General features: G+C 68.8%; 54 protein-coding genes (2 of these 54 cut by a window edge). 29 read left to right on the top strand and 25 right to left on the bottom strand.

Going from position 1 to position 55503, the window contains the following annotated elements; translation table 11 throughout:
* From ABT304_RS07540 to ABT304_RS07555, 3 genes are all read right to left on the bottom strand, one after another.
* On the bottom strand, positions 1-6 hold the 5' portion of the coding sequence (locus tag ABT304_RS07540) for a site-specific integrase (protein ID WP_350714098.1). Its footprint begins 1182 nt before the window's first position; 6 of the gene's 1188 nt are visible here — the first part of the coding sequence; the start codon lies at positions 4-6; its stop codon lies off the left edge, out of view.
* Entirely contained in the window at positions 3-206 is a 204-nt protein-coding gene (locus ABT304_RS07545) for a helix-turn-helix domain-containing protein (RefSeq protein WP_350714099.1), read from the bottom strand. Before ABT304_RS07545 ends, ABT304_RS07540 begins: the two co-directional genes overlap by 4 nt.
* Positions 207-1397: 1191 nt before the next feature.
* A complete protein-coding gene (locus tag ABT304_RS07555) occupies positions 1398-2486 on the bottom strand; it encodes a hypothetical protein (protein WP_350714100.1) in 1089 nt (362 codons plus the stop codon).
* A 576-nt stretch (positions 2487-3062) separates the two neighbouring features.
* Here ABT304_RS07555 and ABT304_RS07560 point away from each other — a divergent pair.
* The 5 genes from ABT304_RS07560 (at position 3063) to ABT304_RS07580 (ending at position 6332) form a co-directional block, all read left to right on the top strand.
* A complete protein-coding gene (locus tag ABT304_RS07560) occupies positions 3063-3770 on the top strand; it encodes a DUF6338 family protein (protein WP_350714102.1) in 708 nt (235 codons plus the stop codon).
* 175 nt (positions 3771-3945) lie between these two features.
* The gene (locus ABT304_RS07565) at positions 3946-4317 is read left to right on the top strand and encodes a TIR domain-containing protein (protein WP_350714104.1); all 372 of its coding nucleotides are present in this window, start codon (positions 3946-3948) and stop codon (positions 4315-4317) included.
* A gap of 25 nt (positions 4318-4342) precedes the next feature.
* Entirely contained in the window at positions 4343-5335 is a 993-nt protein-coding gene (locus tag ABT304_RS07570) for a caspase family protein (protein ID WP_350714105.1), read from the top strand.
* 2 nt (positions 5336-5337) lie between these two features.
* The gene (locus ABT304_RS07575; RefSeq protein WP_350714107.1) at positions 5338-5640 is read left to right on the top strand and encodes a hypothetical protein; all 303 of its coding nucleotides are present in this window, start codon (positions 5338-5340) and stop codon (positions 5638-5640) included.
* A 344-nt stretch (positions 5641-5984) separates the two neighbouring features.
* Positions 5985-6332: a hypothetical protein gene (locus ABT304_RS07580; protein WP_350714108.1), complete on the top strand. Its 348-nt coding sequence runs from the start codon at positions 5985-5987 to the stop codon at positions 6330-6332.
* 6 nt (positions 6333-6338) lie between these two features.
* Here the strand turns inward: ABT304_RS07580 and ABT304_RS07585 are convergent, their stop codons facing one another.
* From ABT304_RS07585 to ABT304_RS07600, 4 genes are all read right to left on the bottom strand, one after another.
* Complete coding sequence (locus ABT304_RS07585; RefSeq protein ID WP_350714110.1) at positions 6339-7328, bottom strand: DUF2157 domain-containing protein; 990 nt, start codon at positions 7326-7328, stop codon at positions 6339-6341.
* Positions 7300-7977, bottom strand: a complete 678-nt coding sequence (locus tag ABT304_RS07590; protein ID WP_350714112.1) for a DUF2238 domain-containing protein — start codon at positions 7975-7977, stop codon at positions 7300-7302. The genes ABT304_RS07585 and ABT304_RS07590 overlap by 29 nt, the downstream gene beginning before the upstream one ends.
* Positions 7978-8085: 108 nt before the next feature.
* Entirely contained in the window at positions 8086-8637 is a 552-nt protein-coding gene (locus ABT304_RS07595; RefSeq protein WP_350714114.1) for a flavoprotein, read from the bottom strand.
* Positions 8638-8659: 22 nt separating this feature from the next.
* Entirely contained in the window at positions 8660-9547 is an 888-nt protein-coding gene (locus tag ABT304_RS07600) for a helix-turn-helix transcriptional regulator (RefSeq protein WP_350714116.1), read from the bottom strand.
* A 135-nt stretch (positions 9548-9682) separates the two neighbouring features.
* Between ABT304_RS07600 and ABT304_RS07605 the strand changes: the two genes are divergently transcribed.
* The 3 genes from ABT304_RS07605 to ABT304_RS07615 all read left to right on the top strand — a co-directional run bounded on the left by ABT304_RS07605 (position 9683) and on the right by ABT304_RS07615 (position 13467).
* The gene (locus ABT304_RS07605; protein WP_350714118.1) at positions 9683-10999 is read left to right on the top strand and encodes an MFS transporter; all 1317 of its coding nucleotides are present in this window, start codon (positions 9683-9685) and stop codon (positions 10997-10999) included.
* 64 nt (positions 11000-11063) lie between these two features.
* Positions 11064-12692 carry an AMP-binding protein gene (locus ABT304_RS07610; RefSeq protein WP_350714120.1) on the top strand — a complete coding sequence of 543 codons (1629 nt, stop codon included), beginning with the start codon at positions 11064-11066 and terminating at the stop codon, positions 12690-12692.
* 7 nt (positions 12693-12699) lie between these two features.
* Entirely contained in the window at positions 12700-13467 is a 768-nt protein-coding gene (locus ABT304_RS07615) for a thioesterase family protein (protein ID WP_350714122.1), read from the top strand.
* 4 nt (positions 13468-13471) lie between these two features.
* Here the strand turns inward: ABT304_RS07615 and ABT304_RS07620 are convergent, their stop codons facing one another.
* Positions 13472-14911, bottom strand: a complete 1440-nt coding sequence (locus ABT304_RS07620; protein ID WP_350714124.1) for an MFS transporter — start codon at positions 14909-14911, stop codon at positions 13472-13474.
* Positions 14912-15008: 97 nt separating this feature from the next.
* On the opposite strand from ABT304_RS07620, the gene ABT304_RS07625 reads away from it, so the two are divergent.
* Positions 15009-15569 carry a TetR/AcrR family transcriptional regulator gene (locus ABT304_RS07625; protein WP_350714125.1) on the top strand — a complete coding sequence of 187 codons (561 nt, stop codon included), beginning with the start codon at positions 15009-15011 and terminating at the stop codon, positions 15567-15569.
* Between the two features lie 3 nt (positions 15570-15572).
* Here ABT304_RS07625 and ABT304_RS07630 read toward each other — a convergent pair whose 3' ends face one another.
* Complete coding sequence (locus ABT304_RS07630; protein ID WP_350714126.1) at positions 15573-17291, bottom strand: AMP-binding protein; 1719 nt, start codon at positions 17289-17291, stop codon at positions 15573-15575.
* Between the two features lie 208 nt (positions 17292-17499).
* Here ABT304_RS07630 and ABT304_RS07635 point away from each other — a divergent pair, with 208 nt between their 5' ends.
* Positions 17500-18015, top strand: a complete 516-nt coding sequence (locus ABT304_RS07635; protein WP_350714128.1) for a potassium channel family protein — start codon at positions 17500-17502, stop codon at positions 18013-18015.
* Between the two features lie 22 nt (positions 18016-18037).
* On the opposite strand, the gene ABT304_RS07640 is transcribed toward ABT304_RS07635, so the two are convergent.
* The gene (locus ABT304_RS07640; protein WP_350714130.1) at positions 18038-18517 is read right to left on the bottom strand and encodes an OsmC family protein; all 480 of its coding nucleotides are present in this window, start codon (positions 18515-18517) and stop codon (positions 18038-18040) included.
* Positions 18518-18586: 69 nt separating this feature from the next.
* Here ABT304_RS07640 and ABT304_RS07645 point away from each other — a divergent pair, with 69 nt between their 5' ends.
* Entirely contained in the window at positions 18587-20287 is a 1701-nt protein-coding gene (locus ABT304_RS07645; RefSeq protein WP_350714132.1) for an alpha-glucosidase, read from the top strand.
* 10 nt (positions 20288-20297) lie between these two features.
* Here ABT304_RS07645 and ABT304_RS07650 read toward each other — a convergent pair whose 3' ends face one another.
* The 4 genes from ABT304_RS07650 to ABT304_RS07665 form a co-directional block, all read right to left on the bottom strand.
* On the bottom strand, positions 20298-21896 hold the full coding sequence (locus ABT304_RS07650; RefSeq protein ID WP_502890300.1) for a glycoside hydrolase family 13 protein: 1599 nt from the start codon (positions 21894-21896) through the stop codon (positions 20298-20300).
* 16 nt (positions 21897-21912) lie between these two features.
* Positions 21913-23409 (bottom strand): MFS transporter, encoded by a 1497-nt coding sequence (locus ABT304_RS07655; protein ID WP_350714136.1) that lies wholly within the window; start codon positions 23407-23409, stop codon positions 21913-21915.
* An 82-nt stretch (positions 23410-23491) separates the two neighbouring features.
* Positions 23492-24187 carry a response regulator transcription factor gene (locus tag ABT304_RS07660; RefSeq protein WP_350714138.1) on the bottom strand — a complete coding sequence of 232 codons (696 nt, stop codon included), beginning with the start codon at positions 24185-24187 and terminating at the stop codon, positions 23492-23494.
* The gene (locus ABT304_RS07665) at positions 24184-25641 is read right to left on the bottom strand and encodes a sensor histidine kinase (protein WP_350714140.1); all 1458 of its coding nucleotides are present in this window, start codon (positions 25639-25641) and stop codon (positions 24184-24186) included. The genes ABT304_RS07660 and ABT304_RS07665 overlap by 4 nt, the downstream gene beginning before the upstream one ends.
* On the opposite strand from ABT304_RS07665, the gene ABT304_RS07670 reads away from it, so the two are divergent.
* Positions 25633-25833 carry a hypothetical protein gene (locus tag ABT304_RS07670; RefSeq protein WP_350714142.1) on the top strand — a complete coding sequence of 67 codons (201 nt, stop codon included), beginning with the start codon at positions 25633-25635 and terminating at the stop codon, positions 25831-25833. The genes ABT304_RS07665 and ABT304_RS07670 overlap by 9 nt on opposite strands.
* A gap of 88 nt (positions 25834-25921) precedes the next feature.
* Here ABT304_RS07670 and ABT304_RS07675 read toward each other — a convergent pair whose 3' ends face one another.
* The gene (locus tag ABT304_RS07675; protein WP_350714144.1) at positions 25922-26662 is read right to left on the bottom strand and encodes a prepilin peptidase; all 741 of its coding nucleotides are present in this window, start codon (positions 26660-26662) and stop codon (positions 25922-25924) included.
* Positions 26663-26945: 283 nt separating this feature from the next.
* Between ABT304_RS07675 and ABT304_RS07680 the strand changes: the two genes are divergently transcribed.
* The 9 genes from ABT304_RS07680 (at position 26946) to ABT304_RS07720 (ending at position 35487) form a co-directional block, all read left to right on the top strand.
* Complete coding sequence (locus ABT304_RS07680; protein ID WP_160023429.1) at positions 26946-27152, top strand: Flp family type IVb pilin; 207 nt, start codon at positions 26946-26948, stop codon at positions 27150-27152.
* A 75-nt stretch (positions 27153-27227) separates the two neighbouring features.
* On the top strand, positions 27228-27641 hold the full coding sequence (locus ABT304_RS07685) for a TadE/TadG family type IV pilus assembly protein (RefSeq protein ID WP_350714146.1): 414 nt from the start codon (positions 27228-27230) through the stop codon (positions 27639-27641).
* Positions 27629-28762, top strand: a complete 1134-nt coding sequence (locus tag ABT304_RS07690) for a pilus assembly protein TadG-related protein (RefSeq protein ID WP_350714148.1) — start codon at positions 27629-27631, stop codon at positions 28760-28762. Before ABT304_RS07685 ends, ABT304_RS07690 begins: the two co-directional genes overlap by 13 nt.
* A 24-nt stretch (positions 28763-28786) precedes the next feature.
* Complete coding sequence (cpaB, locus tag ABT304_RS07695) at positions 28787-29572, top strand: Flp pilus assembly protein CpaB (RefSeq protein WP_350714150.1); 786 nt, start codon at positions 28787-28789, stop codon at positions 29570-29572.
* 13 nt (positions 29573-29585) lie between these two features.
* Positions 29586-30773, top strand: a complete 1188-nt coding sequence (locus ABT304_RS07700; protein ID WP_350714152.1) for a CpaE/TadZ family protein — start codon at positions 29586-29588, stop codon at positions 30771-30773.
* Positions 30770-32173, top strand: coding sequence for a TadA family conjugal transfer-associated ATPase (locus ABT304_RS07705; protein WP_350714153.1), 1404 nt, complete (start codon positions 30770-30772; stop codon positions 32171-32173). The genes ABT304_RS07700 and ABT304_RS07705 overlap by 4 nt, the downstream gene beginning before the upstream one ends.
* 47 nt (positions 32174-32220) lie before the next feature.
* Positions 32221-33801, top strand: coding sequence for a type II secretion system F family protein (locus tag ABT304_RS07710; RefSeq protein ID WP_350714155.1), 1581 nt, complete (start codon positions 32221-32223; stop codon positions 33799-33801).
* Entirely contained in the window at positions 33798-34709 is a 912-nt protein-coding gene (locus ABT304_RS07715) for a type II secretion system F family protein (RefSeq protein ID WP_350714156.1), read from the top strand. The genes ABT304_RS07710 and ABT304_RS07715 overlap by 4 nt, the downstream gene beginning before the upstream one ends.
* Positions 34710-34830: 121 nt before the next feature.
* A complete protein-coding gene (locus tag ABT304_RS07720; protein WP_350714157.1) occupies positions 34831-35487 on the top strand; it encodes a response regulator transcription factor in 657 nt (218 codons plus the stop codon).
* 10 nt (positions 35488-35497) lie between these two features.
* Here ABT304_RS07720 and ABT304_RS07725 read toward each other — a convergent pair whose 3' ends face one another.
* Complete coding sequence (locus ABT304_RS07725) at positions 35498-36679, bottom strand: CaiB/BaiF CoA transferase family protein (protein WP_350714159.1); 1182 nt, start codon at positions 36677-36679, stop codon at positions 35498-35500.
* 5 nt (positions 36680-36684) lie between these two features.
* The gene (locus tag ABT304_RS07730) at positions 36685-38013 is read right to left on the bottom strand and encodes an SLC13 family permease (RefSeq protein ID WP_350714160.1); all 1329 of its coding nucleotides are present in this window, start codon (positions 38011-38013) and stop codon (positions 36685-36687) included.
* Positions 38014-38123: 110 nt separating this feature from the next.
* Here ABT304_RS07730 and ABT304_RS07735 point away from each other — a divergent pair, with 110 nt between their 5' ends.
* Entirely contained in the window at positions 38124-38825 is a 702-nt protein-coding gene (locus ABT304_RS07735; protein WP_350714162.1) for a FadR/GntR family transcriptional regulator, read from the top strand.
* The gene (locus ABT304_RS07740) at positions 38822-39583 is read left to right on the top strand and encodes a sulfite exporter TauE/SafE family protein (RefSeq protein ID WP_350714164.1); all 762 of its coding nucleotides are present in this window, start codon (positions 38822-38824) and stop codon (positions 39581-39583) included. Before ABT304_RS07735 ends, ABT304_RS07740 begins: the two co-directional genes overlap by 4 nt.
* Before the next feature lie 12 nt (positions 39584-39595).
* Here ABT304_RS07740 and ABT304_RS07745 read toward each other — a convergent pair whose 3' ends face one another.
* A complete protein-coding gene (locus tag ABT304_RS07745) occupies positions 39596-39871 on the bottom strand; it encodes a DUF4873 domain-containing protein (protein ID WP_350714166.1) in 276 nt (91 codons plus the stop codon).
* A 79-nt stretch (positions 39872-39950) separates the two neighbouring features.
* A complete protein-coding gene (locus tag ABT304_RS07750) occupies positions 39951-40631 on the bottom strand; it encodes a TetR/AcrR family transcriptional regulator (RefSeq protein WP_350714168.1) in 681 nt (226 codons plus the stop codon).
* Between the two features lie 69 nt (positions 40632-40700).
* On the opposite strand from ABT304_RS07750, the gene ABT304_RS07755 reads away from it, so the two are divergent.
* Both ABT304_RS07755 and ABT304_RS07760 read left to right on the top strand, forming a co-directional pair.
* Positions 40701-41588, top strand: coding sequence for an AurF N-oxygenase family protein (locus ABT304_RS07755; protein ID WP_350714169.1), 888 nt, complete (start codon positions 40701-40703; stop codon positions 41586-41588).
* Between the two features lie 86 nt (positions 41589-41674).
* Positions 41675-45703, top strand: coding sequence for a tetratricopeptide repeat protein (locus ABT304_RS07760; protein ID WP_350714171.1), 4029 nt, complete (start codon positions 41675-41677; stop codon positions 45701-45703).
* Between the two features lie 22 nt (positions 45704-45725).
* Here the strand turns inward: ABT304_RS07760 and ABT304_RS07765 are convergent, their stop codons facing one another.
* From ABT304_RS07765 to ABT304_RS07775, 3 genes are read right to left on the bottom strand one after another with little or no spacing between them, the layout of a single operon-like run.
* The gene (locus ABT304_RS07765; protein ID WP_350714172.1) at positions 45726-46304 is read right to left on the bottom strand and encodes a TetR/AcrR family transcriptional regulator; all 579 of its coding nucleotides are present in this window, start codon (positions 46302-46304) and stop codon (positions 45726-45728) included.
* A 37-nt stretch (positions 46305-46341) separates the two neighbouring features.
* Positions 46342-47343 carry a DUF389 domain-containing protein gene (locus ABT304_RS07770; RefSeq protein WP_350714174.1) on the bottom strand — a complete coding sequence of 334 codons (1002 nt, stop codon included), beginning with the start codon at positions 47341-47343 and terminating at the stop codon, positions 46342-46344.
* A gap of 60 nt (positions 47344-47403) precedes the next feature.
* Positions 47404-48588 (bottom strand): acyl-CoA dehydrogenase family protein, encoded by a 1185-nt coding sequence (locus ABT304_RS07775; protein ID WP_350714176.1) that lies wholly within the window; start codon positions 48586-48588, stop codon positions 47404-47406.
* A 138-nt stretch (positions 48589-48726) separates the two neighbouring features.
* Here ABT304_RS07775 and ABT304_RS07780 point away from each other — a divergent pair, with 138 nt between their 5' ends.
* Genes ABT304_RS07780 through ABT304_RS07790 form a run of 3 tightly spaced genes read left to right on the top strand, consistent with a single transcriptional unit; the run spans position 48727 to position 50720 of the window.
* Positions 48727-49398, top strand: a complete 672-nt coding sequence (locus ABT304_RS07780) for a YceI family protein (RefSeq protein WP_350714178.1) — start codon at positions 48727-48729, stop codon at positions 49396-49398.
* Positions 49399-49437: 39 nt separating this feature from the next.
* A complete protein-coding gene (locus tag ABT304_RS07785) occupies positions 49438-49941 on the top strand; it encodes a sigma-70 family RNA polymerase sigma factor (protein WP_160023390.1) in 504 nt (167 codons plus the stop codon).
* Positions 49938-50720, top strand: coding sequence for a zf-HC2 domain-containing protein (locus ABT304_RS07790; RefSeq protein WP_350714180.1), 783 nt, complete (start codon positions 49938-49940; stop codon positions 50718-50720). Before ABT304_RS07785 ends, ABT304_RS07790 begins: the two co-directional genes overlap by 4 nt.
* A 4-nt stretch (positions 50721-50724) precedes the next feature.
* Here the strand turns inward: ABT304_RS07790 and ABT304_RS07795 are convergent, their stop codons facing one another.
* Positions 50725-52359 carry an AMP-binding protein gene (locus tag ABT304_RS07795; protein WP_350714182.1) on the bottom strand — a complete coding sequence of 545 codons (1635 nt, stop codon included), beginning with the start codon at positions 52357-52359 and terminating at the stop codon, positions 50725-50727.
* Between the two features lie 52 nt (positions 52360-52411).
* Positions 52412-54007 (bottom strand): GMC family oxidoreductase, encoded by a 1596-nt coding sequence (locus ABT304_RS07800; protein WP_350714183.1) that lies wholly within the window; start codon positions 54005-54007, stop codon positions 52412-52414.
* Positions 54008-54267: 260 nt separating this feature from the next.
* Here ABT304_RS07800 and ABT304_RS07805 point away from each other — a divergent pair, with 260 nt between their 5' ends.
* Positions 54268-54786, top strand: coding sequence for a DUF6448 family protein (locus tag ABT304_RS07805; protein ID WP_350714185.1), 519 nt, complete (start codon positions 54268-54270; stop codon positions 54784-54786).
* 14 nt (positions 54787-54800) lie between these two features.
* Here the strand turns inward: ABT304_RS07805 and ABT304_RS07810 are convergent, their stop codons facing one another.
* Positions 54801-55503: the 3' portion of a tyrosine-type recombinase/integrase gene (locus ABT304_RS07810; RefSeq protein ID WP_350714187.1), read on the bottom strand. It continues 212 nt past the right edge of the window; 703 of the gene's 915 nt are visible here — the last part of the coding sequence; its start codon lies off the right edge, out of view; the stop codon is at positions 54801-54803.

Here is a 55503-nt window from a genome sequence, read left to right on the forward strand (position 1 = left end):
GGTCATGCTGCGTTCTCCTCGATCAGGTCGGCTACGTACTCGGTCAGTGCCGTGACGGACACGAGGCGGCGGCGCCCTCCCTTGACCGTGCGGAGGCGGCCGGAGCGGATCAGCTCGTAGACGACGGAGCGGCTCATCCGCAGTGCCTCGGCGGCTTCCTCGACGCGGTAGAGGATGGGCGGGATCTCACGCTTCAGTTCGGTCACCGGTCGGCCTCCTCGGCGGTCTGATTGCGGGTTGGGGCGGCGGGTGATGGTCCTGCTCGATGGGTTCCGAGACATCGGGATCGGTTCTCCTTTGGTGGTGCTGGTTGGTGTGGTGCTGAGTTGCTGGACCAATCGGGCGGGAAGTGATGCCGCAAACCCCGCAAATACCGCAAAGCGGCCGGGCCTCGACACCTCGGGGGCGACGACTGAGCGGCGTGTACGTCACGCGCTCGAGGTTGCGCGAGCACTGAGCACCGCCGCGAGGAGGCACTTGCGGAGGTTCTGCGGGCCGAGCGGCTCGACCCGGAGCAGGTTCGATCCCACTTCCTCAGCCGCCATCTGGTGCAGGCCTGGGTCCACACCCAGAAGGGCCAGCCGAGCCACCAACTGAAGGGACTCGCGGACCGACTCCGCGTGGCCTGAGTGCGAGCGACTACTCCTTGGGTGGGTGTATTACGACCCCACACCGATGGCCAGCCGCGCGTCGCCGCTGGCGCAGTCTTCTTCGATGCCGCCGACCAAGTGCTGCTCGTCAAGCCCACCTACAAGGAAGGATAGGAGATCCATGGCGGGTACGTCGAGCCAGGAGAGACGCCCATTGGTGCGTGCGAGCGCGAGGTCAAGGAGCTGGGCCTGGATCGCCAGATCACCAAGCTCCTCGTCGCCGATTGGGCGCCCTCAGAAAAGGAGGGCGACAAGATCCTGTTCGTCTTCGACAGCGGAACGCTCTCGCAGGCAGAGCGTGATGCGATCGCACTGCCTCCCGACGAACTGCAGAGGTACGGCTACCTCCCTGAATCCGAGATGCCCAATCTTCTGATCCCCCGCCTCGCTCGTCGTGTACAGGCAGCGATCGACGCCCGACGCGAGGCACAAATGGCCTACCTCGAACACGGCGAGGCCACCCCCTCGGCCGAGTCGGTCTGGTGGACGACAGAGGACGTGGCGAAACCCCTCGAAGTCGCTGGCCCCACCATTCGCGCGTACGCAGCGCGTGGCCAAATGCCCAGCCCGGGGAAGCATGTAGAGCGCACGGCGCTCTGTCGCCCGGAAGTCATCGACTCTTCGAACGCCCAGCGCTCCCGCAAGCGGGTGTAACGTTCGCCTTGTAGGGTGCGCGCGCCGTCGCCCGTTCCTGGCTCCCTTCGCTACGTCCGCGATCCGCGCCCCGATGGCGATGAAGCAGCCAGATCAAGCCAGCTCGGTCCCGTCATTCTCGTGCCTTTCGATGAATTGCTTGAGCCGCATCTTCCAGTCCTGATCGTTGGACCCAACGTGAGCTCGCTGCGCCAGACGTAGCGCGTCTGGCGTAAGGCCGAACTCGCGGATCCGGTCCTCATGAAGCTCGAGTTGCTCGGTCAGTCGACGGCGAAGTCCGCTGTCGGCGAGGTTGAGCGCGGTGAGCGCCTCGAGTGCAGCGGCCAGATCGATGTCGAACAGGGTAGGGAGAAGGCGGCGCGCGACCCCGACGTCATCAGTCGCGTTTGCGATCTCGATGACGGCACGCAGAAAGTCAAGCCTGGGCGGGCGTTCGAGGTACAAGTCCGGAAGCTGCGCGAATGCAAGCCGCTGCACCCCCTGCTCGGGAGATCCGAGGAGCCCTAAGGTGGTCTCCTGAGAAGTGGCGTGGCGCTGCGCGAGGGCAAGAATCGCTTGCTTGCGTGGCCCTTTCTCCTCGGTTTCGTCGAGCGCGAGCTCGGTCGCCCACTCGAGATGATGCGCAGCCAGGGACTCCGGGTCGTTGAAGAGGGTGCGGAGGAAGCTTCGCCGGTTCCGTTCCTCCAACGTTTTGAGCGCCACCGCGTAAGTTGTCGCGAGTTGGCGCCGGAGCGCTTCCGCGAACCCACCTGCGGGGAACGGGACAATGGTGATCTGGTGATCGCGCTCGACGGCGGCGAGGGTGTCGAGCAGGACGCGATCGTCCGCCTCGGGCCCGGGATCGGCACTGCGCCGCGCTGCTTCGGAGAGGGCCAGGTATCGATTGTATGTGGAGTCCAGGCACAGCATCACGAATGGCTTGCCGCTGGTCACGACCTCACGGAACTCAGTGATCCAGGTAATGGAGCCCAAAGCGCGCACGATGACGAACACGCAGAGGTCTGAACTTTTGACGGAGGCCTGCGAGTTCTCCGCCCAGGTCGACGTTGCCGTGTTCGCGTAAAAGATGTCGCCCGACTGGTAGTGGAGCGGCGTTCCACCAACCTCGGAAACAAGGTGCACAAAGTCGTCACGAACTTCGGATGTGTCCCCCGCGCCGCATAATAGTACGTCAAGCATCATTGCCTCTCGTTGTCCGGGACGCCCGCGAAGCCGGCGGTCAATCGTGCTGGATCGGTCGCCTGTCGCCTACTTGCCCCGTCTGATGAGGGCCTGGGCTCTTGACAAACTCCGGAATGCAAAGAAGATGACGAACCGCGGCCGGGCCTGACCGCACAACACGTCCCGCATACCTGTAGTTGGGGATCAGTCGACGAGATCCCGTCGGAGCACTTCTGCGCACAAGGTGCCTCTAGCCGAGGGCGCGCATCTGGCGTCGATCCGCCTGGAGCCGCGACACTCTTCAGCTGGCATACCGCAAGTTGGGGACGCTTTGCCTAAATCCTGGACGATTCGGGGCAGCGACGTGCAGCGTCGCCTCTGAAGGTTCGTCATGCTGAATTCAGGAGTATCCGGGTGCCAGAGAACGACAAGCCTACCGAGCGTCGACCTCGCATTGATCGACCAGGAGAAAAGCCAGGAAACCGCGGCCAGGCCAAGCCCAACAAGTCGGTCACTCCGCCAAAGCGACCGCCAGGGTCCAAGCCGCCGAAGCCAGGTTCGCAGGCGAATCGCCAAGCCGACTAGACGCCCGGCGACATGCCTAATTCGTTCGTTGGTCTGCTGCTCTTTGTGGTAGCGCTGGCACCCGGTGCGATCTTCCTTTCGATACACCACCGCGGCCCATATGCACCCCGAAGCAAATCGGCACTGCATGAACTGAGCACCGTGGTACTTTCGAGTCTGGCGTTCGATGCAGTAGCTCTCGTCCTGGTCCGGGTGATCGCACCGAAATCTGGACCCGTCGCCCTAGACATCGAAGCACTGGTCTCATCTCCACGTGTGTATGTGCGCAACTCGTTTGACCTTGTGGCGTTTTGGTTCGCTCTCCTGCTCTTGGTTGCGATGTTCCTCGCGGTCGCTGTCGCTGGCATGCTCAACCATCCGAAGGTGCGTGATCGAGTCCGGAACAGTGCCCCAACCCGATTGTTGCTTCCCGCCACCGCGACACGCACCGTTTCGGGCTGGACACAACTATTCCATGAGACCGACTCGGACATGTACAAGGAAGTCACATGTCATTTTGATGATGGTTCTCGGGTAGTCGGGTGGCTACAAACGTTCAACCCAGAAGCCGCCGACACCGCAGACCGCGACATCGTTCTGGCTGCCCCGATAACGTATTACTCGAAAGACGGTGTGGTTGACGTGAAGGATTACGGAGCGGTCGCGGTCAGTGCGCGAGCAATGAGGTTCCTCTACGTGGACCATTGGCCTGAACCTCCCGAACCTCCCGATCCTCAGTAGTACGAATCGGAGGCTCTCCATTCGCGAGACTTGCGGCCTGCGCCTTTGGGTACCCCACCGGAACACATCTAATCGTCAGATATCAGCCAACCCGCCCCGACATAAATCGGCTACGCCCGAGCAGCGGTGAGGTACCAACGCCGCAACACAGCGGCCATGTCATTCAGGAGAAATGATGGTAGATGAGAAGACCGTGTTCGTCGCTTTTGCTATCGAGGACGAGAGGCAACGGGACTTCCTCAAGGGCCAAACGCTGCATCCTCGAGCGACGTACAAGTTCATCGATATGTCCGTCAAGGAACCGTACGACCGCAACTGGAAGGACCGGGTCCGGACGCGGATCCGCCGCAGCCATGGCGTCATCGTCCTGGTGAGCAAGAACTCGCTTGCGTCCAGTGGGCAGAAGTGGGAGATCGAGTGCGCCAAGGACGAGAAGGTCCCGATCAGGGGAATCTGGGCCTACTCCGCGGATCGTACGGTGATTCCAGGCGTCCAAACCTTGGCCTGGACCGACGCGAACATCGCCGGCTTCATCGATTCGCTTTGAACTCCGACCAGCGCATATTGAGTGAATGACTATGCGAAAGGCGCTCGTCGTAGGAATCGACTACTACGAGACCATCGGTGAGCTCAACGGCTGCGTTAGTGACGCCTATGCGGTCAAAGGAGTACTAGAGCGCCACGCCGACGGCACATTGAACTTCACGACGCCGAATCTGATGGTCGCATCCTCCCCAGGCCAGGCGGTTTCCAAGAGCGAACTCAAGGGTGCAGTTCGCGAACTGTTCGCCGACGACGCAGAGATTGCACTCTTCTACTTCGCTGGCCACGGGTATATTGAGGACACCGGTGGATTTTTGTGCGCCAGCGACTCAGAATCCGGCGACGACGGCCTTTCGCTTCACGAAGTGATGGCTTTCGCCAACGGGTCGCCCGCGAAGAATAGGGTCATCATCCTCGACAGTTGCCATAGCGGCGTCATCGGCAATTCAGTCACGGCGCCGACGGTTACAGAAATTTCAGACGGGCTCACGATTCTGACCGCCTCGACTGCCGAGCAGTACGCGGCTGAGACCGAGATTGGAGGCACTTTCACCGGCCTCTTTGTAGACGCGCTCAACGGGGCAGCGGCGAACCTCATCGGAGACGTTACTCCGGGCAGTGTCTACGCACACATTGACCAATCTCTCGGTCCCTGGAAACAGCGACCGGTGTTCAAAACCAACGTCAAGACGTTCGTCTCACTACGAAAAGCGGAGCCCCCGATCCCACTCAGTGACCTTCAGGAACTGAAGAAACATTTCCCTGCTGCCGACTACAAGCTCCCCCTGGACCCATCCTACGAGCCGGAACGATCAACGGACCTAGCCGACGATCCGAGCATCCCTGAACCCGATCCAGCCAAGATCACAGTCTTTCGAGTTCTTCAGAACTACGCGCGCGTCAACTTGGTACGTCCTGTTGACGCACCACACATGTGGCACGCAGCGATGGAGAGCAAGGCGTGCGAGCTCACCGTCCTCGGCCAGCACTACTGGAACCTTGTTGCAGGTGATCTGATCTGACTATGACTGAGAACAATCAGGACCAACGAGGGCCCGGCGACCAAGACCTCATCGAAGAACTGGCCGCTCTCGAACATGAGCGCTGGGCGCACTGGCAGCGATACCTCCACGCCAGGTGCACGCCAGGCCCCGAAGGGTCGCTGATCATCCCCGCCAGCGACGTACGCAAGTGGGCCAAGCAGATGAATACTTCTTACAGCGACCTCTCGGAAGCTGAGAAAGACAGCGACCGCGAGCAGGTTCAGCGCTACCTGCATGTCATCGCGCGCATTGTGAGGGGTCGAAAGACGGGTCCCCAGCTGTGACCTGGCCCGAGTCGCTCGGAACTACCGGATCGAGTTGCCTGACAAACTGACTGACAACGCAGGCCGCCAACTGAGGACGTTCACGGACGTGTCTGGAGACTTGAGTCGTCGCCTGATGCCGTGCCGTCCTGGCCAGGTTCGATTGACAAGGAAGAGGTCACTGGTTCAAACCCTGTATCGTCCACCACAGATTCTGCTCCCGACCTGAAACAGGTCGGGAGCAGAAGTCATTTCAAGCGCCTCGAGCCTTTCCCCGGAGCGCTCCCGGGGCGGGTGCGAAAGACCCGCACACCACAGACTTCGGGCCCTCGCCGCACCGCGTCAACGCTGCTTAACGTCTGTGTATGAGAACCGTTCGGCAGCACCCCCATCTGACGCGAAGGGCTTGGTTCGCGGCGGCCTTCATCCCGGTGGGCTTTGTCGTCTCCATGGTCGTCGGCGAGGGGCTGCTGACGTTGCAGGGTTACGAGTCCACGGACGAGCATGTGCCGGCAGGCGCCGTTGCGTTGGCGGGTGGGGCGGGCATCACCGTCTTCGTGATCCCTTGCGTCGTCACCTGGATCCTCGGACGGCGAGCCGTGGCCTCCGGCGAACCGCAGGGGCAGGTCCCCGCGATCGTGGCGGCGGCCGTCGGTGCCGGCTTCGTGGTGCTGAACCTCGTCGGGGTCGTCGGTCGGTTGGCCGGCCTCTGAGGTTGTTCACCCGTGGGACGGTCCACTGCTTCGCACTCGGCGGGTGTGGCCGCTGCGGGTGACCCACACGGCTGTCGCGACGAGGAGGACTCCGACCACGACGAGCGCGAAGGCACCCGCGACGGAGTCGGGGAACCAGCGAGTCATCGCTGCCGGGGTGTTGATCAGCGCTCCGACGGTTCCGACAGCCAGGAGGAACAGATCGCGCAGCAGGACGGCAGCGACGATGATCGCGAGGATCGTGATCAGGGCGAACACCATCCCGGCGTCCGCTCCGGCCGTTGCCATGGCCCCGATCAGGGCCAGCATCGAACCGAGGACCAGCGCGGCTCGGCCTGGGTGGGCGATCTCGCGCCAGCCCAGTACGGCCCAGATCAGACCGACGATCCACACACCGAGGCCTGGCAGGTTCTCGGCGACATCCGCGCGGTTGATCACGGCAGCTGCCGTGAGCGCGAGGGCGACCACCATGGCGATCTGCTGGATGACGCCGTGCCCGACCAGCCAGAGTGCGGCCGCATAGCACGCCGTACCGCCGGCGACGAGGAGGAACGTGTCCGCCTCCGACGTCTCGAGGACATCGGTGGCCAGCACGCCCAGCGCACCGGCGACGGCACCGGTCGAGATCAGCCACAGGACCGATCGCAGCTGCTCCCCCGCTCCGCCCCGCGGCGCCGGCACGATCGCACCGGCGGACAGCAGCAGACCCGCGGCGCCGATGAGCACCGCCAGTCGAGGTGCTGTGCCGAGGTCGTCCCAGTACCAGGATCCGATCAGGACGGATCCGACCAGAACGATCGCACCGCCGAGATAGCCGAGCGCCTGGCCCAGCAGCGAGGCGGCGCGGCTCGCGTCGGGCGCCGTGGTGGCATCGTCTGCGGGTTCGTACGCCGCGACCTCGACGTGCATGCGGTGGGCCTGTGCGGCGGTGATCAGGCCTTCGTCGACCCAGTGGTCGACCAGCAGGTCAAGTTGCTGCGCGGGGATGGACTTCATCATCGGTTCCTCTCGCGTCGATCTCGAGACGCACGTTCGAAGGCATCTGGGTGAGGCGCCAGTACGCAGTGATGACGGCGGCCGCGGTGAACGAGCCGAGCCACCCGAGCGTCAGGTCGCCGATGGTGTCGCGGTAGGCCCAGCGCAGCTCGGATGACCTGGTGACGAACGAGAAGTACTCGAACAGCTCCCACCCGATCGAACAGGTCATGCCTATCGCGATCGCGCGCTCGAGGACCTGTCCGAAAGTGCCGTGGTGCATGGTGAGCAGGACGGCGGCCGCGCTGAACTGCCCGGTGGCCGCGAAATGACTGACGTCGTCGAACCAGACGATGGCGTCGTAGAGGTCCAGGCGGTTGCCGAGGATGTCACCGAAGCATGCCGCGGTGACGAGCAGATCCGCGACCCACGGGTAGTAGCTGTCGCCTCGACCGCGCACCGCCCAGACGACCGGGATGACGAAGGCGAGCATCGGGTAGAGGACCGCTCTGGCGAAGGGAGCCTTTCCCTCCAGATTGCCCCACGTCGGATCCAGGGTCACCCGGATGAGGAGAAGCACGAGCAGCATCTTGGCCGCGAGGTCCAGAAAGACGATCGCGTCGCTCCATGACCGGCCGGGCCTGTGCCTGGCGGCTACTTCGTACGTCACATATCGATCGTTTCGCCCGCTCGCCGAGCGCGGCAAGGTCGCTGGTCCCGGACCGAGGTGCCCTCAGGCCCTGATCGGAGGACCCTGCACCTGGGGCACCGCTCGGATCTAGCGGCGAGCTGTCGCCCGGCCGGCGGCATCGAGGATCGCTCCCCAGGGCAGCTCCTGGTCCGCGGGCATCCGGCGCGGCGGATGGAGGGGCCAGACGTCGGGACCCTCGATGAGGTCGACACCGGCTGCGCGTAGGGCTGCCACGTGGGAGGGCCAGGCGGGGTGATCGGCGTGGGCGGCGTTGATGAGCGGGAAGATCACGACCGGGACGGTCGTCAGGCTCTCGGTGACGACGGTGAGAGCCTGGTTGTCGGCCAGCCCGAGGGCGATCTTGGCTGTGCTGTTGAAGGTCGCAGGGGCGACGACGATGGCGTCGAGCTGCGCGGGATGAGTGCGCGGCTCCCACGGGAGGCGGCTCGGCCCCCGCACCGGGAAGCCGGTGATGGCCTCGATCCGGTCTGCCTCGCCGTTCGCGCTGAGCCAGCCGAACGCCGTCGGCGTCAGGGTCACCGGAACCTGGTGGCCCGCATCCACCAACGGGGTGACCAGCTCGTCGCAGAGTTGCTCCACCCCGCCTGCAGCGCAGGCGATGACTCCGATGATGGCCACGCCGAGAGCGTACGCGACGTGATCAGTCGATCAGCCCGGCCTCGCGCGCGATCCGGACGGCGTGGACGCGGTTGTTGGCGTTGAGCTTGCGGGTGGCGCTCTTGAGGTAGGACTTCACGGTGCTCTCGACGATCCCGAGGGCCTCGGCGGCCTGCCGGTTGCTGCTCCCGAGCGCGACCTGACGGAGTACGTCGAGCTCGCGGGCGGCCAGACGTACGGCCGGAGCGAGCTGAGCCGGCTGCTTCTCCCCCGGCGCGGCGGTGAGCCGGAGGACCATGGCCTCGAGGCGGCTGCGAACCTCGGGGTCGAGCACCTGGCCGGCCAGGTCGGTGAGCTCGGCCGCCATCTCCCGGCGTTCGGCGAGGTCACGCTTGGCTGCCGCCTCGTCCGGGCTCGGAGCCCGGCTCGGCGCGGCCGCCAGCCGCGAGAGCCGGTTGCGGACCTCGTCGTCGATCAGGATCTCACGCTCGAGAGTGCGGATCAGCGGACGCAGCGAGTCGAACCACACGCCTCCGAGACCCAGCCGCGAGCGGGAGGCGAGGTAGATGAGCATCCGCGGGGCCCGGTCGACCAGGATCGGCAGGGCGGCGACCGTCTGGATCTCCTCCTGAGCGACGGCGGTGTCGTAGAGGTGGGTGATCCCGCGAGCGGTGTAGTAGTGGTCGACGGACCCGGGTTGCCGGGTCTGCAGGGTCTTGCCGCCCAGGCCCTCCCCGTTGACCACGCGCAGGCCGCGCAGTGAGGCGCCCTTCGCGCCACAGGTCGCGGTGATGTCGATGGCCGTGCCGTCACCGCGCACCGGGCCGCCGAAGGCGAGATCCAGCCCCGACGCGGTCCGGAAGGAGGCCAGCGTCTGGGCGATCCGGGACCCGTCGTACGGCGCCTCTGGGGCGATGGCTGCGGTGCTCATGGCGTTGAGCGTAAGTGACGACCATCACAAGCAACAAGAGGCGTACCCCCTCTTTCGAGGGCACTCGTCCGGGGGTATCGGACAGGTGGTGTCAGTCCCACACTCGGTTCACCCATCCGAGTAGGAGGCACGATCATGGCCCAAATCGCGGCTAACCGAGCCGAGGTCGACGGGCGCACCATGCGCCGCGTCGCGACGGCGTCACTGACCGGCACCACCATCGAGTTCTACGACTTCCTCATCTACGGGCTCGCGGCAGCCCTGGTCTTCAATGCCGTCTTCTTCCCGTCCATGGGCGGCCCCGAGGGCACCCTGGCCTCGATCGCGACCTTCGGCGTCGCGTTCGTCTTCCGACCATTGGGGGCGATCCTCTTCGGCCACTACGGCGACCGGATCGGCCGCAAGGCCACGCTGATCACCACCTTGATGATCATGGGCACCTCGACCTTCGCGATCGGCCTGCTGCCGAGCGTGGAGTCGATCGGCAAGGGCGCCGTGGTGATCCTCGTTCTGCTGCGCGCACTGCAGGGCATCGCACTCGGCGGTGAATGGGCGGGCGCCGCACTCCTCACCACCGAGTACGCCGCCAGCGGCCAGCGCGGGCGCTACAGCATGTTCCCGCAGCTCGGCCCCAGCCTCGGGCTGATCCTCGCCGCGGCAGCCATGCTCACCACCTTCCGGCTGATGGAGCCCGCCGCGTTCGCGGCCTGGGGCTGGCGGATCCCGTTCCTGGCCAGCGCCGTCCTCATCGCGGTCGGCCTCTGGGTCCGGCTGAAGATCGCCGAGACGCCGTCGTTCAAGAAGGTCCAGTCGGCAGGCACCCGCAGCGCCCTTCCGTTCGTCGGCTGCATCCGTGACCAGTGGCGGCAGGTGCTGCTCAGCGGCGGCATCATGGCCGTCGTCTTCGGCGCCTTCTACACCGGCGCCAGCTTCATGGTCGCGCACGCGGTCGGCACCCTCGGCCTGAGCATGAGCCAGGCCCTGCTCGGCGTCATCGTCGCGGCCTTCGCGATGAGCGTGACGGTGATCGCCTCCGCGTGGCTCTCCGACGTCCTCGGCCGCCGCGTGGTCCTGCTCATCGGCGCCGCCTTCGGCCTCGTCGCCGGCCCGCTGTCCTTCGCCATCATGGAGCCGGGCAGCTTCGCGAGCTTCGCCCTCGGCAACAGCCTGATGCTGTGCGTACTAGGCCTCAACTACGGTCCGATCGCGGCGTTCCTGCCTGAGATGTTCCAGGCGAAGTACCGCTACACGGGAGCCGGCCTTGGCTACAACATCGCGGGCATCCTCGGCGGCGCCGTCCCGCTGGTCATCGCCGAGGACCTGCTGGCCAGGTGGGGCACCGACGGCATCGCGTACTTCCTCAGCGCCCTGGCCTTACTGAGCATCGGCTGCCTGCTCGTGGCCAAGGAGACCAGCCGCGTGGAGCTCGACGCGGAGCCCGCACTCGCCTGATCCGGCACCGCTCACCCTCCTTCGGGGGTGTGGCTGCCACCGTGGTCTCGGTCATGCTCGCGGCATGACCGAGACCTCATCCATCACCGCTTCGTCGGCTCGTGGCGACATCGACGTCCCGCTGCTCGAGGAGACGATCGGAGCCAACTTCGAGCGCACCGTCGCCCGCCACGGAGACCGTGAGGCGCTCGTCGAGATCGCCACCGGACGACGCTGGACCTACGCCGAGCTGGATGCCGACGTGGACGCCCTCGCGGTCGGCCTCCGCAAGGCCGGCATCGGCAAGGGTGACCGCGTCGGCATCTGGGCGCCGAACTGCGCCGAGTGGACGATGGTCCAGTTCGCCACGGCCAAGATCGGCGCGATCCTGGTCAACATCAACCCCGCCTACCGGACCCACGAGCTCGCCTACGCGCTCAACCAGTCCGGGGTGCGGCTGCTGATCAGCGCGACCGAGTTCAAGACCAGCGACTACGTCTCGCTCGTCGGCGAGGTGGAGCGCGACTGCGGCGCTCTCGAGCAGACCATCTTCCTGGGTACGCCGCAGTGGGATGCGCTGCTGGCCGCCGGCCGCGGCGAGCGGCTGGCCGATCACGTCGGCTACCCGCTCGACCCGAACGACGCGATCAACATCCAGTACACCTCCGGGACCACGGGGTTCCCGAAGGGCGCGACGCTGTCGCACCGCAACATCCTGAACAACGGCTTCTTCGTCACCGAGACGATCCACTTCACCGAGCAGGACCGGCTCTGCATCCCGGTGCCCTTCTATCACTGCTTCGGCATGGTGATGGCGAACCTCGGCTGCACCACGCATGGCGCGACGATGGTCATCCCGGGCCCCGGCTTCGACCCGGCGACGACCCTGCAGACGGTCCAGGACGAGAGGTGCACGGCGCTGTACGGTGTGCCGACGATGTTCATCGCGATGCAGAACGACCCGGACTTCGCCTCCTACGACCTCTCGACGCTGCGTACCGGGATCATGGCCGGCGCGCTGTGCCCGATCGAGGTCATGAAGCGGTGCGTCAGCGAGATGCACATGAGCGAGGTCGCGATCGCGTACGGGATGACCGAGACCTCACCGGTCTCCTGCCAGACCCGCACCGACGACGACCTCGAGCGTCGCACCGAGACGATCGGCCGGGCCGCGCCGCACGTCGAGATCAAGATCGTCGACCCGGCCACCGGTGAGGTGGTCCCGCGCGGCACGGCGGGTGAGTTCTGCACTCGCGGCTACTCGGTGATGCTGGGCTACTGGGACGACGACACGAAGACCGCCGACGCGATCGACGCCGACGGCTGGATGCACACCGGCGACCTGGCGGTCATGCGCGAGGACGGCTACTGCGTGGTGGTGGGCAGGATCAAGGACATGGTGATCCGTGGTGGCGAGAACATTTATCCTCGCGAGATCGAGGAGTTCCTCTTCACCCATCCCGACATCGCCGAGGCCCAGGTCGTGGGCGTCCCGGACGAGAGGTACGGCGAGGAGCTCTGCGCCTGGATCCGGATGCGACCCGGCGCCGAGCCGCTGGACGCCGAGTCCGTCCGCGCCTTCGCCACCGGCAAGCTCGCCCACTACAAGGCACCGCGCTACGTGCTGATCGTCGACGAGTTCCCGATGACCGTGACCGGCAAGGTCCGCAAGATCGACATGCGCGAGCAGAGCGTCGCCCTGCTCGGCCTCTGAGCTGCTGATGAGCTACTGGCACCGCACCGGTCCCCGCACCTTCACCCCGACCGAGCACGTCGGCGGCGCCTGGGACCTGGACACGCAGCACATCGCCACCCTGCTCGGGGTGCTCGCGCACGAGGTCGAGCGGGACCGCGACGCCCGCCGCGACGACGGGCTCCAGATCACCCGAGTCAGCTACGACATCCTCGGCACCGTCCCTCTCGAGCCGGTCGACCTCGAGGTCACCGTGCTCCGCGCGGGGCGCACGATCGAGCTCGTCGAGGCGCGGGCCTGCCATGGCGGCCGGCCCGTCGTGCTCCTGCGTGCCTGGCTGACCGCCGGCTACCCGACCGCGGAGCACGAGGGCACCCGTCACCCACCGATGCCGGCACCGGACGAGGTGCCGGCCTGGGACATGACGGCGCTGTGGGACGGGAGCTTCATCGCCTCGGTCGAGGTGCGTCGCGACGACCTCGGCCCGGGGCGGGCGCAGTCCTGGGTGCGTACGGCTCACCCCCTCGTCGCCGACGAGGAGGTGAGCCGGCTGGCGCAGGTCGCCGGGCTGCTCGACATCACCAACGGCGTCGCCGTCCGCGTTGATCCGAAGATCGTCAGCTTTCCCAACCTCGACCTGACCGCGCATCTGTTCCGGGCTCCGGCTGCTGGCTGGTTGGGGCTCGACACGACCGTCTCGTTCGGCCCGGAGGGCGCCGGTGTGACCACGTCCGTGCTCCATGACGAGCAGGGCGTCTTCGGCGTCAGTACGCAGTGCCTGACGGTCCGTCCCTGAAGGCTCAGCTGGCGGCCGTGACCGTGACCGGCGCGGTCGACCTGCTGGCACGCCGGTGGGCGGTGAGCATGACCACGGCGACGATCACGGCAAGGGCGTAGAAGCCGGTCGCGACCTCGAAGACGGTCGAATAGCCATGGGCCTGGGCGACGGCGCCCGGCGCGGCGTCATGGTGCACCGCGCTGCCGTACACCACGGTGAGGAGCGCGAGTCCGACCGAGCCACCGATCTGGTGGGCGGTGTTGACCAGGCCGGAGGCGGCGCCGGCGTCACCCGGGTCGACCTCGGCCATGCCGAAGTCGGTGAGGAGGATGATCGCGATGCCCTGGCCGATGCCCAGCACCAGCAGCGGCGGCAGGATCGACGCCACCGGGGTCGTCGCGTCGATCCGGCTCAGCCAGGCCATGCCGATCCCCGCGGTGACCAGGGACGTCAGCAGCAGCACGGGCTTGCTGATCCTCGGTCCGGCCCAGCGCACGGCGTAGACCATGGCGAAGAACATGCCGGTCATCGGGATGTAGACGAGTCCGGTGGCGAGCGGGCTGAGGCCACGTACGTTCTGGAGATACTGCGAGAGGAAGTAGAACGTCGAGAACATCGCGCCGACGATCAGGATCCGGCCGAGGTACGCCCCGGAGCGCTGCACGCTGAAGAAGAGCCGGATCGGCACGATCGGCTGCGAGGCCCGCAGCTCGATGAGCACGAAGGCGACGAGCAGGACCACCGACGCCGTCAGCGGGAGCAGGGTTCGGGCGCTGCCCCAGCCGATCTCGGCAGCCTCGACGAGGCCGTAGACGAGCGCCGACATACCGGCGGTGACGCTCAGTGCGCCCAGGATGTCGACCCGGCCGGGCCTGGACTCGGTCTCGGGGAGGTAGCGCGGTGAGAGGGCGAGGATCAGGATCCCGAGCGGGACATTGACCAGGAGACCCCAGCGCCAGGAGAGGTACTCGGTGAAGACGCCGCCGACGATGATCCCGACGCTCGCGCCGGCGCCGATCACCGCGCTGTAGATCGCGATCGCCCGGGTGCGCTCCTCGGGCTCGGGGAAGCTCGTGATCAGCAGCGCCAGCGTGGACGGGATCGCGAAGGCCGACGCCAGTCCCTGCAGCGTGCGCGCGACGATCAGAAGCTCGGCCGACGACGCCAGTCCGGCCAGGAGCGAGGCCGCGGTGAAGAGCGCCGTCCCGGCGATGAACACGCGGCGCCGGCCGAGCAGGTCACCGGCTCGTGCGCCGAGCAGCAGGAGGCCGCCGAAGGCGAGCACGTAGGCGTTCTGGATCCACGACAAGGACGAGTCGGTGAAGCCGAGCTCCGCCTTGATGTGGGTGAGCGCCGTGGTCACGATCGAGGCGTCGAGGGTCATCATCAGCTGGCAGCCGAGGATCACCATCAGGACCACCGCCCGGTGACGGGCACCGGCGCGCGGGGGTGTCGGAGACATGTATGCACTTCCTAAGTAACTAACGAGTTGGTTATTTCAGTGAAGCACTGAACGCCACGAAATGCAACTAACTAGTTACTTGCTTTAGGGTGGACGCATGGCCAGAGACTCCGAGGCGACCCGCACCCGCATCCTCGACGCCGCCGAGGCCGAGTTCGCGGCGTACGGCATCGCCGGCTCGCGCGTCGACCGGATCGCGGAGACGGCGCTGGCGAACAAGGCGCTGATCTACAAGTACTTCGGCACGAAGGACGAGCTCTTCGACGCCGTCTTCGCCCACCGGGTGCTCGCGTTCGTCGACGAGGTCGAGTTCGACGCCACCGACCTGCCCGCCTACGCCGGACGGTCCTTCGACCTCTACGAGCGCTTCCCCACGACGCTACGGCTGACGACCTGGTACCAGCTCGAGCGCCCGACCGGGAAGCTCCCGGCGATCGTCGCCTCCAACGACGCCAAGCTGGCCAAGATCGAGGAGGCGCAGCAGGCGGGGAAGCTGACGACGGCCTACTCGCCGCTCGAGCTGCTCACCGAGGTTCGCGCGCTGGCGATGAGCTGGCACCTCCACACCCCCGAGCTGGCTCTGGTGCGCCGGCCGAGCCGCGCTCGGTGCCGGGAGATCGTCGTCGAGAGCGTCCGGCGCCTGGTGGCTCAGGACTGACACTCAGGACTGGCGGGAGAAGAAGTCCTCGTAGCGGTGCTCCCCCGGCGGCCGCTGGTCGACCACGTCCTGCTCACGGACCCGGAGCTCGACGCGCCGGATCTTCCCCGAGATCGTCTTGGGCAGGTCGAAGAACTCCAGGCGCCGCACCCGCAGGTAGGGCGGCAGGTGGTCGCGGGCGAACTCGAGGATGGCCCGGGCGGTCTCGGCGGTCGGCTCGTGGCCGGCGGTGAGGGAGACGTACGCCTTGGGGACGGCCAGCCGCACCGGGTCCGGGGCCGGTACGACCGCCGCCTCGGCCACCGCGGGGTGCTCGATCAGGACCGACTCCAGCTCGAAGGGCGAGACCTTGTAGTCGGAGGCCTTGAAGACGTCGTCGGTGCGGCCGACGTAGGTGATGTAGCCCTCCTCGTCGCGGCTGGCGACGTCGCCGGTGTGGAAGAAGCCCCCGCGCATCGCGTCGGCCGTCCGCTTCTCGTCATCGCGGTAGGCCGTCATCAGCGTGGCCGGTCGTGCGGCGAGGTCGAGGCAGAGCTCACCCTCACCCGGCCCTTCGATCACGGTCCCCTCGATCGGGTCGACCAGCACGACCGGGACGCCGGGCAACGGGCGGCCCATCGAGCCCGGACGTACCGGCTGGCCCGGGCTGTTCGCGACCGTCGCGGTCATCTCGGTCTGCCCGAAGCCGTCCCGGATGGTCAGGCCCCACGCCTGGTGGACCTGGCTGATCACCTCGGGGTTGAGCGGCTCGCCGGCGCTGATCGCCTCGCGCAGCGACCCGCAGCCGCCGGAGAGGTCGGCCTGGATGAGCATCCGCCACACCGTCGGCGGAGCGCACATGCTGGTGACGTGCTCCTCCCGGATCCGCTGCAGCAGCGTGCCCGCCTCGAAGCGCGCGTAGTTGAGGACGAAGACGGTCGCACCGGCGAGCCAGGGCGCGAAGAAGTTCGACCAGGCGTGCTTGGCCCACCCGGGACTGGAGATGTTCATGTGGACATCGCCGGGGCGCAGCCCGAGCCAGTACATCGTCGACAGGTGTCCGACCGGGTAGGTGTAGTGCGTGTGCTCGACCAGCTTCGGACGGCTCGTGGTGCCGCTGGTGAAGTAGAGGAGCAGTGCGTCAGAGGTCGCGTTGCCCGGGTGCTCGAGCGGCTCCTGGGCCTCGGAGGCGGCAGCGGCGTAGTCGTTCCAGCCATCCCGCTCCCCCGCGCCGAGCCCGACCCCGATCCGTACGTAGTCACCGGGAACGCCGTCGAACTTGTCCGCGTCCTCGGCGTTGCAGACCACGGCCTTGGCCCGGCCCCGGGCGAGCCGATCGACCAGCTCGGCGGTGCCGACCGCCGTCGTCGTCGGCATCAGGACCGCACCGACCTTCATCGCCGCGAGCATGGTCTCCCACAGCTCGACCTGGTTGCCCAGCATGACGACCACGCTGTCGCCCAAGCCGACGCCGAGACGCCGAAGGTAGCGGGCCACCGCGTCCGAGCGACGCGCCAGCTCGTCGAAGGAGTACGCAGCTCGCGACCCGTCCGACTCGGCGATGACCAGCGCCGGAGCGTCGTTGCCCCGAGCCATCGGGTCGAACCAGTCATGGGCGAAGTTGAAGGTCGCCCCGACGTCGGGCCAGCGGAAGGTGTCCAGCGCCTCGGCGTAGTCCAGGCGCTGGGCGATCAGCGCGTCCCGGGCGGCGAGCAGGGCGTCGGTCGAGGTCGAACGAGTCATGGCGGTCATCATCGTCGCGACGCCGACCCCGCCCTACCCCCGGAAGAGGGGGCTGGGTGCAGCGGATCCTGGCCGGTTGGTTCCGTGTCACCCGTGACGGGTGACGCGGCGGCCCCGTCCGTGACCGCATCCTGAGGGTTCAGTTCGTACGATGAATCGAGACTTCCATGGGAAAGGCGCCTGCCTCTGGCCAGCGGAGAGCCCGGTGATGAGCAGTCGATCAGATGAGCGGAGTCCCCGGTCCAAGGCCTGGTCGCGTCCGATCCTGACCTTCGGCGGCCTGTTGGTCGCCTACTTCGCCTTCCCTCTGAAGTGGACGGCAGACTCGGCCGTGGCCGTGGGCGCGAGCTTGCTGGTGACGGTGGGGGCGCTCGCGCTCGTCGGGGCGGTGATGATCAAAGAGCTCGGCTCCGTCCGCAGGGGCGCACCTGGTCGCGGCACGCGGGTTCTGGCCATGTTGCTGATCCTGCTGGTGATGGCGGCGTCGCTGACCTTCTTCCTGCTCGACCAGGCACGCCCTGACGAGCTCGTCGGCCTGAAGACGCGGACCGATGCGCTCTACTTCACCTTGAGCACCATGACCACGGTCGGCTACGGAGACGTCCACGCCGAGGGTCAGGTCGCGCGGGCGTTGGTGTGCGTGATGATCGTCTTCAACATCGTGGTGGTGGCGTCGCTCGTCCGGGCCCAGACCAGTTCCCCGACTCGCCCTCGGAACGACTAGGCAGCCGGGCCGACCACCGTCGCTACGACCTCAGCCCACCGACGATCACGGTCGGCTCGACGTCGACCGGGAAGTTCACGCTGCTCGCGATGAAGCAGTCCAGGTGGGCCTGGTGGTGGGCGGAGGTCGCGGGCTCGATCATCGCAGCCTCGGCGACGGTGACGACCGGGTGCAGCACGGCCCGGGTGAACCGGCCACCGGTCCCCTGCGTCTCCATGGTGGCGGTCGCGGCGTCGTGGTAGTCGAGAACGACCACGCCCACCGTCACCGCCTGGTGCAGGTAGGAGAGCATGTGGCACTGCGCCAGCGAGGTCAGCAGCAGCTGCTCGGGGTTGTGCCGGCTCGCGTCGCCGCGGAAGGTCGGATCGGCGGAGCCGAGGATGTCGGGCAGGCCCTCGATGCGTACGACGTGGTCTCGGGCGTAGTCGCGGTAGCCGCTCGTCCCGGTGCCACGGTTGCCCGTCCACTCCACCGAGACCTTGTAGTCGTGGGTCAGTGCCATGCGCCCACGCTATCGCCGGGCCGTGGTCGGCGCGTATGCGTGGCGGCCCGCACGGTTACCGCGCACGCCATGACCCACCTGGCACCCGCTGAAGGAGAACGCACACCATCGAGCGTCCCCGCACCCGCTGGGCGCACCGGCCCCGGGTGGTGGCGATCCGCCGTCGTCTACCAGGTCTACCCACGCAGCTTCGCCGACGGGAACGGTGACGGCGTGGGCGACCTTCGCGGGATCAGGCAGCGTCTCGACCACCTCGAGTGGCTCGGGGTCGACGTCTTGTGGATCTCCCCCGTCTACCCCTCGCCGATGGCCGACAACGGCTACGACGTCAGCGACTATCACGATGTCGACCCGACGTACGGAACGCTCGCGGAGCTCGACGCCCTGATCGCCGACCTCCACCAGCGCGGGATGAAGCTGGTGATGGATCTCGTCGCGAACCACACCTCGGACGAGCATCCCTGGTTCCTGGAGTCGAGCTCGAGCCCCGAGAGCCCCAAGCGCGACTGGTACTGGTGGCGCGACGAGCCCAACAACTGGGGCTCGTTCTTCTCCGGGCCGGCCTGGACCTACAGCGAGGGCAGGGCCGCCTACTACATTCATCTGTTCACCAAGAAGCAGCCGGATCTGAACTGGGAGAACCCCGAGGTGCGGCAGGCGGTCTACGAGGTGCTGCGCTGGTGGCTGGACCGCGGCGTCGACGGCTTCCGCATGGACGTGGTGAACCTGATCTCCAAGGACCCGGAGCTTCCGGAGGCACCGGTCCTCCCCGGGCAGCGCTACGGCAACATGCGGCAGTCGGTGATCGACGGTCCGCGCGTGCACGAGTTCCTCGCCGAGATGCACCGCGAGGTCTTCGACCGGTACGACCGCGACCTGCTGCTGGTCGGTGAGACCGGCGAGACGACGGTCGAGGAGGGCCGGCTCTACACCGACCCAGCGCGCCGGGAGCTCGACATGGTCCTGCACTACGAGCACGTCGAGATCGATCACGGCACGTTCAAGTGGGACGTACGCCCCTTCGACCTCGGTCGACTCCGTGACCGGCTCGCGGCCTGGCAGGAAGGTCTGGCGGACGTGGGCTGGAACAGCCTCTACTGGGACAACCACGACCAGCCGCGAGTCGTGTCGCGGTACGGCGACGACGGCCGCTGGCGAGCCGAGTCGGCCAAGCTGCTCGCGACCGTGCTGCACCTGCAGCGGGGCACCCCGTTCGTCTACCAGGGCGACGAGATCGGGATGACGAACTTCCCGTTCACCTCCATCGACCAGGTCGACGACGTGGAAGCGGTGAACTACTACCACGAGGCGGTCGCCCTCGGCGTGGATCCCGAGGACGTGATGCGTTCGCTCCGGGCGATGTGCCGCGACAACGGGCGTACGCCGATGCAGTGGGACGCCTCCTCCTCCGCCGGCTTCACCACCGGAACGCCGTGGCTCGCGGTCAACCCGAACTACGCCGAGATCAATGTCGCCGCACAGGTCGACGACCCGGACTCGGTGCTCATGCACTACCGCCGGCTGATCCGGCTGCGCCACGAGGACCCGGCCGTGGTCGACGGCGACTTCACCCTGCTGTCCGACAGCCATCCGCAGATCTTCGCGTTCCGCCGGCGCCACGAGAGCGGGCAGCTGGTCGTGCTCGCGAACGTCAGCAGCTCCGAGGCGCAACTGGGCGAGCTCGTCGGAGAGAGCCGCGGCGAGCTCGTGATCGGGAACGGCAGCGGCCCGGTGATGGCCCCGTGGGAGGCGCGTGTCTACCGCCGCTGAGGCCTCTGCGTCAGCCGGTGAGCATCCAGACCGCGTCGTCCGGAGGAAGGACGGAGCCCGGCCGCTCGCCGCTGCAGATCACGACGTCACCGTCGGGCAGCGGCGTGGGCGCCGTACCGCAGTTGAGGAAGATGCTCAGCCGGCCGCGCCGGAAGGCGATGACGCCGTCCGGCGCGTCGAGGAACCTCACCTCGTCGCCGGCTCCGCGGGCGTAGCGGCGGCGAGCGGCCAGGGCCGCCCGGTAGAACTCTAGGGTCGAGCCCGGCCGACCGGTCTGGGCGGCCACGGTCAGGTCCGCCCACTGGACCGGCTGCGGCAGCCAGGGCTGTTGCTCGCCGGGGCTGAAGCCGAAGGGCGGTGCGTGACCACTCCACGGCAACGGCATCCGGCAGCCGTCGCGGCCGTTGCCGCCCTTCGCCCACGGGTCCTGCTGGTGCTCCGGGGGCAGCTCCACATGCGGTAGCCCGAGCTCCTCGCCCTGGTAGAGGTACGCCGACCCGGGCAGTGCCAGCATCGTCAGCGTCGCCGCGCGGGCGCGGGCGAGCGCCTGTGGGCCGTCGCCGTAACGGGTCCGATGGCGGACCGCGTCGTGGTTGGAGAGCACCCAGGTCGGCCAGGCTCGGGAAGGCTCGAGCGCCTGCAGGGTGGACATGATCGCCTCGGTGAACTCCACCGCCGACCACTTCGACTGCAGCCACAGGAAGTTGAACGCCTGGTCGAACTCGTCCGTACGCAGGTAGCCGCGCAGGTCCGCGGGCCATTGGGTCCACGCCTCGGCGAGCAGCATCCGCTCACCGGGGTAGGAGGCGACGATCTTGTGCCAGTCGCGGTAGACGTCATGCACCTCCGGGCGGTCCCACATCGGGTCGTCCTCAACACCGGCGTCGTACATCACCGCAGGGTCGGAGTTCGGTGAGTATCCCTCCGGGACCTTCTGGTCGCGCAGGTCCTTCATCAGGCCATGGGCGACGTCGACCCGGAACCCGTCGACGCCACGGTCCAGCCAGAACCTGAGTACGGAACGGAACTCCTCGGCCACCTCGGGATTGCGCCAGTTGAGGTCGGGTTCCTCCTCGTCGAACATGTGGAGGTACCACTGTCCGCCATCCACCCGCGTCCACGCCCCGCTGCCGAAGACGGAGCGCCAGTTGGTCGGTGGCTCGTCGCCGTCCGGTCCTCGGCCGTCGCGAAAGATATAGCGATCCCGCTCGGCCGAGCCGGGGCCGGCCGCGAGCGCCTCGGTGAACCACGGGTGGGCCGAGGAGGTGTGGTTGGGGATCAGGTCGATGATCACCCGCAGGCCGACTTGGTGAGCCCTCTCCAGCAGATGCTCGGCATCGGAGAGCGACCCGAAGAGCGGGTCGACATCGCGGTTGTCCACGACGTCGTACCCGTAGTCGCTCTGCGGCGACGGGTAGAACGGCGAGAGCCAGATCGCGTCGACACCGAGGTCGGCCAGATATTCCAGCCTCGAGGTGATGCCGGCGAGATCGCCGGTGCCGTCCCCGTCCGCATCGGCGAACGAGCGCGGATAGATCTGGTACGTCACGGCCTCACGCCACCACGGAGCATCCACGGGAGTCCGGTAACCGGATGCCGCCCAGGTCATGCCACCAGGTAGGGCCTCAGAGATCGTGGTCGGCGGGGTGGAGCTGCGGGCCGGCGACACCACAGTGGGCGCACGTCTCGATGTGCACGCGGTGCTCGTCCGGCTCCGCTTCGGCGGCGAGCGGACGCCGTACGAACACCGCCGCGAGCGCCGCGCCGAGGATCAGCAGACCGGCGTTGATGAGCATCGCCATGCCGTAGCCCTCGTCGAAGGTCTGTGGGTCTGTGTAGTCGTCGCCGGCGATCCCGACCGCCGCCGGGATGACGGCGACGGCCAGCAGCCCGGCGGTCCGGGCGACTGCGTTGTTGACGCCCGAGGCGATGCCGGCATGCCGGTCGTCGGCGGCGTCGAGCACGGTGGCGGTCAACGGCGAGACCAGCAGAGTGAGCCCGACAGCGAAGAGCAGGACGGGTGCGAGCACGTCGAGGACGTACGTCGCATCGGGGCCGATCCGCCCCATCCAGAGTGCGCCGCCGGCCGCGAGCAGCGGCCCGAGTGTCATCGGCAGGCGCGGACCGATGCGCTGCGCCAACCTGCCCGCCCGGGCCGAGAAGAGCAGCATCACCACGGTCACCGGCAGCAGCGCCGATCCCGCGGCGAGTGGCGACCAGCCACTGACGATCTGGAGCTGGAGGACGAGCAGCACGAAGATCACGCCGAGCGCGGCGTACACGAGCAGGGTCACGGCGTTGGCCGCGCTGAACTGAGGATTGCGGAACAGCTCGAGCGGGACCAGCGGATGGGTCGAGCGGGCCTCGACGACCACGAAGGCGACCAGGCAGGCGACTCCGACTGCGGCCGTCGCCGCCACGGTGCCGACGAGGCCCACCTCGCCCGCCCGGGTGAGTCCGAAGGTGAGAGCGCCGAGCCCGGCGGCGGCGAGCACCGTGCCGGTCAGGTCGAGCCGGCCGCCGGCCTCCGGGTCTCGGCTCTCCGGGACGTGGCGCAGGGCGACGATGACGATGAGCACCGCGACGGGGACGTTGATGAGGAAGACCAGCCGCCAGTCGATCTCGACCAGCCAGCCCCCGACGAGCGGTCCGACCGCGGCCGCGACACCGCTGAAACCCGACCAGGCGCCCACGGCAGCGGGCCGGTCGTCGACATGGAACGACGCCGCGATGATCGCCAGGCTCCCCGGAGTCAGCAGGGCACCCCCGACCCCCTGCAGCCCCCGCGCGGCGATCAGCAGCTCGATGTTGGGAGCCAGCCCGCACAGCAGCGACGCGAGGGCGAACCACACCACGCCGATCAGGAACACCCGGCGCCGGCCGAAGCGGTCACCGAGGGAACCGCCGAGGAGGATCAGCGCCGCGAGGCTCAGCGTGTAGGCGTTGACCGTCCACTGCAGACCGGAGAAGCCCGTGTCGAGATCGTCCCCGATCCGGCCGAGAGCGACGTTGACGACGGTCGAGTCGAGCAACGCCAAGCCCGAGCCCAGCACCGTCGTCGCCAGCACCCAGCGGCCGCGCGCCGTGCCCAGCCGGAGGACGGCGCTGTCGGTCTCGGTCACCTGCTCAGTCTAGTGAAGGCCGCTGAGGGCCTCCGCCGCGTCCCGGACGGCCCGATCCGCGACCGGTTCATCTGCCCGCAGGTCAGGTGTGGGGTCGGTAGCGGTAGCCGACACCGCGCAGCGCCGATATCGGTGAGGCGTCCCCGGACCAGCCGAGCTTGCGACGCAGCCGAAGGACCGCGAACTTGACCCGCTCGGGCGCGATCCCGGTCGGGTCGTTCCACACCTGCTCCAGCAGCTGTCTCGGCGAGAGCACGGCACCGGCGTGCTGGACCAGCACGCTGAGCAGTCGGAACTCGGTGCGGGTGAGGTCGACCGGCCGTCCGTCGACCTCGACCCGCCGGATCCGGAGGTCGACGCGGACGACACCGTCGTCGTACACGCCCGACCCGGTACGTTCGTCGCCTCGCCCCGCCGACCGCGCCCGCCGCAGCAACGCCTCGACCCTCGCCAGGAGCTCGTTGTTGTTGAACGGCTTGGTGAGGTAGTCGTCGGCACCGCCGCGGAGGCCGCGTACCTTCTCCGACTCCTCGCTGTGGGCGGTCAGCATCAGGATCGGTACGTCGGCGAAGTCGCGCACCCGATCGAGCACGGTCCAGCCGTCCATCTCGGGCAGACCCACATCCAGGATCACCAGGTCCGGTCGTACGTCGTGCACCTTGCGGAGCCCGACCCGTCCATCGGTCGCCAGCTCGAAGCCGTAGCCGCCGCGTTCGAAGAGCATCCGCAGGGCGAGCGCGACGTCCGGCTCGTCCTCGATGGCGAGGATCCTGGTCATCGGCGCTCCCGATCCAGCGGCACCGTGACTCGCACCGTCGTGCCGCGGTCCTCGACGCTCTCGACCGTGAACGATCCGTGGTGCAGCTCGACGATCGTCTTGCAGATCGCCAGGCCGAGTCCGCTGCCCGACAACCGTCTCCGTACGGCGTTCGAGCCGCGGATGAAGGTGTCGGTGATGGCGGGAACCTCGTCGTCGGGGATGCCGATGCCGGTGTCGGCCACCTCGATCACCCATGTCGACCCTGCACATCCGGCCCGGACGGTGACCGAGCCGCGGGGCATGGTGAACTTCACGGCGTTGCTCAACAGGTTGTCGAGCACCTGGCGCAGGCGGGTCGGGTCGGCGTCGAGCGGCGGGCCGTCGGCGATGTCGGCGGTCAGTCTCACCTGGCGACTGTCCGCCGCGGGCCGGTGGTCATCGACCGCGAGCTGCACCAGCTCGGACACGTCGACGGGTGACTCGTGGATCGGCAGGGTGTGCCGCTCGAGCTGGGTGATCAGCTGCAGGTCGTCGACCAGCCTCGTCAGCCGCTCCGCATTGCGTGCGATCGCGTCGAGCGCCGTCCGCTGGCGATCGGTGAGCGAACCGGAGGCCGCGTCGCCCAGGATGTCGGTGAAGCTGGCCACCGCCGTCAGCGGCGTACGGAGCTCGTGGGAGACGGCGGCCACGAAGTGGTTCTTCAGCTCCGCCGCCTCGGTCAGCACCCGGTTGCGCTCGCGGAGCTCGTGCTGGGTCGTGGTGATCTCGGTGACGTCTCGGAAGTACCACAGCGCGCCCAGGTCGGTGTCGCCGTCACGGATCGGCACGAAGTCCAGGCTCAGGCTGCGGCCGTTCATGAGCTCGAGGCCGTAGCCCAGGCACATCTTGCGGAGGGTCGCGACGTCGTCGAGCTGGGCGCGCACCGTGGCCCGCTCGCGGCAGCGGCTGGCCACGGCGCCGAGCACCTCCGAGCGCTCGACGTCTCCCCAAGCCTCGGCGCTCGAACGCCCGAAGATGCGCGCGAAGGTGTCGTTGGCCAGCACCGTCCGGCCGTCCTCGTCCTCCACCACCACGGCCGCATCGAGCTGCCGCACGAGTGCCCGAAGCCGCTTCCCTTCGATCCTGGATCGGCGCTCGGCGACCCGCTGATCGGTCACATCCAGCGCGTACGCCATCACGGCCCGCACTCCCGTCACGTCGGTCATGTCGTAGAAGACGGTGTCCATCTCCCGCCATCGGCCGTCGGCGGCGAGCACCCTGATGTCGGTCCGGGCCGCCGGAAGCTCGCGGGCGCGGACCGCACGCAGGGCGGCTGCGGCGGTGTCGACGTCGTCCGGGTGGACCGCGTCGCGCAGACCCGAGGGCAGCTCGATGTCGGGTGGATAGCCGAGCGCATCGATGATCGCATCGGAGAGCACCGACCAGGTCCCGTCGAGGCCGATCCGCACCACGACCGACCGCGCGTGCTTCACCAGGGACGAGTACGGCTCATCATTCAGACCAGCTTCCCGGAGCACGGCGTCGGGATCGAGACGCGCGACATCCTCGACGAACTCCGCAACGTCGTCCGAGTCCGCCGCAGCATCGTGGAGCAGGACCGTGGCGCGATCGACGAGATCGGAAAGGGCGTCCGGGTTCGCGCTGGTGTCCGCGTGCTCAGCTGATGGTTCCGTCTTACGACCCCCTTCTACTGGCCCTCCCCTCATCTAAGGTGCCACAAAACGACGGAAATGCGCAGAGGCAGACGCAAGATCAGCCGGTCGCACCGAGCAGCACCGCGAAGGCGCCGGCCACCAGGAACGGCCCCAGCGGCAGGTCCGACTCGAGGCTCGCCCGCCTGGTCACCAACAGAGCCAGCCCGAGGATCCCGGAGAGCACGAACGCCAGCGCGCACGCCAGCACGACCGCGGACAGCCCCCACCACCCGAGTGCGAGGCCGAGCAGGCCGGCGAGCTTCGCGTCCCCGAGGCCGAGCTGGTCGGGGCGGATCAGCACCAGCGCGAGGTAGCCCACGCCGGCCACCAGCCCGCCGATGAGGACGCCGGCGATCCGGTGCGGCTCGCCGCCGGCGAGCGCCGCGACGGTGAGCAGGCCCACGAGGATCGGGTACGCCGGCAGCGTCAGCCGATCGGGCAACCGATGCACCGCGATGTCGATGAACGCGAGCGGGACGGCCAGCAGCGCCAGGAAGGCGAACGCGAGCAGCTCGGGGCGCGGGCCGATCGCGCCCGCGACGGCACCGGTGAGAGCGGCCGCGGCGAGCTCCATGGTGCCGGCCGGTGGCCCGATCCGACGCTTGCAGCCGGGACAGCGGCCGGTCGGTGAGAGGAGCGATTGCCACTGCCGGTCGGACACCAGCTCGCGGTCGCAGCCGGGGCAGCGGGTCCGGTCGGGCTCTCCCGACGGGACCGACAGACGGAACGCCAGCGCCCGCAGCCAGGACGCGAGCAGCGCCCCGGCCGCGGAGCCGGCCATCACCATGACCGATGTCATCACAGCGTGATCCCCAGGTGCATGTCTCGACGGTAGGGCCGTCACGCGGTCCGGCCCAGGGGTCGGAAGCAGAAATGGCCGACGGTCTGTCGGCGCCCGACGGGTGTCGTCCGAACGCCCGACACGAGACGACAACGGGTCGTCCGGCCCTCGGCCAACTATGGCCGTTCGCCCGCTACAGCGTCCGCACGAGAACCGGGATCGTGAAGACATCGGGTGGCTACGGGACGCCCGGAGCCCGAGTCGGGCACTCACATCACCGTCAATCCACAAGGAGTCTCACATGCTCTCGCTCTTCACTCAGTTCTCGGCCTGGATCCACGCCCGTACGTCGTCGGACCGCGACCGCGGCGCCACCGCTGTCGAGTACGGCCTGCTCGTCGGCCTGATCGCGGTCGCCATCGTCGCGACCCTCCTGCTCCTCGGCCCTCGGCTGAACGCGCTGTTCGTCACCGTGCTCAATGCCCTGCCCGGCGGAGCCGCCGCGTAAGTCGCCTGGTCGAGAGGGCCGACCGCCGGTCGGCCCTCTCGACTCTTCTCACCCCTCGCCTCAAAGGAAACCCGAATGTCACGCATCCTCAGCCGCCCCGAGCGGGCCGACCGCGGCGCCGCCGCGGTCGAGTTCGCGCTCGTGCTGCCGCTGCTGCTGCTCGTGCTGTTCGGGCTCATCGACTTCGGCCGGGCGCTGAACGCGCAGATCGCGCTCACCCAGGCAGCTCGAGAAGGCGTACGTCTGGCTGCTCTTCAACAGCCGGGCGCCGCGGACAGGGCGCGTGCTGCCGCCGAGCCGCTGAGCGGCGTGACCGTCTCGGTCACGGCCTGTCCGGCGAATCCGGGTCCGACCGACGATGCGGTCGTCCTCGCGAACCAGAACTTCACCTTCGCCACCCCGATCGGGAGCATCGCCGACATGTTCGGCGGCGGCATCGGATCGTCGGTGCAGCTCACCGGTAGAGGAGTCATGCGATGCCTCGGCTGATCAAGCGCACCATCGACCGCACCGGGCGGGGAGGTGACGACCGCGGAGCGGTGTCGACCTTGGTCGCGATCGTGCTCGGCCTCGGACTGCTGCTCGGCATCGGCGCCCTGGTCGTCGACACCGGCATGCTCTACGTCGAGCGGGCCGAGCTCCAGAACGGTGCCGACGCGGCAGCGCTCGCGCTCGCCCAGGACTGCGGGGACGCCGACGGCTGCGCCCCGGACGCACAGCAGATCGCCACCGAGCTGGCCGGGGACAACGACGCGAGCGATGGCAAGGCCGATGCGAGCCTCGTGTGCGGAAACACGGCCGCCGGGTTCCTGACGCCGTGCCCGGCCGACGACGCGGAGTCCAGCGCGTGTCTCGGTAGCCGTCCGCCGGCACCGGGCAACTTCGTCGAGGTCCGTACCACCACCCGGCAGGACGACGACTCGACGGTGCTGCCCCCAGCGTTCGGCAAGATCCTGCGCGGCGACGACTACGACGGCCGTGGCGTGCTGGCCTGCGCACGTGCCGCCTGGGGCGGCCCGAGGGCTGCCGTCACGCTCCCGCTGACGATCTCGTTCTGCGAGTGGCAGTACGCCACCGGAGACGGCGTCGACTTCGCGCCGGCACCACCGGCCCCCGCGGACGCGAGCTACGAGCGCGTCCTGTCCGTCAAGGCGGACCACGGCGATCCGATCCCCTGCCCCGGCAGCCCCTCGGGCGGAGACCTTCCCGGCGGCTTCGGCTGGCTGGCCAACAGCGACTGCGAGGTCGACGTCGACATCGACGGGTCGTTCTCGGCGGACCCCGGCGTGTCGGGGGCGACGTGCGAGCAGCTGTTGTCGGTGGCGCGGACCTCCGGGGAACCCATCATGATCCCGATCTTCGACGTCGCCCAGGGAACCGGAAGCAACGCCACGTACCAGATGCACGGGTTCGCAGCGTTCGTGGTCACGGGCTACGACCTGGCGGGCTTCAAGGCGACCTCGACCCTGACCGGACGGAAGAAGTGCTCCTCCGCCTCCAGCGCGGCCAAGTGCGTCTTCGGCTACTTCACCAAAGACCTCGTCACCACGGCAGACACCGTGCTCGGCGGGCCGGACTTGGGCGCCACGACGGTCCAGGTCATCGGCTGAGCAACGAAAGAGAAGAGACACACCATGAAACGTTCCGTCCTCGTCCTGGGCCTCGCGCTGCTGCTCGCGGTGGTGGGCACCATGTCGGTCTTCTGGTACGTCCGCGGTGCGGATGCCCGCGCAATGGCCGGGAAGCAGGCCGTGACTGTCCTCATCGCCGATCAGGCGGTACCGGCCGGCACCGAGGCCGGGAAGGCCGTCGACACCGGCCTGCTGCGGACCGAGCAGATGCCGGCCGACACCGTGCCTGCGGGCGTACTGAGCGAGATCCCCGCGGACCTCGCGCAGCTGGTCGCCGTCGCGGACATCGCGCCCGGCCAGCTCGTGCTGCGCTCGATGTTCGACAAGAACCGGCCCAACCCGTCCGGTCTGACCGTCCCTGACGGCATGGTCGCGGTCACCGTCTCGCTCGGTGCGACCCAGGACGTCGCGGGTTACGTGAAGGCCGGGTCCGAGGTGGCCGTGTTCGACACCTATACAGAGGGCAACGCGCAGGGCCGGCCCACCGGCGACGGCCTTCCCAAGAAGCGCGGGGACATCCAGATCACCCGCGTGCTGCTGCCCCGTGTCGAGGTGCTCGCCATCGGCGGCGCTCCGGTCAAGGACGCAGCGTCGGCCAAGGAGGCCGCCGCGGCCGGCGGCCAGCAGGTCGGCGTGCTCGTCACCATGGCCGTCGACCAGCACGACGCGGAGCGGCTGATCCTCCGTTCCGAGACCGGCTCGCTCCATCTCGCGCTGCTGTCCGACACGTCCAAGGTCAAGCCTGGCCGCGGCGCCGACACCCGATCCATGACCCGCACCGAGAGTTGAGTGAGACAGCGACATGACCATCCTCTGCACCCCGTCCCAGCCCGGCGACGACCTGGTCGTCGCCCTCGGCACCGGAGTCCTGACTGCCGCCACCCTGCCCCGTGTCCGGGAGCTGCTCGAACAGCTTCCGGCCGAGAGACTCGTCGTCGTCGGGCCGGAGATCGCCTTCGAGGAGGCCGCCGGCTTCGCGACCGATCTGCGTCTGACGCGACCCCTCGTCGGTGTCGTGGCGATCCGCCCCGTGCTCGACGTCGAGACCTATGCGTACGCGATGCAGGCCGGCATCCGCGAGCTCGTCGCCACCGGCGACCTGCCCGGGCTCGCGGACGCCTGCCGGCGCTCCCGCCGGCTCTCGGAGTCGATCCTGCTGCCCGCGGAGGCAGCAACGGCCAGTGAGGCGAAGGTCATCACCGTCTTCAGCGCCAAAGGCGGCTGCGGCAAGACCACGCTGGCCACGAACCTGGCGGTCACGCTGCACGCCAACGGTGCCCGCCGAGTGTGCCTGGTCGACCTCGACCTCGCCTTCGGTGACATCGCGATCTCGCTTCAGCTCGAGCCCAGGCGGACCCTGGTGGACGCCGTCGCGATGGGCGAGAACATGGACGCGACCGGTGTGGCCGGCCTGCTCACCAGCTTCCGCCCCGGCCTGGAGTGTGTGCTCGCCCCGGTGGAGCCCGGCGACGCCGAGAAGCTTCCGGCTGCCGTGATCGACGACCTGCTCGGCGTGCTGCGCGGGATGTTCGACTACGTCGTGGTGGACACGCCGCCGCAGTTCAACGAGCACGTGCTCCGCGCGCTCGACGGGAGCGACCACCATGTGCTGCTGACGACGCCGGACCTGGCGGCGATGAAGAACCTCCGGCTCACCCTCGACATGCTCGACCTGCTCTCGTACCCCAAGGCGACCCGCAGCATCGTCCTCAACCGCGAGGACGATCGGGTCGGGATCACGGCTGGCGACGTCGAGCAGGCGCTGCGCAGCCAGCTCGCGGCCAGGATTCCCAACAATCTCGAGGTCGCCGCCTCCTTCAACCGCGGCGTTCCGATCGCGGCCGAGAAGCCGTCGCACCGCGTCAGCGTCGCGATCCAGAAGTTCGGAGCTCTGCGCATGGACGGCCCGCAGGTGCCCCAGGTGCAGACGCCCAAGGCCCCGCCTCGCCGGTGGCGTGCCGTCGGCTCTCGAAGCGGGAGAGGCGCATGAGCATGCGACTGAGCGACCGCCTTGCCGAGCAACGGCCCGGCCGGGAGCAGGTTGCAGCACACGTGGCGCCGGCAGAGGCGACCCCCGAGCCGGTCGATCCGGCCGTACGCGCGGCCCGCCACACCGACCCGTTCGCCGAGCTCAAGCGGAGCGTGCACGACAACCTGCTCGAGGAGCTCGGGCCGAGCCTGTACACCGACCAGCTCGCCGAGGACGACCTGGCGCAGCGGGTGCGGGTGACGGTCAAGAGCGTGCTGGAGCGGGAGGACACCCCGCTGACCGCCGCGGACCGCCTCCGTCTCGCCGAGGAGGTCGGGAACGAGATCCTCGGTCACGGCCCGCTCGAGCCGCTGCTGCGGGACCCCGGGATCACCGAGATCATGGTCAACGGCCCGGACCGGATCTACGTGGAGCGCTCGGGCCGCCTGTCCCCGGTGGCTGCGGCGTTCGCCGACGAGAACCACCTGAGGCGCGTCATCGACAAGATCGTCGCGCGGGTCGGGCGGCGCGTGGACGAGGCCAGCCCCATGGTCGACGCCCGACTGGCCGATGGCAGCCGGGTCAACGCCGTCGTGTCCCCCATCGCGCTCGACGGGTCGAGCCTGACCATCCGGAAGTTCTCCGCCGACCCGTTCACGGTCGCGGACCTGATCAGGTTCGGCACGATGACCAGGCCGGTCGCCGACCTGCTCTCGGCCTGCGTGCGGGGCCGGCTGAACATCATCGTCAGTGGCGGCACCGGCTCGGGGAAGACGACCACGCTCAACGTACTGTCGTCGTTCCTTCCGCACGACGAGCGCATCGTGACCATCGAGGACGCGGCAGAGCTGCAACTGCGCCAGGACCACGTCGTGCGGCTGGAGTCGCGGCCGTCCAACACCGAGGGCCGCGGCGAGATCACGATCCGCAACCTGGTCCGCAACGCGCTACGGATGCGGCCAGAGCGGATCGTCGTCGGTGAGGTACGCGACGGCGCGGCCCTCGACATGCTCCAGGCGATGAACACCGGCCACGACGGGTCGCTGACGACCGTGCACGCCAACTCACCACGCGACACGGCCTCGCGCCTGGAGACGATGGTCCTGATGGCGGGCATCGAGCTGCCGAGCCGCGCGATCCGGGAGCAGATCGCCTCGGGCATCGACCTGATCATCCAGCAGGCTCGCCTCAAGGACGGCACCCGAAGGATCACCCACATCACCGAGGTGACCGGGATGGAGGGCGATGTGCTGACCCTGCAGGACCTGTTCACGTTCGACTTCGGTGCCGGGGTCGACGAGCACGGCCGGTTCCGAGGGACGCTGCGTTCGACCGGACTGCGGCCGAGCTTCTCCGACCGGCTCGAGCACTTCGGCATCGTCATGCCCGAGCGGCTCGGCGACTTCGAGGGCCAGCGGTGAATCCGGACAGGTCCGCCCGAGCGGTGGTACGGCCCGGCCGACGGGCGATGCTCGGCGCTGCGCTCGCGCTGCTGGTGTCCCTCGCGACGCCCGCTGCCGCGGCCGCGGTCGACGCACAGCCGGGCGGCGCCTCGGTCGTCATCCTGCTCGACGCGAGCGGATCCATGCAGGGCGAGCGGTTGACGTCGGCGCAGACGGCGGCCGAGCGCTATCTCGACGCCCTGCCCGACGACATCCCCGCAGGACTGGTGACCTTCTCGGGGCCACCTCGGCTGGCGGTCTCACCCACCGTCGACCGGGATCGCGTCGACGCCGAGGTGCGGGCTGCGCAGGCTCAGGGCAGCACCTATCTCTACGACGCCATCACTCTGGGCGCGCAGACGCTCGCCAAGTCACCCGGAACTCGCAAGATGCTGCTGCTGACCGACGGCGAGGACACCGACAGCAAGCGGACGCTCCAGGAGGCCCAGGCACTTCTGCGGAAGTACGGGATCACGCTCGACGTGGGGGCCCTCGACTCGGTCCCGGCCTCAGACGCGCGCGCACAGCTGGTCGACAGCACAGGTGGGCGGCTGCTGACGGCGGAGGAGACGCAGGACCGGGCCGCGGAGCTGGTGCCCGCACCGCGGGCGGCAGCCCCGGCCGCGGTGCCGCCCGGGTGGCTGCTGTCGGTGGGCATCGTCGCGCTCTTCGCGGGGCTGGCCGGCGGGGCGTTCGCGGTGCTGGGTCCGTTGCGCCGGGACCGTCGACGGGAGCGAGGGCTCGCCATCTTGGCGCGCTATCGCGTGGCAGCGGCCGGAGCGGCTCCGCCGGGCGAGGACGCCTGGACCTCGCCGCTGCGGCACGCGATCACCTTCAGCGAGCTCATCCTCAGCTCGCGGGGCCGACGCGAGCAGGTCGCCACCGACCTCGACCTCGCCGGAATGTCGTTGAAGCCCTCGGAGTGGCTGGTCGTCCGCGCAGGTGCGAGCATCGCCCTGGGTGTGGTCAGCATGATCATCGGGGCGGCCTGGTACGTGGCCGTGCCCGTGGCCGTGCTCATCTGGTTCGCCACCCGGTCCTACCTGAGATTCCGCATCTCCCGCCGGCGCGGAGCGTTCGCGGAGCAGCTCCCGGACACGCTGAACCTCCTGGTCTCCGCCCTCCGCACCGGCTTCTCGCTGCCGCAGGCGCTCGACGGGGTGGTGCGCGACGGCACCGCACCGATCGCCGACGAGCTCGCCCGCGCCCTCGCCAGGACGCGGCTCGGCATGTCGGTGGAGGACGCGCTGGACAAGGCGGCCGGGCGGATGAGGTCCGCCGACTTCGCCTGGGTCGTGATGGCGATCCGGATCCAGCGTGAGGTCGGCGGCAACCTGGCCGGTCTCCTCGAGACGACGGCCGGGACCATGCGAGAGCGGGCGAATCTGCGCCGACAGGTCAAGGCGCTCTCGGCCGAGGGCCGGATGTCGGCGTACGTCCTGATCGCGCTCCCGATCCTGCTCGCCGGCTGGATGCTGCTCAGCAGCCGCGAGTACATCGCACCGCTCTACACCACGCCGCTCGGCTGGGTGCTGATCGTCATCGGTGTGGGGAGCCTGTCCGTGGGCTGGTTCTGGATGAACCAGCTGATCAAGGTGGAGGAATGAGCGTGCTGACACTCGGTGTCGCGGCCCTGGCTGTCGCGATCGCACTCGGCGCCATCGGTCTGTCGATGACGTGGGGGCCCGCGAACCGGCGGGTGACCAACGGGCTCGAGTCGATCGAGCTCTACTACGGAAGCGGGCAGCCGGGCATTGCGCCCGGTGGCGACGGAGTCGCGCTACCGACCCTGCTGGTCCGGCTGGGACAGCTCGCCGCGAAGCTGTCGCCGGCCGGAGTGCCGGCGTCGATCAGCCGCCGGCTCAGCCTCGCGGGCAGTCCGCGTGGCTGGCCGGTGGAGAAGGTGCTCGCCTACAAGGGGCTGGGGCTGATCGCCGGAGCAGCGCTCGGAGCGCTGCTCGGATCGCGGTCGGGGGTCGCGGTCGTCGGCTTCGGTCTGCTCGGCGCGCCCGTCGGGTTCTTCCTCCCCGATCTCCTCCTCTACAACGCCGGCTCCAAGCGCCAGGCCGTGATGCGCAAGCAACTGCCGAACACACTGGACATGCTGACCGTGTGCGTCGAGGCGGGGCTCGGGTTCGACGCCGCGCTGGCCCAGGTCGCGCGGAACACGCAAGGCCCGATGGCAGCGGAGTGCGTGCGGATGCTGCAGGAGATGCAGCTCGGCAAGTCGCGGGTCGAAGCCCTCCGGGCGCTCGCGGACCGGACGACCGTGGTCGAGCTGCGGGCGTTCGTCTCCGCGATGGTCCAGGCGTCCGACCTCGGCGTCCCGACCGGCCAGGTCCTGCACGAGCAGTCGAAGGAGATGCGGACCAAGCACCGTCAGCTCGCCGAGGAGAAGGCCCAGAAGCTCCCCGTCAAGATCCTCTTCCCGATGATGTTCTGCATCTTCCCGGCGCTGTTCATCGTCGTCCTCGGACCCGCGGTCCTGTCGATCCTGAAGATGTTCAGCGGGTAGTCCCGTGTGACGGTGCCCAGTTGGTCTCTGCAACCGTCCTGCAACCGGTTTGCACTCGGATTCGCACCCTTGGCATGGCTTCCTTGTTCTTGTCGCGATCACGTAGGACGGGGAGGGCCTCATGACGATTCGACTCGTGACGGTCGACGGGCACACGCTGCACCGATTCGGACTGTCACAACTGATGCACCAACAGCAGGACATCGAGATCATCGGTGAGGCGAGCAGCGCGGCCGAGGCGGTCGCGCTGGTCGGGGAGCTGATGCCCGACGTCGTCACCGTGGACGTCAGCCTGCCCGACCGCAACGGGCTCACGCTCGCGCGCGAGCTGCGGGACCGCTTCCCCGAGCTGGGGATCGTGGTGCTGACCTCCTTCGGCGAGGACGACGTCCTGTTCCGGGCCATGGAGACCGGCGTGTCCGCATTCGTGCCCAAGACCGCGTCGGCAACGGAGATCGTCTGCGCCATCCGGCATGCCGGGGTCGCGGCACGGTCGTTCACGGCACCCGGCCTCGCCGCCGCGCTCGTCCGGCTGCGCGACGCCCGGGACTCCTCTCCGCTGAGCGCTCGCGAGGCGGAGGTCCTGCGCCTGCTGCAGCGCGGACTGACCATCCCGCTGCTGGCCCGCACCCTGCACGTGAGCAACTCGACCGCGAAGACCTACGTGGCCCGCCTCTACGACAAGCTCGGCGCCAACAGCCGCTCCCAGGCGCTGATGGCGGCCATGGAACGCGGTCTGCTCCGGCCGCCCGCGCTCGCCGGCGCGGACGGCTGGTGAGGGCCTGCGGCTACCCGGGTTCGTCGGAACCCTCACCCACCCACGTACGCAGCCCGGGACCGTGCTGGTCGAGGGTGGGCGGCGCGGCGTGGTCGGTGGGGGTCACCTCCGCCCCGTCGGCGAAGAACCGCAGCGGCGGTCCGGGGAGGGTCAGGTGGCCGAGGGTCGAGTGGTCGACGTCGATCAGCAGGCCCTGGCTGGCGGTCTGCTCCCAGGCGTAGACCTCGTCCAGGGAGCGGACCTTGCCGGCCGGGACACCGGCCTCGGCGAGCTTGACGAGCAGCTCCTCGGCCGGCCAGGGCGCGAAGAGCGTCTCGACGAGCTCGACGACCTTCTCCCGGTTGGCCGCCCGCTCGGGGTTGGTGGCCATGCCCTCGAGGTCCGGTGAGATGTCGAAGGCGGTGCAGAACCTCCGCCACAGCCCCTCGCTGCCCACGGCGATCTGCACGGTCCCGTCGGCGCAGCGGAACAGGCCGTACGGCGAGATGCTCGGGTGATGGTTTCCCTGGGCTCGCCCGACCTCGCCTGCCACGGTCCAGCGAGTGCCCTGGAAACCGTGGACGCCGACCACGGCGGAGAGCAGCGAGGTGCGTACGACCGTGCCGCGGCCGGTGCGGTCGCGCTCGTGGAGCGCGGCGAGCAGACCGTAGGCGCCGTACATCCCCGCCAGCAGATCGGCGATCGGGGTGCCGACCCGTTGGGGGTCGTCGGGACCGGATCCGGTGAGCGACATCAGACCGGCCTCGCCCTGCGCGATCTGGTCGTAGCCGGACCGGCCGCCCTCGGGGCCGTCGTGGCCGAACCCGGTGATCGAGAGCACGACGAGGCGCGGGTTACGGGCCTGGAGCTCGTCGATGCCGAGCCCGAGCCGGTCCAGGACTCCGGTGCGGAAGTTCTCGATGAGCACGTCGGCCCGGTCGACCAGGCGCAGCAGCACGTCCTTGTCGTCGGAGTCCTTGAGATCGAGGGTGATCGACTCCTTGTTGCGGTTGGCGGAGAGGAAGTACGTCGCCTCCCGCTGCCCCTCCTCCCCCACGAACGGCGGGCCCCAGCCACGGGTGTCGTCGCCGTGTCCGGGCGCCTCCACCTTGATCACGCGGGCGCCGAGGTCGCCCATCATCATCGCGGCGTGCGGCCCGGCCAGAGCGCGGGAGAGGTCGAGGACGACGACGTCGTCGAGTGGTCCACGCATGCGCGTCACCAGCCCGGGAGGACCATGGTGGCCCAGACCAGGAGGGGACCGACGATCACCACGATGACGCTGTAGCCGAGGATCTGCTTGTAGTAGCGCTCCTCGGTGATGGTGTCGGGCCGGTTGGCGAGCATCAGCGCTCCGTTGGTGGAGAACGGGCTCACGTCGACGATGGTCGAGGAGATCGCCAGCGCGGCCACGAACATGGCGGCGGAGATTCCGCCCTCGGCGATCAAGGGCACCGAGATCGGGATGATGATGGGCAGCAGCGCCGTCGAGGAGGCGAACGCGGAGACGACCGCGCCGACGTAGCAGAGGATGAGCGCGCCGACGGCCGCGACGCCCAGGCTCGCCGCCCAGCCGCCCACGAACTCCGGCGATCCGGCGGTGTTGAGGATCGTGGCGTACGTCGAGACGCCGGCGACCAGAAGCACCGTGGGCCAGGCGATCTGGCGGATGGCGTCCTTGTGCTGGCTCGGCGAGAGCGCGGCCAGGACGGTCGCGGCGGTGATCGAGGCGAAGCCGATGTTCTTGTCGAAGAACAGGGCGACGGCGGCGACGATCACGAAGGCGGCCAGGGTGAGGACCTGCTCGGTGCGGATTCCGGGCTTGGTCCCGGTCGGGGCGAGGGTGCCGTAGCCGCGGGCCGGGACGGTCACGCCGCCCTCGTGCAGCTCGCCCGGTACGCCGGCCGCGGCGCCGGCCGCCTCATCGGGGTCGAGCCGCATGCTCATCAGCGATCGACCGCCGAGGGCGAAGAACAGGATGGTCGCCATGATCAGGTTGACCACCAGGCTGGCGACGAAGATCGTCATCTCGCTGGCGGGCAGGCCGTTGTCGACCATGACCGAGTTGGTGATCGTGCCGTAGATGCTGATCGGTGAGAAGCCACCGCCCTGGGCGCCGTGCACGACGAACATGCCCATCATCAGCGGGTTGATCTTGTAGCGGCCGGCGAACCCGAGCGCCACCGGCCCGACGATCGCGCAGGCCGCCGGGCTGGCGGCACCCATGGCGGTCAGCAGCGCGGTCACGCCGAACATCACCCACGGGATCAGTGCGACCCTGCCGCCCACCGCGCGTACGGCACTGCTGACGATCAGGTCGACCGTCCCGTTGTTCCTCGCGATCGCGAACAGATAGGTCACGCCTATCAGCGTCAGGATCAGGTCAGCGCTGACTCCGGCCAGGATCTCCTTCTCGTCGAGGTTCAGCGCGAACATCCCGACGAGCCACGCTGCGACGTACGCGAGCGCTCCCATGTTGATCGGCAGCAACGTGCCTGCCACGAACAAGGCGACCAGCGCGATGATCGCCACCCATTCCGGTCCCATCGGACTTCCCTTCTGTTTGGCCCCCGTCTGGCACCGGTGTGACTCGCATCACCATCGGCTCAGTGGCCTAGCCAATAGGACAATCGGCCGAACGTCAATACCCTGTAGCCATGAGTGAGTCCGCGCGCTTTCCACGTCCACTGCAGCGAACCCGCCTGTATGAGCAGGTCGCGGAGCAGATCACGGCCTGGATCTCGGAGAACGACCTGAAGTCCGGAGACCGGCTGCCGCCGGAGAGACAGCTCGCCACCAGCCTCGGCGTGAGCCGAGCGACCCTCAGCCAGGCCCTGGTCGCGCTCGAGGTCATCGGCGTCGTCGCGGTACGCCACGGCGACGGCACGGTGCTGACCGACAAGCCCCGGGTCGAGCGCATCACCGATGCGATCCGGGCGCACGCGGAGCGGATCCCCGACGTCATCGAGGCGCGCGACGCGCTCGAGACGAAGCTCGCCGCGCTGGCGGCGCAGCGGCGTACGCAGGAGGACCTGGACCGCATCGACGTGGCGCTGAGGGCGATGGACGAGGACATCACGGGTGGCGGGCGCGGCGTCCAGGGCGACGAGCTGTTCCACCGGGCGGTGACGCAGGCGGCCCACTCCCCTCTGCTCGAGCAGATGATGTCCGAGATCAGCGAGCTGATCCGCGAGACCCGCATCGAGTCGCTCTCCCAGCCCGACCGGCCCAAGACCTCGCTCGCCGGCCACCAGAAGATCGCCGATGCGATCGCCGCCGGCGACGCCGCAGCGGCGGCTGCTGCGATGCACGGCCACGTCATGCTGGTCAGCGACGTGGCGCTGCTCCGCGACGCATGACGCCGGTCGACCAGCTCGTCGTGCTCGCCGCGGGACTGGGTGCGGGCATCCTCACCTCCACCGTCGGCGTCGCGTCGCTGCTCAGCTTCCCGGTCCTGGTCGCGGTCGGTCTCCCGCCGGTCGTGGCCAACACCTCGAACACGGTCGGGATGACGCCGGCCGGGCTCAGCGGCTCCTTCGGCTACCGGCGAGAGCTGGCCGAGCATCCGGGCGTGACGGCCGCCGTCCTGCTGACCGCGGGCGGCGGCAGCATCGCCGGGGCGTTGCTGCTGCTGTGGTTGCCGGGATCGGTCTTCGAGGCGGTCGTGCCGTGGCTGATCCTGGGCACCTGCGTACTCGTGGGGGTGCAGCCGCGGCTGAGCCGCTTCCTGCGCCAGCACGCCACCGATGACGAGCCGCGGGTGCGGATCTCCGGGTTCACCACGGTCTTCGCGACGCTGACCGGCGCTTACGGCGGCTACTTCGGCGCCGGGTCCGGGGTGATGATGATGGCCGTGCTCGGGCTCGGCACCGACCTGGAGTTCCGTACGGTCAACGCCCTCAAGACCCTCGCCGTGATGGCCTCGAACGTGGTCGCGACGGTGATCTTCCTGGCCATCGCCGAGCTCGACTGGCGGGCCGTGGCCCTGCTGGCCGCAGGGTCGGTCGTGGGCGGGTACGTGGGGGCGCACATCGGCCGGCGGCTGCCGGCCACGGTCCTGCGGTCACTGATCGTCGTCGTCGGGATCGGCGCCGCGACGCTCATGCTCGTGCGCTGAGGTTCCGCGGCGTCAGAACGGCGGCATTCCCGTCCCGGAGAGCCGGAACCGTCCCCAGGGGTCGATGTCGGAGAGCCGCCCCTCGGCCTCGCCATGGTCGGTGCGGACAGTGACGCTCTGGCCGTTGCGTACGCCGTCGAGGGTCGTGCCGACGCGGCCGTACCAGTGGAAGTGGCCATCGATCGGCTGGAAGACGCCGCGCAGCGCGACGTCGACCTCCCAGGTGCCGTTCTCGGACTCGAGGCGCGCGGGACCGTCGTAGAGATGGCGGGGCTCGTGCTCGCTCATCGGGCCACCTCCGTAGCGCAAGCGCCAGAATACGGACGCGGCCCGATGAAAGATCCTATGGTCGCTCGCTGACGCTCGCTCATCGGGGGCTCTTTCGCAGTGGGGTGACGATCTCGGGGCGGTCCAGGGCGCTCAGGTCGACGCCGTACTCGGCGGTGGTGCCCTCGAGCGCGTGCCAGACGAACTCGCTCAGATAGCGGGTGAACGCGGCGCGGGACATGGTGCGCCGCTCGAGCCACCACTGGCCCGCGGACTCACCGATCCCGACCAGGCTGTGGGCCCACGGCTCGGCGCCGGCTGCGTCGACGCCGAGGCGGCCGAAGGTGTCGCCGAGCAGCCGCGCGAAGGTCGCCGCGATGAGCTGCTTGCCGTCCGCCAGCGGGTCGGTGCCGCCGGTGTGCTGGCGCACCACGAGAAGGTAGACGTTGGGGTGCTCGGCGATGGTCTGGACGTACGCGGCGACCCCGGCCTCGACGCGCTGGCGGGTCGAAGCCGGAGCGAGCACGGCGTCGACGACCGCGTCGAGGATCTGCTGGGCTGCCCACATCCCCACCGCTGCGTGCAGCTCGGCCTTGTCGGCGAAGTAGCGATAGAGCACCGGCTTGCTGACCCCGGCCTCCGCGGCGATGTCGGCGATCGAGACCTCAGTCCCGGCCGAGTCGACGGCGCGTACGGCTGCCGCCACCAGCTCCGCCCGTCTGGTCTCGCGGTGCGCATCCCAGCGTGAGGAGCGGCCGTCGTCCTTGACCTTCCGTGTCATGTCCTGCACTCTAGCAATTACCCGTAACTTTGGGTAACACGTAGTTCGATCACTCAGCTTGGGAGAAGAATGACCATCGCCGACCCCACCTCCGACCGGCTCCTGCGCTCGACCGCACGTCAGTCCTACGACCCGGAGGTCGACCTCGACTGGGACGCCGCGCCCGTCGAGGGACTGTGGTGGATGCAGCCCGAGCGCGTCTCCCTCTACGGCACCCCGACCTGGGACCGGCTCAGCCAGGAGCAGCGGCTCGAGCTCTCGCGGCACGAGGTGGCCAGCATCATGAGCGTCGGACTGTGGTTCGAGGTGCTGCTGATGCAGCTGCTGCTTCGCGAGGTCTACGGCGCTGACCCACGGACGGCGCGCACCCAGTACGCGCTGACCGAGATCGGGGACGAGACCCGCCACTCGGTGATGTTCGGCCGCGCGATTGCGGCGATGGGCGCACCGGCGTACGGCCCCAGGCCCGCCGTCCTGCGCATCGGGAAGCTCGCTCCGCTGCTGCACGGACCCAGCGTCTTCTCGGCGACCCTCGTCGGTGAGGAGCCGCTCGACCGGTGGCAGCGTGAGCTGATGAAGGACGAGCGCTGCCAGCCGCTGACCCGGATGGCCTCCCGCATCCACGTCACCGAGGAGGCCCGCCACGTCACCTTCGCTCGCGAGGAGCTCGCCGCGGCGATGTCGCAGAAGATGGGGCGTACGCAGCTCCGGATGCACCAGAACCTCACCGCCCGCTCGGCCTACGTGATGGCGCGCTCACTGGTCCACCCGGACTGCTACGCGGCCGTCGGCCTCGACCCGATGACGGCCCGCCGCGAGGCGCTCGGCAATGAGCACTACCGCGCGACGCTGGCCTGGATGGGCGAGAAGATGATGCCGTACCTCACCGAGCACGGGATGGTCTCAGCGAAGGACCGCAAGCTCTGGCGGGCATCGTTTCTTGTGCCGCGGAGCTGACCTGGGGAGCCGGTTTCCCAGATCCGGCGGGCGGCAGCGCCGAAGTTCTGTTGCGGGCTCGCGGTCAACCTTGCCAGCATGACTCCGTGAACTTCAGGTCACCATGGCTGGCCCTCGTGGGATTCGGGATCGTCGCGCTGGTGATCTCGGGGTTCACTGCTGCGAAAGGACAGCTAGGGGCCGAAGGCTGGTTCGTGCCGGCGCTGCTGGGTGCGGGAGCGATCGTCGTCGGTCTCGCCCAAGAGGTGCTGGGTGGTCGGATCAGACGTGCCGAGGAGCTCGCACAGACCAGGCGTGAGTCCCAGATCAAGAGCCGGGAGAGCTACCACGGTTCCTCTCGCAAGTTCCCGCAGGTCAAGGAGATCGCCGACGACACCGTAGTACGCGACCTCGGCATCCATCCCGCGATTGCTCTCACCGCCGGCGTTGAGACAGATCCAGATCTCTCCGAGACGCTCCCGACGTACGTCGCACGAGAGGTCGATGCACAGCTGCGCAACGCCCTGGCCCAAGCGAAGCAGCGAGGCGGGCTCGTGATCGTTCACGGACGGTCCGGGCGCGGAAAGTCGCGGAGCCTGTGGGAGAGCCTCAAGACGACGGCACCGAGCTGGCGCCTCTTCGCTCCGTCCGACTACGACCAGCTCGTCGGCGTACTCGCGGACGGGAGCAGCCTCGGCGAGACGGTCGTGTGGCTCGACGAGATCAAGCGCTTCCTCGGCCCAGAGCGGCTCCGGCTCGCAGAGGTCCGACGGCTGCTCAACGGCAAGGCTCCGGTAATGATCGTCGGGACCATCTGGCCGGAGATCTACGACGAGCTCATTCGCCCGCCCGGGGATGGTGAAGCGGCGCGCTCCGATCGGACCTTCGACGCCCGAGAGATCCTCACCAACCAGGCGACGGTCATCACGATGCCGGATGATTTCACGGATGCCGAGAAGCAGGCCGCCGCCGGCCTCGGCATCTCCGACTCGCGGCTGGCCGAGGCCGCCGACTACACAGGCGAGCTGCCGATGACGCAGGTGCTCGCGGCAGCGCCCGCGCTGTTCAGGAAGCTCGACCTCGGCGGCAACACCTACGGCACAGCCGTGGTGCACGCCTGTCTGGATTCGCTTCGCGCCGAGCACCCGGTCCCGGTCCCACTCGACGTGATCAGGGCTCTGGCCTGGAACTCGCTCACTCCTGCGCAGCAGGCTGCGCTGACGCCGGAACCGCCGGACGCAGTGAGCGACGACTGGCTGAAGGAGGGCATCGCCTGGGCCACGGAGTCGGTCAACGGCGTACGCCCGCCCGCGAGCGGGGCGATCAGTCTTCTCGAGCCGCGGGTCGGTGGCTACACGGTCTCGGACATGCTCCTCCAGCGCGCCTCGTCCGGAGCCGACCTCGCTTATGCTCGTCTCCGGATCATCGTGGATGCTGCCTCTCCGCAGGCGGCCGGATCGATAGCGCAGACCCTCTATGCCCGACACGACGCGGCGGGCGCCCGGCTGACCGCGGAGACCGCAGCGCAACGAGGCAGCTCGACGGCAATGGCCGTGCTCGGCGATCTCTATGCCGACGACCGAGACTTCGTTTCGGCGAAGACGTGGTACGACAACGCCATAGCAGAAGACCCTGGTCACGCCAGAGCTCTGGCGGGGCTGGGGGCGGTTGCGGGATCCAACGATGATCCGGAGGGTGCACGCCGATGGTACGAGCGCGCACTGGAGGCCGACCCCAAGCATGCGCGAGCGATGGACGGAATCGGCAGACTCGAGAACCGCGCCGGGAACACCTCAGAGGCAGAGCGCTGGTTCCGCAGGGCCATGAAGGCGGACCCGACCTTCCTCAAGGCACCGCTGAGTCTCGGCTCGCTTGCCCTTGACTCCGGAGACCTGGATGCCGCCGAGCGTTGGTGCACACACGCGCTGAGCGTTGATCCGACTGATGCCAGCGCTATGGGGGCCATGGGCCGAGTGGCCCTCCGGCGAGACGACAGGGAATCCGCTCGATCGTGGTTCGAGCGTGCTGTTGCCGCCGACCCCAGAAGCGTTGAGGCGATGGATTACCTGGGTGACCTCGAGCGCGAAGAGGGCAACGTTGCGGCAGCGGAGCGCTCGTATCGCCGCGCGCTGGAGATCGACCCGACGTACGAGTTCTCGATGGCTGGCCTCGGGCTCCTTGCCGAGCGCACTGGCGATGCCGCCGAAGCGCGCCGGTGGTACCAGAGCGCGCTGGATTCCGCTCCGAACTACGCGTGGGCGATGGCACAGCTTGGATCACTTGCCGCAGAGTCAGGTGACGTCGCCGGCGCGCGTGAATGGTACGAGAAGGCGCTTGACACAGGCAGCGCCTACGCCTGGCTCATGGTCGATCTCGGAGACCTTGCTCGAACCGACCACAAGCCCGCGGAGGCCAAGGAGTGGTACGCCAAGGCACTCGACGTAGATCCCACGTACGCCATCGCCCATGCTGGACAAGCCAAGCTTGCCCGGGACGCCGGTGACTTTATCGAGGAACGCTTGTGGTGCATGAAGGCGCTGGAAGCAAATCCGACATACGCCTGGGCAATGGCCGAGCTCGGGTTCCTCGATGCTGAGGCGGGCGCCGTCGAAGATGCACGTTCCTGGTATGAGAGGGCGTTGGAAGCTGACCCGACCTACGCCTGGGCGATGATGCAGTTGGGGTTCTTGGCCGAGAAGTCAGGCCGGACTGACGAAGCACGCTCCTGGTACGAGAGGACCTTGGAGGCCGATCCCGAGAACGCCTTCGCCATGGACGGCCTCGGGGACCTCGCCCGTAAGAACGGCCACACCACAGAAGCCGAAGGGTGGTACCGACGGGCGCTCGTCGTCGATCCCGAGTATGTGTACTCATTGACCGGTCTAGGGCTACTCGCTGAAGACGCGGGCGAAGTTGACTCCGCACGCGCCTGGCACGAGCAGGCGCTGGCGGCCAACCCGGAGAATGCCTGGGTAATGGTCCTACTCGGGGATCTTGCGCGCCGTCGCGGCCGCATGGCCGAGGCCCAGGAGTGGTATCACCATGCCCTCGAGATCGACACTGAGTACGCCTTTGCTCTGTCTCAGCTCGGCTTGCTCGCCCAGGAGTCTGGCGATGTCGACGCTGCAGAGTCGTGGTACCAAAAGGCGTTGGACGCCGATCCGAAGCACGTTTGGGGCATGACAATGCTCGGCGAGATCGCCGAGGACCGCGGCGACGACGGGAAAGCCCGATCCCTTTACATGCGGGCGCTGGACATCGAGCCTGAGTTCGCCTTCGCACTTGATCATCTTGGTGATCTGGCGCGAGGAAACGGCCAGGTCGGCGAGGCGAAGGAGTGGTATACCAAGGCGCTCGAGACTGATCCTCGTTACGCTCCATCGCTGGCTGGCAACGGCATGCTTGCCGAAGACCATGGCGATGTCGATGAAGCTCGGAACTGGTACCACCGCGCACTCGATGCGGACTCCAGCTACAGGTGGGTCGTCACGAGGATCGGAGACCTAGCGCTTCGCGAAGGGGACGCCGAGCGAGCGCGCCGATGGTTCGAGCAGGCACAAGCAATGAGTCCCGCTTCGGCCGAGCCGTTGGTCTACCTGGGCCGCCTGGCAGAGGTCTTGGGGCAGTCCGAGCAGGCGACCGAGGCGTACGAGCTGGCCTTGAAGGCCAACCCGCGCAGCGCGTGGGCGTTGTGCTGCAGCGGGGTCAACGCGCGCCGTTCCGGGGACCCGTCTCTGGCTCGGACTCGATATCAACAGGCTCTCGCAGTCGACGCGCGCGATGACACCGCCCTGAACAACCTGGGCGTCCTGGAAGCCGCGGCTGGCGATCTTGAAGCTGCGGAGGCCTACTACCGAGACGCAATCACGGTGAATCCAGCCACCCCATGTCCGATGACGGGTCTCGGAATGCTGGCCGGGATGCGCGGAGACTACGAGGTCGCACAGGAGTGGTTCGAACGGGCGCTGTCGGTCCATGCCCTCTACGCCCCGGCGATGCACGGGCTGGGCGTACTGACTCATCTCCGAGGGGATTTGACCGAGGCCGCGACGTGGCATCGGAAAGAGGCGACGTGGACCATCGGCTGGTCCTGCCCAGGGGACAACGAATTCAGCATCCTGACCGAGGACCTCTGAAACTCTCGGCCATCAACGCGCGTCAGATCACGGCGAGGCGGTCGACCAACAGCTCGATCCGGCGCTCGGCGTCCTCCGGCAGGAGGCGCCCCGACCGGGTCAGGGTCGCCAGTCCGTGCAGGGACGCCCAGAAGACCTCGGTGAACAGCTCCGGCTCGACGCCGTCGCCGGCGACCTCGCCCAGTGTCTCCATCAGCGCCGCGAAGGCGTCCTTCAGCTGCTCGGGGGTGTCCTCCTGGGCGTACGCCAGGCCGCCGTCGAGCTGGAACAGAGCGTCGTAGACCGCCGGGTTGCGCTCGGCGAAGTCGAGATACGCGCGGGCGAGGGCGGCAACTCGCTCGCGCGGAGCGCTCACGGCCGCAGTCGCCGACCGCATCGCCGCGGCCATCTCCGAGGCGCCCTCGAGAGCGACGGCACCGATGATCTCGCGCTTGCCGCGAAAGTGGCTGTACAGGACCGGCTGGCTGTATTCGATGCGCTCGGCGAGCCGGCGCGTCGTCACCGCGTCCCAGCCCTGCTGCTCGGCGAGCTCGCGCGCCGTCGCCACGATGAGCCGCTCGCGGTCCGCCCGCTCGCGCTGCTTGCGCTCCTGTACCGACATGGCTTGATCCTAGCAGTGCTAGGCATTCGAGCAGCTGTCATGCTCCATCGAGAGTCTCGGATCCACCGACGACGATGGTGAGCTCGACGTCGACGTCAGCGAGTCCCTCTGCGTCGAAGGCCGACCGGAGCTCGCTGCCCTCGGGAGCAGGTGGGACGCCGATCACCACCACGTGAAGGGAGCTCCCCCGGAGGAACACGTCGGACACCTGCCAGCCCTTCGCCGCCGCCCAGGAGGTGGCAATGGGTTCGGCCTGGCTGACCAGGCGCTGCTCCTGCAGAACGCGAACGCTGCCGGCCGCGAGCGGAACAGCGACCAGGACGAGAGAGGCGGCGACGGCGACCAGGGAGCGCCCGCGGAGCCGACCGACCCGGACGTCGGTGATTTCTGCCTCAGCGGCGACATGGCGGACACCCGCCGCGAGCATCAGGACCGTCCCGGTGGCGATGATCGCGGCCACGTTGGTGCCGAAGAGGAGCAGGGCGCTGGCTGCCTCGCCGGCCGCGCCCGATTCGAGGGTGAGCCCCACAACTGCGAGCGGCGGGACCAGCGAGATGGCGATCGCCACACCAGGGAGGGTGTCGGAGACGTCGGGCCGCACCAGGGCGAACGCACCGACCATTCCGGTCGCGACGGCGGCAAGCAGATCGATCAGCCGCGGGCTCACCCGGCCCGAGACCTGGCTGTTGGTGGCCGCGACGACATCGACCTGCACCATCAGTCCGATCACGAACCCGATGAGCACGACCGCGATCGCGGCACCGACCACCAGCGCGATGTTCGTCACCAGCTGGCGCCGATCCGCGAGGACGAGCGCCAACGCCGTGCCGAGGATCGGCGTCATCAGCGGCGCCACGATCATGGCCCCGATGACCGTCGCGGTGGAGTCTGCGACCACTCCGGCGGCGGCGATGACGCCGGCGAGCACGAGCAGCACCCAGAACGCCGTGAGGTTGCGCCGACGGTCGCCCACCGTCAGGAACAGGCGTTCGGTGATGCGCGATATGTCAGCCGCCGTGACGGCCAGAGCTCCTGTCATGCACGAAGGATCCGTCGTGCTCACCTGCCGCGGCTCCCCCGGAGCAGGTGAGCATCAGCGTCAGCGGAAGGCGGACTCGCCCGTGAGCGCCTGGCCGATGATGAGCTGGTGGACCTCGCTGGTGCCCTCGTACGTCAGGACCGACTCGAGGTTGTTGGCGTGGCGCAGGATCGGGTACTCGAGGGTGACGCCGGCGGCGGCGAGGATGGTGCGGCACTCCCGAGCGATGGCGATGGCCTCGCGGACGTTGTTGAGCTTGCCGAGGGAGATCTGCTCGGAGCGGAGGGTGCCCTCGTCCTTCAGGCGGCCCAGGTGGAGAGCGAGGAGCATCGCCTTGCCGAGCTCGAGCGTCATGTCGGCGAGCTTGGTCTGGGTGATCTGGAATCCGGCCAGGGGCTTGTCGTAGATCTCGCGTGAGGCGGCGTACGCGATGGCGGACTCGAGGCAGTCGCGGGCCGCGCCGACGGCGCCGAAGACGATGCCGAAGCGGGCCTCGTTCAAGCACGACAGCGGACCCTTCAAGCCCCTGACCTCGGGGAACGCGGCGGACTCCGGGAGGCGTACGCCGTCGAGGACGATCTCGCCGGTGACCGAGGCGCGCAGGGACAGCTTCTGCTTGATCACCGGCGCCGAGAAGCCCGGGGTGTCGGTGGGGACCACGAAGCCGCGGATCCCCTTGCCGTCGGGTCCCTCGTCGGTCTGGGCCCAGACGACGGCGACGTCGGCCACCGGGGCGTTGGTGATCCACATCTTGGTGCCGGATAGGATCCAGTCGCCCGAGGCATCTCGGCGGGCCCGAGTCCGCATGCCGGCCGGGTTGGAGCCGAAGTCGGGCTCGGTGAGACCGAAGCACCCGATCGCCTCGCCGGCGGCCATCCGCGGCAGCCACTCCTGCTTCTGCTCCTCGCTCCCCCACTTCCAGATGGCGAACATCGCCAGCGAACCCTGCACGGAGACCAGCGACCGGATCCCGGAGTCGGCCGCCTCGAGCTCCATGCAGGCCAGGCCGTACGCCGTGGCGCTGGTGCCCGCGCAGCCGTAGCCCTCCAGATGCATCCCGAGCACACCCAGCTTGCCGAGCTCGGGAGCGAGCTCGCGGACCGGGACCTCGCCGGCCTCGAACCAGCCCGCCAGGTGCGGCTTGATCTCCTTCTCCGCGAAGGATCTCACCGTGTCGCGGATCGCGCGGTCCTCATCGCCGATGAGTGCCTCGGTGCCGAAGAGCTCGAGCGGGGTCTGGGGCATGGGGTCTCCTTGGGGTCGAGAGAGGACGCTGCCGATTGTGTCACCCGTCACTGGAAGTCGTTTGAACCGTTCGCCACCGCGCTCCGTAGTAGGGGTGAAGGCCGGCATCGGGTCAGCCTCCAGGCGAGAGGAAACGGCGTGCGGACACGTACGAAAGCAGCAGTCGGGATCGGTGCGGCAGTGGTCGTGGTCGGAGGCGCTGCGGTGATCTTCGGACCCGGTTGGTACGCGGACCGGGCCGAGGACGCGGCCGCCGACAAGCCCAGCCTCAGCGCGTCGGCCGCGCCTGCGGACGGCGCGGACAGCAGCGGGACATGGACCGTCTCGGACGGCTCCTTCGCCGGCTACCGCGTCGACGAGGTGCTGCGGGGCGAGGACGTCACCGTCACCGGCCGGACCGAGGACGTCACCGGCGAGGTCACCATCGCCGATGGCCAGGTCACCGACGCGAACGTCGAGGTCAAGGTCGCGACGATCGCCACCGACTCCGACAACCGTGACGGCTACTTCCGCGAGAACGCGATCGAGGCCGATCAGTTCCCCACCGCCACCTTCGAGCTGACCGAGCCCGCCACCCTCGAGGAGGGCGCGACCGAGGTCGAGCTCGTCGGTGACCTCACCGTGCACGGCGAGACGAAGTCGGTGACCGTCGACGCCGAGGTCGGCGGCGACGGAATCAACGCGCTCCAGGTCGTCGGCAGCGTCCCGATCACCTTCGCGGACTTCGGCGTCGAGGCGCCGAACCTGGGCTTCGTGAGCGTCGAGGACACCGGCAGCGTCGAGTTCTCGCTCGACCTGGCCAAGAGCTGATCCGGGACTCTGGGATCCTGGGTGCGTGCGGGAGGTGACATGGGTGCGGAGGACGAGCTGCTCGTAGCGGTGCACGACGCCCACTCGGAGGCGCTCTACCGCTACGTCGTACGCCGCACCGGTGACGCCGAGGAGGCGCGCGACGTGGTGCAGGAGACGCTGCTGCGCGCGTGGCGCCACCCGGAGGTGCTGCAGCGGCCCGACGAGGGCGTACGCGCCTGGCTGTTCACCACGGCCCGCAACCTCGTCATCGACGACCTGCGCAGCGCGCGCCGAAAGCGGGAGTACGCCGCCGAGTCGCCGCCCGAGGCGACCCGGGCGGACGAGACCCAGGCGGTGCTCGACTCCTGGGTCGTCGCCGATGCGCTGCTTGCCCTCTCCCCCGAGCACCGTGCGGTGGTGGTGGGCGCCTACTACGGCAGCCGGTCGGTCACCGAGCTCGCCCACGAGCTCGACATCCCGCCCGGCACGGTCAAGTCCCGGCTGCACTACGGTCTGCGAGCCCTGCGTCTCGCCCTGCAAGAGAAGGGGGTCACCTCATGAACGACGACCTGGACGCCTCCGCACACGAGACGTACGCCGACTGGGACGCGTCCTACGTGCTCGGGGCGCTGAGCCCGAGCGACCGTCGCACCTACGAGCGGCACCTGGCCGGCTGCAGCGTCTGCCACGACGCCGTCGCCGAGCTCGCCGGCATGCCGGGGCTGCTCGGCGCGCTCTCGCGCGAGGAGGCCGAGGAGCTGCTCGAGGAGTCGGCCGTCGAGGTCACGGCGCCGCCGCTGGCGGAGCTGGCCGGGGCCGTACGCCGGTCCCGGCTGCGTCGCCGGGCCCTCGCGGTCGCGGCCGCGGTCGTCCTGCTCGCGGGCGGGACCGCGATCGGTGGCCTGGCCATCGGTCGCGACGGCAGCCGGTCGCCGGTCGCCGACCCCTCGGCCCCGGTCACCCCGACCAGCTCGACCAGCTCGACGGCCGCGAACGTACGTACCGTCGACCTGCGCCCCGTGGGCAGCGTCGACATGTGGGCCCAGCTCGTCGTCACCCCGACGTCCTGGGGCACCAAGCTCAACTGGAGCTGTCACTACCCACCCAAGCCAGGCAAGAACCCGCCGGGGCCGTCCGACTATCCGGTCGAGCCGGTGACGTACGACCTGGTGCTGGTCGGCCGCGACGGCGCGCGCACCGTTGCCGGGTCGTGGACGTGGTCGGGTGGGGAGACGCTCGGGCTGGACGCCTCCTCCGCGGTGCCGATCTCCGACGTCGAGCGGGTCGAGATCACCCTCGTCGGCGAGGACACCGCGGTCGCGGCAGCCTCGCTGACCTAAGGCCCTAGAGTCCGAGCTCGGAGACGGTCTTCTCCCGCATCTCGACCTTGCGGACCTTGCCGGTCACGGTCATCGGGAACTCCTCGACGATCAGGACGTAGCGCGGGATCTTGTAGTGGGCGAGCTTTCCGCTGGCGTACGCCTTCAGGGTCTCGGCCGTCATCCGCTCGGCGCCGGGGCGCAGGCGGACCCAGGCGCAGAGCTCCTCGCCGTAGGTCTCGTCGGGCACGCCGATGACCTGGACGTCCTCGATGTCGGGGTGGGTGTAGAGGAACTCCTCGATCTCGCGGGGATAGATGTTCTCGCCGCCACGGATGACCATGTCCTTGATCCGGCCGACGATGTTGCAGTAGCCATCTGCGTTCATCACGGCGAGGTCACCGGTGTGCATCCAGCCGTCCTCGTCGATCGCCGCCCGGGTCTTCTCCTCGTCGGCCCAGTAGCCGAGCATCACCGAGTAGCCGCGGGTCTGGAACTCGCCCGCCTCGCCCCGGGGCAGCACGGCGCCGGAGGTGGGGTCGACGACGCGTACCTCGACGTGCGGATGCACCCGGCCGACGGTGGCGGTGCGGTGCTCGAGATCGTCGTCCATCCGGGTCTGGGTCGAGACCGGCGAGGTCTCCGTCATCCCGTAGGCGATCGAGACCTCGCTCATGTGCATCTCGTTGACGCACCGCTTCATCACCTCGACCGGGCACGGGCTGCCCGCCATGATCCCGGTGCGCAGCGTGCCGAGGTCGAAGGTGCCGAAGTCAGGATGGTTCTGCATCGCGATGAACATGGTGGGTACGCCGTAGACGGCCGTGCACCGCTCGTCCTGGACGGCCGCCAAGGTGGCCGCCGGGTCGAAGGCCGGGCCCGGGATCACCATCGTGGCTCCGTGGGTGATGCAGCCCAGGTTGCCCATCACCATCCCGAAGCAGTGGTAGAAGGGCACCGGGATCGCCAGCCGGTCGTTCTCGGTGAAGCCGATCGTCTCGGTGGTGAAGTAGCCGTTGTTGAGGATGTTGCGGTGGCTCAGCGTCGCACCCTTCGGATAGCCCGTGGTGCCCGAGGTGTACTGGATGTTGATCGGGTCCTCGGGGCTCAGCTCGTAGCTGACGTGGTCGGCCAGCCGCTCACCGGCGCCGGCTTCGAGGAGCGCGGTCCACTCCGGGTCGCCGATGAAGACGGTCTGCTCGAGGTCGGGGCAGTCGCCGCGGACGTCGGCCACCATCGAGCGGTAGTCGGAGGTCTTGAACGCGGGGGCGGAGACGAGCATCCTGATGCCCGACTGGGTCAGGGCGTACGCCAGCTCGTGGGTGCGGTAGGCCGGGTTGATGTTGACCAGGATCGCGCCGATCTTCGCGGTCGCCACCTGGGTCAGCGTCCACTCCGCGCAGTTGGGTGCCCAGATGCCGACCCGGTCGCCCTTCCCGATCCCGGCCTTGCGCAGGCCGACGGCCAGCGCGTCGACGTCGCGGCTCATCTCGGCGTACGTCCAGCGTCTGCTCTGCTGATCGCCTCGGGCTCCGCTCCGGCCGCGATCGACCAGGGCCTCCCGGTCACCGAATCTGGCGACGGTGCGGTCGAAGCTCGCGCCGATCGTCTCCTCCAGCAGCGGGGTCGTCGTCTCTCCGGCAGCGTAGGAATCCGTCATGGGCCCAGTGTGACCTGAGTCACGGGTGGGTTCCAAGGGTCTGCTGAGAGTGTCAGTCCCCGGTGATGAGCTCCGCGGCGCGCTCGCCGATCAGGATCGCGGGCGCGTTGGTGTGGCCGCGCACGATCCTGGGCATGACCGAGGCGTCGGCGACGCGGAGGCCCTCGACGCCGCGTACGCGCAGCCGGGGGTCGACCACGCTGGCCTCGTCCGTGCCCATCCGGCAGGTGCCGGTCGGGTGGTAGAGGGTGTGGGCGTGACGTGCCAGGAGCGCGTCGGCGACCTCCTCCGCGGACGAGCCCACCGGGACGTCGGGGCGCAGGAACTTGCCGAGGAACGGCTTGAGCGCGGGCTGCGAGGCGATCTCCAGCGTCACCCGGACACCTTCGACGATGGCAGCGCGGTCCCTGCCTTCGGGGTCGGAGAGGTAGCGGGGGTCGATGATCGGCTTGGCGGCCGGGTCCTTGGAGGTGAGCGTGACGCTGCCGCGGCTGGCCGGGTCGACGAGGATCGGACCGGCGACGACCGCCTCACCCACGAACGGGATCAGGCCCTCGTCGAAGAAGCCGACCGGGGCGAAGATCATCTCGATGTCGGGCGCCTCCAGGTCGGGGCGCGAGCGGATGAAGCCGTACGCCTCGCCGACGTTGGAGGTGAGCATCCCGCGCCTGCGCAGCAGGTAGTTGAGCAGGTGACGTGCCGACTCCGCGGTCGCGAGCGAGCCCTGCTCGACCTCCCAGCCGATGCCGGCGACGAGGTGGTCGGTGAGGTTCTCCCCCACCTGTTTCGCATCCCGTACGACCTCGATGCCGAGGTCCTTCAGGTGGGCGGCCGGACCGATCCCGGAGAGCATCAGCAGTTGCGGAGTGTTGATGGCGCCGCCGGAGAGGATCACCTCGCGCCGGGCGGCGATGGTCCTCTGCTGTCCGTCGACGACGGCCTCGACGCCGGTGGCACGGGTGCCGTCGAAGATCACCCGCGACACCAGGGCGCCGGTCACCACGTTCAGGTTGGCGCGCCTGGCGGCGGGCTTGAGGTAGGCCGCGGCCGTGCTCCACCGGGCGCCTCGGCGCTGGGTCACCATGGTCTCGACGTACGCCTCGGGGTTGGGGCCGTTGGCCCGTCCGCGCCGGTAGCCGGCCTGCTCGGCGGCCTGGAGGAAGGACTCGGTGTAGGGACGGGGGCTCCGCTGCCGCTCGACCCGGACCGGCCCACCGGTGCCATCCAGCGCGGTGGCGTCCTCGACGTCCTCGAGCTTCGCGTACGTCTTCTTGACGACGTCCCAGCCCCACTCGGGCCCGGCCGCCGCGCCCCACTCCTCGTAGTCGGCCTGGAGACCCTTGACCCACATCATCGCGTTCATCGAGGACGAGCCGCCGAGCATCCGGCCGCGGGGCCAGTAGATCCGTCTGCCGCCGAGCGCCGGCTGTGGCTCGGTGGAGTAGTCCCAGTCGTGCTCGGACCGGAAGAGCTTCGAGAACGCCGCCGGGATGTGGATGTTCATGCTCTTGTCGCGCGGTCCGGCTTCGAGCAGGGTCACCTGGACGCTCGGGTCCTCACTGAGCCGTGCTGCGAGGACGGCCCCTGACGATCCGGCCCCCACCACCACGTAGTCCGTGGTGAGCTCCTGGACGCTCGTCTGGCTCATATCTCTCCTCCGTCAACGCTGACAAGGGTGGGCTGCCACACTGAACGTACTGGGACCGATCCGGCTTGTCAGGCCCTCCGATGGATTCCCGCGGGTCAGCGAGCCGTTCGCTGTGCCTCGCCGAGAACCAGCAGGTGACCGCCCATCGGCGTCGAGCCGGTGACTTTGGCCCCTTTTTCTCGGCGGCGCCCCCGCCTAGCGTCGATGTCAAGGAGACGAAACCCGTCAGGAGGGATGACATGCCTCCGCACTGTGACTCGTTGGACGGTCCCGTCGTCGCTGCGGCTCGCCAAGCGCTGGAAGCGGCTGATGTGGACCTTGTCCTGCCGTTCGTACCCGCCGAAGCGGAAGCCGAGGTCCGCGCGGCCTACGACCGTGTGGCGCCGCTTCGTGACAACGCACCGCGGGTCCGCGAGACCGCCGAACTGTGGTTCTTCGAGACCGTGGTGCGCCTGCACCGCGCCGGGGAGGGCGCCCCATACACCGGCCTGAAGCCGGCCGGGCTCTCCGTCGGTCCCGTGATCCCCTTGGCCGAGCGCGCAGTCGAAACGGGCTCGAGCCAACAGCTGGGCGACTACCTGACCGATGTCCTGCGCAACGAGCTCGAGCAACGCCTTGATGCCGTGCGCGCCCTGGCCGCACACCGCGCCCGGTCCCTGGAGGATGAACGACGCTACGTGCAGGCCATGCTCGGCTACGAGGTGTACAGCCATCACCTCTACGGTGCGATGCGGGCCACCGACCACCACGAGGCGGGTGCGCACTCGCACGCGGAGTAGGTGCGCGCCGAGCCTCAGTCTGCGAGGAAGGCACCCAGGGCGTAGGCGGGGTGGCGGTCGAGGTTGTGGCGGCCGCGGTCGTAGCGGCGGGTGGTGCGGGGATCGGCGTGGCCGGCGGCGTCCTGGACGTCCTCGAGAGGTACGCCGGCCTCACGGGCCAGGGTGACGAAGGTGTGGCGGAGGCTGTGCGGGGAGAGCTTGTCGCCGTGCTCGATGCCGGCCGCGGTGCCGAGCCTGCGGATGAGTCGGAAGGCCTCGGAGCGGTGCCAGCGGTTGCCGGTGGCGGTGATGAAGACCGGGCCGTCGGCCCGGGCGTCGAGGTAGGCGTCGAGCGCCTGTGAGGTCGCCGGGTTGAGGACGACGTCGCGCCGGGCGCCGCCCTTGCGGGTGATCGTGAGGATGCGGTGGCCGCGGGCGTGGCTGAGGTCGGCGACGTCGGCGTTCAGGGCCTCGGAGATGCGCAGGCCGTCGTGGAGCAGGAGGGTCACCAGCGCCGCGGCGCGGCTGGAGTGCTCGCGCGCGGCGGCTAGGAAGGCGCGCGCCTCTCCCCTGTCCATGCCGAGTGTCTGGGAGTCGTTGCTGGTCTTGGGGCGCTTGATGTGCTCGGCCGGTGAGGCGCTCAGGACGTCCTCCGCCACGCCGTAGCGGTAGAAGCCGGCGATCGCGGAGAGCCGTCGCGCGATCGTCGCCGGGCTGCGCCTCGTCTCCAGATGCCGG

It is taken from the genome of Nocardioides sp. NPDC000445 (assembly GCF_040300245.1).
Lineage (GTDB): Bacteria > Actinomycetota > Actinomycetes > Propionibacteriales > Nocardioidaceae > Nocardioides.

What these genes read in the sequence shown, in the direction of transcription:
- ABT304_RS07675 (WP_350714144.1), bottom strand. Translation starts at nt 26,662, where the DNA reads ATGACATCGGTCATGGTGATGGCCGGCTCCGCGGCCGGGGCGCTGCTC.
- ABT304_RS07740 (WP_350714164.1), top strand. Translation starts at nt 38,822, where the DNA reads ATGACGCCGGTCGACCAGCTCGTCGTGCTCGCCGCGGGACTGGGTGCG.
- cpaB (WP_350714150.1), top strand. Translation starts at nt 28,787, where the DNA reads ATGAAACGTTCCGTCCTCGTCCTGGGCCTCGCGCTGCTGCTCGCGGTG.
- ABT304_RS07765 (WP_350714172.1), bottom strand. Translation starts at nt 46,304, where the DNA reads ATGTCGGTACAGGAGCGCAAGCAGCGCGAGCGGGCGGACCGCGAGCGG.
- ABT304_RS07785 (WP_160023390.1), top strand. Translation starts at nt 49,438, where the DNA reads ATGGGTGCGGAGGACGAGCTGCTCGTAGCGGTGCACGACGCCCACTCG.
- ABT304_RS07620 (WP_350714124.1), bottom strand. Translation starts at nt 14,911, where the DNA reads ATGTCTCCGACACCCCCGCGCGCCGGTGCCCGTCACCGGGCGGTGGTC.
- ABT304_RS07585 (WP_350714110.1), bottom strand. Translation starts at nt 7,328, where the DNA reads ATGAAGTCCATCCCCGCGCAGCAACTTGACCTGCTGGTCGACCACTGG.
- ABT304_RS07735 (WP_350714162.1), top strand. Translation starts at nt 38,124, where the DNA reads ATGAGTGAGTCCGCGCGCTTTCCACGTCCACTGCAGCGAACCCGCCTG.
- ABT304_RS07745 (WP_350714166.1), bottom strand. Translation starts at nt 39,871, where the DNA reads ATGAGCGAGCACGAGCCCCGCCATCTCTACGACGGTCCCGCGCGCCTC.
- ABT304_RS07645 (WP_350714132.1), top strand. Translation starts at nt 18,587, where the DNA reads ATGACCCACCTGGCACCCGCTGAAGGAGAACGCACACCATCGAGCGTC.
- ABT304_RS07700 (WP_350714152.1), top strand. Translation starts at nt 29,586, where the DNA reads ATGACCATCCTCTGCACCCCGTCCCAGCCCGGCGACGACCTGGTCGTC.
- ABT304_RS07635 (WP_350714128.1), top strand. Translation starts at nt 17,500, where the DNA reads ATGAGCAGTCGATCAGATGAGCGGAGTCCCCGGTCCAAGGCCTGGTCG.
- ABT304_RS07795 (WP_350714182.1), bottom strand. Translation starts at nt 52,359, where the DNA reads ATGACGGATTCCTACGCTGCCGGAGAGACGACGACCCCGCTGCTGGAG.
- ABT304_RS07685 (WP_350714146.1), top strand. Translation starts at nt 27,228, where the DNA reads ATGTCACGCATCCTCAGCCGCCCCGAGCGGGCCGACCGCGGCGCCGCC.
- ABT304_RS07755 (WP_350714169.1), top strand. Translation starts at nt 40,701, where the DNA reads ATGACCATCGCCGACCCCACCTCCGACCGGCTCCTGCGCTCGACCGCA.
- ABT304_RS07570 (WP_350714105.1), top strand. Translation starts at nt 4,343, where the DNA reads ATGACTATGCGAAAGGCGCTCGTCGTAGGAATCGACTACTACGAGACC.
- ABT304_RS07770 (WP_350714174.1), bottom strand. Translation starts at nt 47,343, where the DNA reads ATGACAGGAGCTCTGGCCGTCACGGCGGCTGACATATCGCGCATCACC.
- ABT304_RS07660 (WP_350714138.1), bottom strand. Translation starts at nt 24,187, where the DNA reads ATGACCAGGATCCTCGCCATCGAGGACGAGCCGGACGTCGCGCTCGCC.
- ABT304_RS07800 (WP_350714183.1), bottom strand. Translation starts at nt 54,007, where the DNA reads ATGAGCCAGACGAGCGTCCAGGAGCTCACCACGGACTACGTGGTGGTG.
- ABT304_RS07710 (WP_350714155.1), top strand. Translation starts at nt 32,221, where the DNA reads ATGCTCGGCGCTGCGCTCGCGCTGCTGGTGTCCCTCGCGACGCCCGCT.
- ABT304_RS07580 (WP_350714108.1), top strand. Translation starts at nt 5,985, where the DNA reads ATGAGAACCGTTCGGCAGCACCCCCATCTGACGCGAAGGGCTTGGTTC.
- ABT304_RS07615 (WP_350714122.1), top strand. Translation starts at nt 12,700, where the DNA reads ATGAGCTACTGGCACCGCACCGGTCCCCGCACCTTCACCCCGACCGAG.
- ABT304_RS07605 (WP_350714118.1), top strand. Translation starts at nt 9,683, where the DNA reads ATGGCCCAAATCGCGGCTAACCGAGCCGAGGTCGACGGGCGCACCATG.
- ABT304_RS07725 (WP_350714159.1), bottom strand. Translation starts at nt 36,679, where the DNA reads ATGCGTGGACCACTCGACGACGTCGTCGTCCTCGACCTCTCCCGCGCT.
- ABT304_RS07715 (WP_350714156.1), top strand. Translation starts at nt 33,798, where the DNA reads ATGAGCGTGCTGACACTCGGTGTCGCGGCCCTGGCTGTCGCGATCGCA.
- ABT304_RS07790 (WP_350714180.1), top strand. Translation starts at nt 49,938, where the DNA reads ATGAACGACGACCTGGACGCCTCCGCACACGAGACGTACGCCGACTGG.
- ABT304_RS07600 (WP_350714116.1), bottom strand. Translation starts at nt 9,547, where the DNA reads ATGAGCACCGCAGCCATCGCCCCAGAGGCGCCGTACGACGGGTCCCGG.
- ABT304_RS07680 (WP_160023429.1), top strand. Translation starts at nt 26,946, where the DNA reads ATGCTCTCGCTCTTCACTCAGTTCTCGGCCTGGATCCACGCCCGTACG.
- ABT304_RS07625 (WP_350714125.1), top strand. Translation starts at nt 15,009, where the DNA reads ATGGCCAGAGACTCCGAGGCGACCCGCACCCGCATCCTCGACGCCGCC.
- ABT304_RS07565 (WP_350714104.1), top strand. Translation starts at nt 3,946, where the DNA reads ATGGTAGATGAGAAGACCGTGTTCGTCGCTTTTGCTATCGAGGACGAG.
- ABT304_RS07750 (WP_350714168.1), bottom strand. Translation starts at nt 40,631, where the DNA reads ATGACACGGAAGGTCAAGGACGACGGCCGCTCCTCACGCTGGGATGCG.
- ABT304_RS07575 (WP_350714107.1), top strand. Translation starts at nt 5,338, where the DNA reads ATGACTGAGAACAATCAGGACCAACGAGGGCCCGGCGACCAAGACCTC.
- ABT304_RS07555 (WP_350714100.1), bottom strand. Translation starts at nt 2,486, where the DNA reads ATGATGCTTGACGTACTATTATGCGGCGCGGGGGACACATCCGAAGTT.
- ABT304_RS07560 (WP_350714102.1), top strand. Translation starts at nt 3,063, where the DNA reads ATGCCTAATTCGTTCGTTGGTCTGCTGCTCTTTGTGGTAGCGCTGGCA.
- ABT304_RS07650 (WP_502890300.1), bottom strand. Translation starts at nt 21,896, where the DNA reads ATGACCTGGGCGGCATCCGGTTACCGGACTCCCGTGGATGCTCCGTGG.
- ABT304_RS07775 (WP_350714176.1), bottom strand. Translation starts at nt 48,588, where the DNA reads ATGCCCCAGACCCCGCTCGAGCTCTTCGGCACCGAGGCACTCATCGGC.
- ABT304_RS07630 (WP_350714126.1), bottom strand. Translation starts at nt 17,291, where the DNA reads ATGACTCGTTCGACCTCGACCGACGCCCTGCTCGCCGCCCGGGACGCG.
- ABT304_RS07720 (WP_350714157.1), top strand. Translation starts at nt 34,831, where the DNA reads ATGACGATTCGACTCGTGACGGTCGACGGGCACACGCTGCACCGATTC.
- ABT304_RS07705 (WP_350714153.1), top strand. Translation starts at nt 30,770, where the DNA reads ATGAGCATGCGACTGAGCGACCGCCTTGCCGAGCAACGGCCCGGCCGG.
- ABT304_RS07610 (WP_350714120.1), top strand. Translation starts at nt 11,064, where the DNA reads ATGACCGAGACCTCATCCATCACCGCTTCGTCGGCTCGTGGCGACATC.
- ABT304_RS07690 (WP_350714148.1), top strand. Translation starts at nt 27,629, where the DNA reads ATGCCTCGGCTGATCAAGCGCACCATCGACCGCACCGGGCGGGGAGGT.
- ABT304_RS07640 (WP_350714130.1), bottom strand. Translation starts at nt 18,517, where the DNA reads ATGGCACTGACCCACGACTACAAGGTCTCGGTGGAGTGGACGGGCAAC.
- ABT304_RS07730 (WP_350714160.1), bottom strand. Translation starts at nt 38,013, where the DNA reads ATGGGACCGGAATGGGTGGCGATCATCGCGCTGGTCGCCTTGTTCGTG.